This is a genomic window from Stenotrophomonas sp. 1278, assembly GCF_029892765.1.
Classification (GTDB): Bacteria; Pseudomonadota; Gammaproteobacteria; order Xanthomonadales; family Xanthomonadaceae; genus Stenotrophomonas; species Stenotrophomonas indicatrix.
In genome coordinates this window covers 1-57,399 of record NZ_JARXWD010000022.1, presented here as the reverse complement: position 1 = coordinate 57,399, position 57,399 = coordinate 1, and the positions used below count along the sequence as shown (strand labels likewise).

The 57,399-nt window shown below is 66.5% G+C and carries 49 protein-coding genes and 1 tRNA gene (1 of these 50 only partly in view); 19 read left to right on the top strand and 31 right to left on the bottom strand.

Annotated elements, in window-relative coordinates:
* Both sucD and sucC read right to left on the bottom strand, forming a co-directional pair.
* On the bottom strand, window positions 1–215 hold the beginning of the coding sequence (sucD, locus tag M2299_RS16535) for a succinate--CoA ligase subunit alpha (RefSeq protein WP_017356169.1). The gene continues 661 nt to the left of window position 1, outside the view; only the first 215 of its 876 coding nucleotides appear in the window; it begins with the start codon at window positions 213–215; the stop codon falls past the left edge of the window.
* 21 nt (window positions 216–236) lie between these two features.
* Window positions 237–1,406 carry an ADP-forming succinate--CoA ligase subunit beta gene (gene sucC / locus M2299_RS16530; protein WP_025874298.1) on the bottom strand — a complete coding sequence of 390 codons (1,170 nt, stop codon included), beginning with the start codon at window positions 1,404–1,406 and terminating at the stop codon, window positions 237–239.
* Window positions 1,407–1,782: 376 nt separating this feature from the next.
* Between sucC and M2299_RS16525 the strand changes: the two genes are divergently transcribed.
* Both M2299_RS16525 and M2299_RS16520 read left to right on the top strand, forming a co-directional pair.
* Window positions 1,783–3,396, top strand: a complete 1,614-nt coding sequence (locus tag M2299_RS16525) for an ATP-binding protein (protein WP_280884702.1) — start codon at window positions 1,783–1,785, stop codon at window positions 3,394–3,396.
* A gap of 54 nt (window positions 3,397–3,450) precedes the next feature.
* On the top strand, window positions 3,451–4,824 hold the full coding sequence (locus M2299_RS16520) for a sigma-54 dependent transcriptional regulator (protein ID WP_025874296.1): 1,374 nt from the start codon (window positions 3,451–3,453) through the stop codon (window positions 4,822–4,824).
* A gap of 82 nt (window positions 4,825–4,906) precedes the next feature.
* Here M2299_RS16520 and pilB read toward each other — a convergent pair whose 3' ends face one another.
* On the bottom strand, window positions 4,907–6,637 hold the full coding sequence (pilB, locus tag M2299_RS16515) for a type IV-A pilus assembly ATPase PilB (protein ID WP_105164558.1): 1,731 nt from the start codon (window positions 6,635–6,637) through the stop codon (window positions 4,907–4,909).
* Between the two features lie 129 nt (window positions 6,638–6,766).
* A complete protein-coding gene (locus tag M2299_RS16510; RefSeq protein ID WP_105164559.1) occupies window positions 6,767–7,147 on the bottom strand; it encodes a prepilin-type N-terminal cleavage/methylation domain-containing protein in 381 nt (126 codons plus the stop codon).
* A gap of 347 nt (window positions 7,148–7,494) precedes the next feature.
* Here M2299_RS16510 and M2299_RS16505 point away from each other — a divergent pair, with 347 nt between their 5' ends.
* Genes M2299_RS16505 through coaE form a run of 3 tightly spaced genes read left to right on the top strand, consistent with a single transcriptional unit; the run spans window position 7,495 to window position 10,248 of the window.
* The gene (locus M2299_RS16505; protein ID WP_105164560.1) at window positions 7,495–8,754 is read left to right on the top strand and encodes a type II secretion system F family protein; all 1,260 of its coding nucleotides are present in this window, start codon (window positions 7,495–7,497) and stop codon (window positions 8,752–8,754) included.
* A 7-nt stretch (window positions 8,755–8,761) separates the two neighbouring features.
* A complete protein-coding gene (locus M2299_RS16500; protein ID WP_025874291.1) occupies window positions 8,762–9,625 on the top strand; it encodes an A24 family peptidase in 864 nt (287 codons plus the stop codon).
* An 11-nt stretch (window positions 9,626–9,636) separates the two neighbouring features.
* On the top strand, window positions 9,637–10,248 hold the full coding sequence (gene coaE / locus M2299_RS16495) for a dephospho-CoA kinase (protein ID WP_080150569.1): 612 nt from the start codon (window positions 9,637–9,639) through the stop codon (window positions 10,246–10,248).
* A gap of 52 nt (window positions 10,249–10,300) precedes the next feature.
* Here coaE and M2299_RS16490 read toward each other — a convergent pair whose 3' ends face one another.
* The 8 genes from M2299_RS16490 to M2299_RS16455 all read right to left on the bottom strand — a co-directional run bounded on the left by M2299_RS16490 (window position 10,301) and on the right by M2299_RS16455 (window position 16,846).
* Window positions 10,301–10,687, bottom strand: a complete 387-nt coding sequence (locus M2299_RS16490; protein ID WP_025874288.1) for a hypothetical protein — start codon at window positions 10,685–10,687, stop codon at window positions 10,301–10,303.
* 511 nt (window positions 10,688–11,198) lie between these two features.
* Entirely contained in the window at window positions 11,199–12,569 is a 1,371-nt protein-coding gene (locus M2299_RS16485; protein WP_080150572.1) for a HAMP domain-containing sensor histidine kinase, read from the bottom strand.
* A complete protein-coding gene (locus M2299_RS16480; protein ID WP_025874286.1) occupies window positions 12,532–13,209 on the bottom strand; it encodes a response regulator transcription factor in 678 nt (225 codons plus the stop codon). Before M2299_RS16480 ends, M2299_RS16485 begins: the two co-directional genes overlap by 38 nt.
* A gap of 8 nt (window positions 13,210–13,217) precedes the next feature.
* The gene (locus M2299_RS16475) at window positions 13,218–13,691 is read right to left on the bottom strand and encodes a hypothetical protein (protein ID WP_025874285.1); all 474 of its coding nucleotides are present in this window, start codon (window positions 13,689–13,691) and stop codon (window positions 13,218–13,220) included.
* A gap of 89 nt (window positions 13,692–13,780) precedes the next feature.
* On the bottom strand, window positions 13,781–14,257 hold the full coding sequence (locus tag M2299_RS16470) for a hypothetical protein (RefSeq protein WP_099843460.1): 477 nt from the start codon (window positions 14,255–14,257) through the stop codon (window positions 13,781–13,783).
* Between the two features lie 255 nt (window positions 14,258–14,512).
* Window positions 14,513–15,391, bottom strand: coding sequence for a 30S ribosomal protein S6--L-glutamate ligase (rimK, locus tag M2299_RS16465; protein WP_100436835.1), 879 nt, complete (start codon window positions 15,389–15,391; stop codon window positions 14,513–14,515).
* A 93-nt stretch (window positions 15,392–15,484) separates the two neighbouring features.
* Window positions 15,485–15,733 carry a hypothetical protein gene (locus M2299_RS16460; protein ID WP_223486525.1) on the bottom strand — a complete coding sequence of 83 codons (249 nt, stop codon included), beginning with the start codon at window positions 15,731–15,733 and terminating at the stop codon, window positions 15,485–15,487.
* A gap of 87 nt (window positions 15,734–15,820) precedes the next feature.
* Window positions 15,821–16,846 carry a helix-turn-helix domain-containing protein gene (locus M2299_RS16455; protein WP_280884701.1) on the bottom strand — a complete coding sequence of 342 codons (1,026 nt, stop codon included), beginning with the start codon at window positions 16,844–16,846 and terminating at the stop codon, window positions 15,821–15,823.
* A gap of 90 nt (window positions 16,847–16,936) precedes the next feature.
* On the opposite strand from M2299_RS16455, the gene M2299_RS16450 reads away from it, so the two are divergent.
* The 3 genes from M2299_RS16450 to M2299_RS16440 are packed head-to-tail and all read left to right on the top strand — an operon-like array spanning window position 16,937 to window position 20,073.
* On the top strand, window positions 16,937–18,148 hold the full coding sequence (locus tag M2299_RS16450) for a YbfB/YjiJ family MFS transporter (RefSeq protein ID WP_280884700.1): 1,212 nt from the start codon (window positions 16,937–16,939) through the stop codon (window positions 18,146–18,148).
* Window positions 18,149–18,181: 33 nt separating this feature from the next.
* Window positions 18,182–18,607, top strand: coding sequence for an acyl-CoA thioesterase (locus M2299_RS16445; RefSeq protein ID WP_099843467.1), 426 nt, complete (start codon window positions 18,182–18,184; stop codon window positions 18,605–18,607).
* Window positions 18,601–20,073, top strand: coding sequence for an acyl-CoA dehydrogenase family protein (locus tag M2299_RS16440; RefSeq protein WP_280884699.1), 1,473 nt, complete (start codon window positions 18,601–18,603; stop codon window positions 20,071–20,073). Before M2299_RS16445 ends, M2299_RS16440 begins: the two co-directional genes overlap by 7 nt.
* A gap of 57 nt (window positions 20,074–20,130) precedes the next feature.
* Here M2299_RS16440 and M2299_RS16435 read toward each other — a convergent pair.
* Window positions 20,131–20,204, bottom strand: a tRNA-Gly gene (locus M2299_RS16435).
* 106 nt (window positions 20,205–20,310) lie between these two features.
* Window positions 20,311–22,143, bottom strand: coding sequence for an autotransporter domain-containing protein (locus M2299_RS16430; protein WP_280884698.1), 1,833 nt, complete (start codon window positions 22,141–22,143; stop codon window positions 20,311–20,313).
* Between the two features lie 207 nt (window positions 22,144–22,350).
* Here M2299_RS16430 and thiS point away from each other — a divergent pair, with 207 nt between their 5' ends.
* From thiS to M2299_RS16410, 4 genes are all read left to right on the top strand, one after another.
* Complete coding sequence (gene thiS, locus M2299_RS16425; protein ID WP_280884697.1) at window positions 22,351–22,551, top strand: sulfur carrier protein ThiS; 201 nt, start codon at window positions 22,351–22,353, stop codon at window positions 22,549–22,551.
* 132 nt (window positions 22,552–22,683) lie between these two features.
* Window positions 22,684–23,478 (top strand): thiazole synthase, encoded by a 795-nt coding sequence (locus M2299_RS16420; protein WP_032975186.1) that lies wholly within the window; start codon window positions 22,684–22,686, stop codon window positions 23,476–23,478.
* Window positions 23,478–24,212 (top strand): tRNA (guanosine(46)-N7)-methyltransferase TrmB, encoded by a 735-nt coding sequence (gene trmB, locus M2299_RS16415; RefSeq protein ID WP_025874277.1) that lies wholly within the window; start codon window positions 23,478–23,480, stop codon window positions 24,210–24,212. Before M2299_RS16420 ends, trmB begins: the two co-directional genes overlap by 1 nt.
* 27 nt (window positions 24,213–24,239) lie before the next feature.
* Complete coding sequence (locus tag M2299_RS16410; protein ID WP_025874276.1) at window positions 24,240–26,087, top strand: SLC13 family permease; 1,848 nt, start codon at window positions 24,240–24,242, stop codon at window positions 26,085–26,087.
* Between the two features lie 454 nt (window positions 26,088–26,541).
* Here the strand turns inward: M2299_RS16410 and M2299_RS16405 are convergent, their stop codons facing one another.
* Window positions 26,542–26,877 (bottom strand): Rieske (2Fe-2S) protein, encoded by a 336-nt coding sequence (locus M2299_RS16405; RefSeq protein WP_032975229.1) that lies wholly within the window; start codon window positions 26,875–26,877, stop codon window positions 26,542–26,544.
* 178 nt (window positions 26,878–27,055) lie between these two features.
* On the opposite strand from M2299_RS16405, the gene M2299_RS16400 reads away from it, so the two are divergent.
* The 4 genes from M2299_RS16400 to M2299_RS16385 all read left to right on the top strand — a co-directional run bounded on the left by M2299_RS16400 (window position 27,056) and on the right by M2299_RS16385 (window position 30,231).
* Window positions 27,056–27,337: a hypothetical protein gene (locus M2299_RS16400; RefSeq protein ID WP_025874274.1), complete on the top strand. Its 282-nt coding sequence runs from the start codon at window positions 27,056–27,058 to the stop codon at window positions 27,335–27,337.
* A gap of 70 nt (window positions 27,338–27,407) precedes the next feature.
* Window positions 27,408–28,124, top strand: a complete 717-nt coding sequence (locus M2299_RS16395) for a fumarylacetoacetate hydrolase family protein (protein ID WP_099785214.1) — start codon at window positions 27,408–27,410, stop codon at window positions 28,122–28,124.
* 56 nt (window positions 28,125–28,180) lie between these two features.
* Window positions 28,181–28,585: a large-conductance mechanosensitive channel protein MscL gene (gene mscL, locus M2299_RS16390; protein WP_280884696.1), complete on the top strand. Its 405-nt coding sequence runs from the start codon at window positions 28,181–28,183 to the stop codon at window positions 28,583–28,585.
* Between the two features lie 224 nt (window positions 28,586–28,809).
* Window positions 28,810–30,231 (top strand): M28 family peptidase, encoded by a 1,422-nt coding sequence (locus tag M2299_RS16385; RefSeq protein ID WP_099843475.1) that lies wholly within the window; start codon window positions 28,810–28,812, stop codon window positions 30,229–30,231.
* 140 nt (window positions 30,232–30,371) lie between these two features.
* Here M2299_RS16385 and M2299_RS16380 read toward each other — a convergent pair whose 3' ends face one another.
* From M2299_RS16380 to M2299_RS16345, 8 genes are all read right to left on the bottom strand, one after another.
* A complete protein-coding gene (locus tag M2299_RS16380; RefSeq protein WP_099785218.1) occupies window positions 30,372–31,205 on the bottom strand; it encodes a TrmH family RNA methyltransferase in 834 nt (277 codons plus the stop codon).
* Window positions 31,198–32,715: an alanine/glycine:cation symporter family protein gene (locus M2299_RS16375; protein ID WP_025874267.1), complete on the bottom strand. Its 1,518-nt coding sequence runs from the start codon at window positions 32,713–32,715 to the stop codon at window positions 31,198–31,200. The genes M2299_RS16380 and M2299_RS16375 overlap by 8 nt, the downstream gene beginning before the upstream one ends.
* Window positions 32,716–32,950: 235 nt before the next feature.
* Entirely contained in the window at window positions 32,951–33,490 is a 540-nt protein-coding gene (locus M2299_RS16370; RefSeq protein ID WP_025874266.1) for a GNAT family protein, read from the bottom strand.
* The gene (locus tag M2299_RS16365; protein WP_100436839.1) at window positions 33,483–36,608 is read right to left on the bottom strand and encodes an efflux RND transporter permease subunit; all 3,126 of its coding nucleotides are present in this window, start codon (window positions 36,606–36,608) and stop codon (window positions 33,483–33,485) included. Before M2299_RS16365 ends, M2299_RS16370 begins: the two co-directional genes overlap by 8 nt.
* On the bottom strand, window positions 36,605–37,711 hold the full coding sequence (locus M2299_RS16360) for an efflux RND transporter periplasmic adaptor subunit (RefSeq protein ID WP_025874264.1): 1,107 nt from the start codon (window positions 37,709–37,711) through the stop codon (window positions 36,605–36,607). The genes M2299_RS16365 and M2299_RS16360 overlap by 4 nt, the downstream gene beginning before the upstream one ends.
* A gap of 317 nt (window positions 37,712–38,028) precedes the next feature.
* The gene (locus tag M2299_RS16355) at window positions 38,029–40,092 is read right to left on the bottom strand and encodes a TonB-dependent copper receptor (protein WP_280884695.1); all 2,064 of its coding nucleotides are present in this window, start codon (window positions 40,090–40,092) and stop codon (window positions 38,029–38,031) included.
* A gap of 72 nt (window positions 40,093–40,164) precedes the next feature.
* Window positions 40,165–40,590, bottom strand: a complete 426-nt coding sequence (locus M2299_RS16350) for a DUF2946 family protein (protein ID WP_265350036.1) — start codon at window positions 40,588–40,590, stop codon at window positions 40,165–40,167.
* Between the two features lie 600 nt (window positions 40,591–41,190).
* Window positions 41,191–42,174 carry a LysR family transcriptional regulator gene (locus tag M2299_RS16345; RefSeq protein WP_025874261.1) on the bottom strand — a complete coding sequence of 328 codons (984 nt, stop codon included), beginning with the start codon at window positions 42,172–42,174 and terminating at the stop codon, window positions 41,191–41,193.
* Between the two features lie 208 nt (window positions 42,175–42,382).
* On the opposite strand from M2299_RS16345, the gene cysK reads away from it, so the two are divergent.
* Together cysK and M2299_RS16335 are read left to right on the top strand one after the other, a co-directional pair.
* Window positions 42,383–43,342 carry a cysteine synthase A gene (gene cysK, locus M2299_RS16340; protein WP_032975199.1) on the top strand — a complete coding sequence of 320 codons (960 nt, stop codon included), beginning with the start codon at window positions 42,383–42,385 and terminating at the stop codon, window positions 43,340–43,342.
* 322 nt (window positions 43,343–43,664) lie between these two features.
* Window positions 43,665–44,261 (top strand): O-acetyl-ADP-ribose deacetylase, encoded by a 597-nt coding sequence (locus M2299_RS16335; RefSeq protein ID WP_099843479.1) that lies wholly within the window; start codon window positions 43,665–43,667, stop codon window positions 44,259–44,261.
* A gap of 71 nt (window positions 44,262–44,332) precedes the next feature.
* On the opposite strand, the gene M2299_RS16330 is transcribed toward M2299_RS16335, so the two are convergent.
* The 8 genes from M2299_RS16330 to gap form a co-directional block, all read right to left on the bottom strand.
* Window positions 44,333–45,445, bottom strand: coding sequence for an ABC transporter substrate-binding protein (locus M2299_RS16330; RefSeq protein ID WP_140227840.1), 1,113 nt, complete (start codon window positions 45,443–45,445; stop codon window positions 44,333–44,335).
* 135 nt (window positions 45,446–45,580) lie between these two features.
* Complete coding sequence (locus M2299_RS16325; protein ID WP_099785228.1) at window positions 45,581–46,585, bottom strand: class I fructose-bisphosphate aldolase; 1,005 nt, start codon at window positions 46,583–46,585, stop codon at window positions 45,581–45,583.
* A gap of 198 nt (window positions 46,586–46,783) precedes the next feature.
* On the bottom strand, window positions 46,784–48,250 hold the full coding sequence (gene pyk, locus M2299_RS16320) for a pyruvate kinase (protein WP_032975201.1): 1,467 nt from the start codon (window positions 48,248–48,250) through the stop codon (window positions 46,784–46,786).
* Window positions 48,251–48,431: 181 nt separating this feature from the next.
* Window positions 48,432–49,100: an HAD hydrolase-like protein gene (locus M2299_RS16315; protein WP_280884694.1), complete on the bottom strand. Its 669-nt coding sequence runs from the start codon at window positions 49,098–49,100 to the stop codon at window positions 48,432–48,434.
* The gene (locus M2299_RS16310; RefSeq protein ID WP_099843483.1) at window positions 49,097–50,272 is read right to left on the bottom strand and encodes a phosphoglycerate kinase; all 1,176 of its coding nucleotides are present in this window, start codon (window positions 50,270–50,272) and stop codon (window positions 49,097–49,099) included. The genes M2299_RS16315 and M2299_RS16310 overlap by 4 nt, the downstream gene beginning before the upstream one ends.
* Window positions 50,273–50,905: 633 nt before the next feature.
* Window positions 50,906–52,282 carry a DUF3999 domain-containing protein gene (locus M2299_RS16305; RefSeq protein WP_280884693.1) on the bottom strand — a complete coding sequence of 459 codons (1,377 nt, stop codon included), beginning with the start codon at window positions 52,280–52,282 and terminating at the stop codon, window positions 50,906–50,908.
* On the bottom strand, window positions 52,279–54,963 hold the full coding sequence (locus M2299_RS16300) for a DUF2339 domain-containing protein (RefSeq protein ID WP_223486540.1): 2,685 nt from the start codon (window positions 54,961–54,963) through the stop codon (window positions 52,279–52,281). Before M2299_RS16300 ends, M2299_RS16305 begins: the two co-directional genes overlap by 4 nt.
* A gap of 127 nt (window positions 54,964–55,090) precedes the next feature.
* Window positions 55,091–56,095, bottom strand: a complete 1,005-nt coding sequence (gap, locus tag M2299_RS16295) for a type I glyceraldehyde-3-phosphate dehydrogenase (protein ID WP_025874252.1) — start codon at window positions 56,093–56,095, stop codon at window positions 55,091–55,093.
* A gap of 193 nt (window positions 56,096–56,288) precedes the next feature.
* Here gap and M2299_RS16290 point away from each other — a divergent pair, with 193 nt between their 5' ends.
* A complete protein-coding gene (locus M2299_RS16290) occupies window positions 56,289–56,918 on the top strand; it encodes an OmpW family outer membrane protein (protein ID WP_025874251.1) in 630 nt (209 codons plus the stop codon).
* The last annotated feature ends 481 nt before the right edge of the window (window positions 56,919–57,399 follow it).

Below are 57,399 nucleotides of genomic sequence, written 5' to 3'. Positions count from 1 at the left end.
TAGATGACCGAAGCGTTGGCGCCGGTGCTCTGCACGGCGTCGGCAACGGTGTTGAAGACCGGCAGGTCGATATGGGTGGTACCACCCTTGCCCGGGGTCACGCCGCCAACAACCTGGGTGCCGTACTCGATCATCTGAGTGGCGTGGAAGGTGCCCTGCTGGCCGGTGAAGCCCTGCACGATCACCTTGGTGTTCTTATTGATCAAAACTGACATTGGATTTCCTTCGGTGTCGGATCAGGCGGCGTTCTTGACAGCTTCGACGACCTTCTTGGCACCGTCGTTGATGTTGTCGGCCGGGATGATGGCCATGCCGCTGTCACGCAGCAGCTGCTTGCCTTCTTCCACGTTGGTGCCTTCCAGACGCACCACGACCGGAACCTTGACGCCCACTTCCTTCACGGCGGCAATGATGCCTTCGGCAATCATGTCGCAGCGGACGATGCCGCCGAAGATGTTGACGAAGATGCCTTCGACCTTGTCCGAGGACAGGATCAGCTTGAACGCTTCGATGACGCGCTGCTTGTTGGCGCCGCCGCCCACGTCCAGGAAGTTCGCCGGCTCGCCGCCGTTGAGCTTGATGACGTCCATGGTGGCCATGGCCAGGCCTGCGCCGTTGACCATGCAGCCGATGTTGCCGTCCATGGTGACGTAGTTGATGTCCAGCTCCGAAGCGATCACTTCGGTCGGATCTTCCTGGGTCTTGTCGCGCATGGCGACCAGGGCCTTCTGGCGGAACGCGGCGTTGTCGTCGCTGTCGAACTTGCCGTCCAGCGCGTACAGGTTGCCGTCGTCCAGGATGGCCAGCGGGTTGATTTCAACCAGCGCCAGGTCCTTTTCGTTGAACAGGCGGTACAGGTTCACCATGATGTTGGCGAACTGGCCGGCCTGCTTGGCGGTCAGGCCCAGCTTGAAGCCGAAATCACGACCGTGGTAACCCTGCACGCCTTCGACGAAGTCGACGTTCAGCGAGTGGATCAGCTCCGGGGTTTCAGCGGCGACCTGCTCGATCTCCACGCCGCCTTCCGAAGAAGCGATGTAGGTGATGGTCTTGGTGCCACGGTCAACCAGCACCGACAGGTACAGTTCCTTGACGATCTCGCCAGCGGTGGTCACCAGCACCAGGTTGACCGGCAGTTCAACGCCAGCGGTCTGGTAGGTGGCCATCTTGGTGCCGAGCATCTTGGCCGCAGCGGCCTTCACGTCGTCGGTGGTCTTGCAGAACTTGACGCCGCCAGCCTTGCCGCGGCCGCCAGCGTGGATCTGCGCCTTGACCATCCAGGGGCCCTGGCCCAGGGAGTTGGCAGCGGCAACAGCTTCGTCCGGGGTCGCAGCGACCTTGCCGGCCGGGACCGGGATGCCGTACTCGGCAAGCAGTTGTTTTGACTGGTATTCGTGGAAATTCATGCGTCACCGTGGGAATAGGAACGACCGCACGCAATTCCTCAGGGCCCCGGCGGGGCGCCGGCATGGACCGCGGCGGGCCCACTATTGTGGCCGAGCCGGCGCCGGGGCGCAAAGAAGTATGGACAAAAGGCCGGAACCGGCCAGATTTCCATGGTCATTCAGGCAGTTGCGGCACGGGCTGGATCACGCCGCAAACGCCCGCCCCGGCCGACTGCGCAGCCCAGCCCGGTACAGGCGCCCTATACTGGCCCCGTAAATTCGACCCACGGTGCCGGCAACCGGGCAGCGAGCAGATCCGACGATCGGGGGACGTCGGGCAGGTTCGGCCCACCGCCGTCATGACCCAGTTCCAGGCAGCCAGAAGGGGAGTTCCGGCGTGTCACCCAGTGCTTCATTGATCGACCGCATCGAATCGATACCGCGGCGCGAGCTGTATTTCTTCGCCCTGTACCGGGTGCTGATCGCCTCGGTCATCGCCGCCCTGCTGTACAGCCCACTGTCGGCAATCGGTGGCGAAGCGCATCACCCGCGCCTGGCCTATTCGGTCGGCGCCGCCTATCTGCTGCTGTCCCTGCTGTGGCTGGTGATCGGTCGCAACGAACGCTGGCTGCGGCAGATCGTGGTCGGCGGCGTGCTGCTGGACATCGTCGCCGCCAGCCTGCTGGCGCATGCCCTGCCCGGTGCCAGCGCCGGCATCTCGATGTCGCTGCTGTTCAACATCGCCGCCGCCGCCACCCTGCTGCCGCTCAGCTGGGGCCTGGTGCTGGCGCTGGCCGCCAGCGTCGCCACCGCCGCCGAATACCTGTGGAAAGTGTTGGAAGGCGGCGATCCCACCCGCACCCTGGCCGAACTGGCGATGTTCGCCACCAGCTACCTGGCCCTGGCCTTCATCAGCTACCAGGTCGGCAACCGTGCACGCCGCAACCAGCAGCTGGCCAACCAGCGTGGCGACGAAGTGGCCAACCTGTTCCAGATCAACGAACTGATCATCCGCCGCATGCGCACCGGCGTGGTGGTGGTGGACGCCGACAACCGCATCACCCTGGCCAACGAAGCCGCCTCGATCCTGTTGGGCGACGCCGATGGCAACAGTGATTCCGGCCGCCTCGACCTGGCCAGTGTCGCCCCCGAACTTGCCCGTCGCCTGCAACGCTGGCGCAACGGCTGGGCACAGGATGAAATGCCGCTGCAGCTCAACCCCGACCAGCCGGAAGTGCAGCCACGCTTCGCCCGCCTGCTGGCCGGCAGCGACCTGGTGCTGGTGTTCCTGGACGACTCCAGCGTGGTCTCGCGCCGCGCCGAATCGCTCACCCTGTCGGCGATGGGGCGCTTCTCGGCCAGCCTCGCGCACGAGATCCGCAACCCGCTGGCGGCCATCAACTACGCCGTGCAGCTGCTGGAGGAAGGCACCGGCTTCAACGAAAGCGACCGTCGCCTGCTGCAGATCATCCACCAGCAGTGCCAGCGCACCAACGGCATCGTTGAAAGTGTGCTGGGCTTGGCCCGGCGCGAACGCGCCAACCCGGAAAACGTCGACCTGGCCGCCTTCGTGCGCCGCTTCGTGCTGGAGTACAAGCAGGGCCAGACGCTGGAAACCGACAGCATCGAGCCGATCATCAACGACACCTCGGTGCCGGCCCAGGTCGACCCGCGCCACCTGTACCAGGTGCTGACCGTGCTGGTGCACAACGCCCTCAAGTACGGCCGCATCGGCGAGCAGCCCGCGCGCGTGCGGCTGCGCGTGGCGCAGCACGAGCGAAGTGCGGTGATCGACGTGATGGACCGTGGCCCCGGCATCCCCGAGACCGTCGCCGCGCAGCTGTTCCGCCCCTTCTTCACCACCTCCGAGCACGGCACCGGCCTGGGCCTGTACATCGCCCGCGAGCTGTGCAGGGCCAACCAGGCGCGGCTGGATTACATCCCCGTCCCCGCCGGCGGCTCCTGCTTCCGCCTGGTACTGCCCGGCCCGCACACCCTGCTTCCGCACTGATTCCGTGCGTCAAACATTTGTCGCCTTCCACACCCTCGGCTATCTTTCCCACCCATGAACGAAACCCGCAGCGCCCTCGTCGTCGACGATGAACGCGATATCCGCGAACTGCTGGTGTTGACCCTCGGCCGCATGGGCCTGCGCATCAGCACCGCCGCCAACCTCGCCGAAGCCCGCGAACTGCTGGCCAGCAATCCCTATGACCTGTGCATCACCGACATGCGCCTGCCCGATGGCAATGGCATCGAACTGGTCAGCGAGATCGCCCAGCACTACCCGCGCACGCCGGTGGCGATGATCACCGCCTTCGGCAGCATGGACCTGGCCGTGGAAGCGCTGAAAGCCGGTGCCTTCGATTTCGTCAGCAAGCCGGTGGACATCACCGTGCTGCGCGGCCTGGTCAAGCATGCGCTGGAACTCAACAACAGCGAACGCCCCGTTGCCGGCCCCGCCGCCGAACAGGCCGCACGCCTGCTCGGCGAATCGCCGGCGATGGACGTGCTGCGCGCCACCATCGGCAAGGTTGCGCGCAGCCAGGCGCCGGTCTACATCCTGGGCGAATCCGGGGTGGGCAAGGAACTGGTTGCACGCACCATCCACGCACAGGGTGCACGCGCCGCTGGGCCGTTCGTGCCGGTCAACTGTGGCGCCATCCCCACCGAGCTGATGGAGAGCGAGTTCTTCGGCCACCGCAAGGGCAGCTTCACCGGCGCCCATGCCGACAAGCCGGGACTGTTCCAGGCCGCACACGGCGGCACCCTGTTCCTGGATGAAGTGGCCGAGCTGCCGCTGCAGATGCAGGTGAAGCTGCTGCGTGCGATCCAGGAAAAATCGGTGCGCGCGGTGGGCGCCCCCAGCGAAGAGCCGGTGGACGTGCGCATCCTCTCGGCCACCCACAAGGATCTGGCCGAGCTGGTCGAAGACGGGCGCTTCCGCCACGACCTCTACTACCGCATCAACGTCATCGAACTGCGCGTGCCGCCGCTGCGCGAGCGTCGCCAGGACCTGCCCGCGCTGGCCGCGTCGATCCTGGCGCGGCTGGCCCGCAGCCACGGCCGCGCCACCCCGCTGCTGGCGCCGTCGGCGCTGGACGCGTTGGCCCAGTACGGCTTCCCCGGCAACGTACGCGAGCTGGAGAACATCCTGGAACGCGCGCTGGCACTGGCCGAGGAAGACCGTATCGGTGCCGACGACCTGCGCCTGCCGCAGCATGCGCCGCGCTCACCGGGCAGCGCTGCGCACGCCGAAGCCGTGGTGGATCTGCATCCAGGCAGTGCCGCCCTGCCCTCGTATATCGAGCAGCTCGAGCGCAGTGCGATCCAGCGCGCGCTGGAAGAAAACCGCTGGAACAAGACCCGCACCGCCGCGCAGCTGGGCATCACCTTCCGCGCGCTGCGCTACAAGCTGAAGAAGCTGGGGATGGAATAAGGCGGGGCACCCCGTGGTGGTGCCGGCCGCTGGCCGGCAACCCCGTGCACCCCCCATCCACGCATGGCGTGGATCTACGGCATCAATCCTTGGTGACGCGATTGATCTCGGCCAGGCTGGTCACACCCGCGGCCGCCTTCTTCAACGCCGACTGCCGCAGGTCATTCACACCGATCGCCTGCGCGGCCTCGGCAATCTGCAGCGCATTGCCGCCCGCCAGCACGATGGTCGCGATCTCGTCGGTCATCGGCATCACCTGGTAGAGGCCGGTACGGCCCTTGTAGCCCTCGGTGCATTCGTCGCAGCCTACCGCCTCATACAGCTCGATGCCTGCATCCAGCTGCGCCTGGGTGAAGCCCTCGGCCAGAAGGGCGTGTGCAGGCAGGTCGGCCGGCCGCTTGCAGTTCGAACACAGGCGGCGCGCCAGGCGCTGGGCGATCACCAGCGTCACCGAGCTGGTGATGTTGTACGGCGCGATGCCCATGTTCATCAGGCGCGCGATGGTCTGCGGCGCATCGTTGGTATGCAGCGTGGACAGCACCATGTGACCGGTCTGCGCAGCCTTGATCGCAATTTCCGCCGTCTCCAGGTCGCGGATTTCGCCGACCATGATGATGTCCGGATCCTGTCGCAGGAACGAGCGCAGCGCTGCGGCAAAGGTCATGCCGCGCTTGTTGTTCTGCTGCACCTGGTTGACGCCGGGTAGGCGGATTTCCACCGGATCCTCGGCGGTGGAGATGTTGCGGGTCTCGTCGTTGAGGATGCCCAGTGCGGTATACAGGGACACCGTCTTGCCTGAACCGGTCGGGCCGGTCACCAGTACCATGCCGTAAGGCTTGTGGATCGCCTCCAGGAACAGCTTCTGCTGGTCCGGCTCGTAACCCAGCTTGTCGATGCCCAGCTTGGCCGCGCTGCCATCGAGGATACGCAGCACCACCTTCTCGCCGAACAGCGTCGGCAGGGTGCTGACACGGAAGTCGATCTGCTTGGTCTTGGAAAGATTGAGCTTGATGCGGCCATCCTGCGGCACGCGCTTTTCAGCGATATCCAGCTGCGCCATCACCTTCAGGCGCGCGGCAATGCGCTGGTTGAGCTTGTTCGGCGCACGCGCGACCATTTTCAACAGGCCATCGATGCGCAGGCGCACGCGGTAATCGTCTTCGTAGGGCTCGAAGTGGATGTCCGAGGCACCCTTTCGGATCGCATCGATCAACACCTTGTTGATGAACTTCACCACCGGAGTATCGTCGCCCTTGGCGTCGATGCCCGAATCGGTGCCGCCGGCCATGTCATCGTCGCCACCGGAGATATCAAGGTTGGCGAGACCATCGTCATCTCCGCCCAGCGAATCGCCCAGCGTGTCATGGCTGGAGTGCCACTGCTCCAGAGTGCGGCGGATCTGGTCCTCGTCAACCAGGATCGGCTCCACCACCAGATTGGTGTGGAACTTGATTTCGTCCAGTGAATGAGTCGGGTTGCTGGTGCCGACGAACAGCTTGCCGCCACGCTTGAACAGCGGCAGCACGTTGTGCTTGCGCAGCAGCTCCTCGCTGACCAGGCTCATCGCGTTCTGGCTGGCATCGAATACCGACACGTCGAACAGCGGCATGCCGAACTCGACCGCATTGGCAGCGGCCAGCTGCGGCGGCGAGACCACCTTGTTCTGCGCGAACCAGGTGGGCAGCGGCTGGCGGGCTGCGGTGGCCTTGGCCATGGCATCGCGGGCACCGGCTTCATCCAGTGCGCCGTCCTGGACCAGACGACGGGCCAGACCGGTGATGCCGACGAGATTGGCGGAGGTGACTGCGTTCATGGCGGCTGACTTTGAAAAAGGTACAAGGCTTTATAGTCGCGCCAAGCGCGTTACACAAATGAAGATGCCCGCGATTTCTCGCGGGCATCCCGGGTCACACCAGCGCAGTGTGCTGAGCGCTGGCCCCAGTTACGGGGTCAGGGTCTCGCACGGGTCATCCTTATAGTTTGCGACGCTCGACTTGGTAACGACGCAAGCCCAAGTGATCGGCGCAACGCCATCAGTCGGGAAGGTGGGGGTCAGCGTGACAGTTGCAGTCGTGTCCTTCGAGGTGCCGGTCAGCACGCCGTTGCCAGTGCAGTTGGCGGCACCCTGGCACAGATTGGCCACTTCCGACGAGTGGTTCTCGCCAACCTTGATCTTTTCGCCGGCAACGCTGCCAATCGCCTGGGTGATCTTGGCGCGAGCGGTGTAGTTCTTGTACTGCGGCAGCGCGATGGCGGCCAGGATCGCGATGATCGCAACGACGATCATCAGTTCGATCAGGGTGAAGCCCTTCTGGTTCTTCATGATTACATCCCCAAGATTAGTGGTGGTTGAGTCAGCGCGCAGGAGCGGTCCGGCCAACGGCCGGTTGAGCGGGTCCTGCACCCTGCGGGTGGATCTACGCAGGTTGCGTGCCAACCCCGGCACGCCTCCCCCTGGATTTCCCCGCGCCCATGATGGCAGCAATTTCTGCGATGTGAACCCCCCAGTCATCATTCTGCGATGGACCCGGCAATGTGACGCAGTGCGTCACCTTTGGCCGGCCGCCGGCACGATTTCGCATTTCCGCCCCTCCCGGATCTGCCAAGACGACGATGAACCCGCTACCATCGGCAGATGCCCGTCTGGGGATGGCGGGCCGGGGAGCCAACATGTCTGTCAGTCGCAGTGCGATCAAGAAGGAACCGGTGGCCCGCGCCACCATGGAGTTGCAGCCGTTTGTCTGGCAGGGGACCGACAAACGCGGCGTGAGGATGAAGGGCGAGCAGCTGGCAAAGAACGCCAACCTGCTGCGCGCCGAGCTGCGCCGGCAGGGGATCAACCCCGACCAGGTCAAGGCCAAGCCCAAACCACTGTTCGGTGCCGCCGGCAAGGCAATCGGCACCAAGGACATCGCCTTCTTCAGCCGGCAGATGGCCACGATGATGAAGTCCGGCGTGCCGATCGTGTCGGCACTGGAGATCATCGGCAGCGGGCACAAGAACCCGCGCATGAAGAAGATGGTCGACGGCGTCCGCACCGACATCGAGGGCGGCTCGTCACTGTACGAATCGGTCAGCAAGTACCCGGTGCAGTTCGACGAGCTGTACCGCAACCTGGTACGCGCCGGCGAAGGCGCCGGCGTGCTGGAAACGGTGCTGGACACCGTGGCCACCTACAAAGAAAACATCGAAGGCCTGAAAGGCAAGATCAAGAAGGCACTGTTCTACCCGGCAATGGTCATCGCGGTAGCGCTGCTGGTCAGCGCCATCCTGCTGATCTTCGTGGTGCCGCAGTTCGAGGATGTGTTCAAGAGCTTCGGCGCCGACCTGCCGGCCTTCACCCAGATCATCGTCAACGCTTCGCGCTTCATGGTGTCCTGGTGGTGGCTGATCGCCATCGTCGTGATCGGCAGCATCGTCGGCCTGGTCATGGCCTACAAGCGCTCACCCGCCATGCAGCACGCGATGGACCGCTACATCCTGAAGGTGCCGGTGATCGGCCAGATCATGCACAACAGTGCCATCGCCCGTTTCGCCCGCACCACGGCGGTGACTTTCAAGGCCGGCGTGCCGCTGGTGGAGGCGCTGGGCATCGTCGCCGGCGCCACCGGCAACAAGGTCTATGAGGAGGCCGTGCTGCGCATGCGCGATGACGTGTCGGTCGGCTATCCGGTCAACATGGCGATGAAGCAGACCAACCTGTTCCCGCACATGGTCATCCAGATGACCGGCATCGGCGAAGAGGCCGGCGCGCTGGATACCATGCTGTTCAAGGTGGCCGAGTATTATGAGCAGGAGGTCAACAATGCCGTTGACGCCTTGAGCAGCCTGCTCGAACCGATGATCATGGTGTTCATCGGTGTGGTCGTGGGCGGCATGGTCGTCGGCATGTACCTGCCGATCTTCAAGCTCGCCTCCGTCGTCGGATAACACATACATGGCTTTTCTTGACCAGCATCCCGGCCTCGGCTATCCCGCCGCGGCCGGCCTGGGACTGCTTCTGGGCAGCTTCCTGAACGTCGTCATCCTGCGCCTGCCCAAGCGGCTGGAATGGCAGTGGAAGCGCGATGCGCGCGAGGTTCTGGAGGAGCCGGACTTCTACGAGCCGCCCCCGCCGGGCATCGTGGTGGAGCCTTCGCACTGCCCCCACTGCAAGCACAAGCTGGCCTGGTACGAGAACATCCCGCTGTTCAGCTGGATGATCCAGGGCGGCAAGTGCCGCCACTGCAAGGCGCCCATCTCCATCCAGTACCCGCTGGTGGAGGCCCTGACCGCGGTGATGGTGCTGGCCTGTGTGTGGCAGTTCGGCTTCGGCTGGCAGGGCTTCGGTGCGATCGTGCTGACCTGCTTCCTGATCGCCCTGTCCGGCATCGACCTGCGCACCCAACTGCTCCCGGACCAATTGACCCTGCCGCTGATGTGGCTGGGGTTGATCGGCAGCATCGACAACCTGTACATGCCCGCCAAACCGGCCCTGCTCGGCGCCCTGCTGGGCTACCTGTCGCTGTGGTCGGTGTGGTGGCTGTTCAAGCAGCTGACCGGCAAGGAAGGCATGGGCCACGGCGACTTCAAGCTGCTGGCCGCGCTGGGCGCCTGGTGCGGGATGAAGGGCATCCTGCCGATCATCCTGATGTCGTCGGTGCTGGGCGCCCTCATCGGCTCGATCTGGCTGTACAGCCGTGGCCGTGACCGGGCGACACCGATTCCGTTCGGCCCCTACCTGGCACTGGCCGGCTGGCTGTTCTTCATGTGGGGCGAGCCCCTGCTGAACCAGTATCTGGTGATGAGCGGGCTGCGCTGAGGGGAGTCCCCATGAGCCAGTATGTGGTGGGTCTGACCGGCGGCATTGCCTCGGGCAAGAGTGAGGTAACCCGGCGCTTCGAGGCGCTGGGTATTGTCGTGGCCGACGCCGACCTGGCCGCGCGCGCGGTGGTGGCGGTGGGCAGCCCTGCCCTCGCCCTGATTGCCGAGCGCTTCGGTGCAGACATGCTGCTCACCGACGGCGCCCTGGACCGGGCGCGCCTGCGTGCCCACATCTTTGCCGACCCGGCCGAGCGGACGGCGCTGGAAGCAATCACCCACCCGGCCATCCGCCGGCTGATGCAGCAGCAGTGCGAGCAGGCCGCCAGCCCCTATGCGCTGGCGGCGATCCCGCTGCTGACCGAAGTGGGCGGTCGCCAGGCCTATCCGTGGCTGGACCGGGTGCTGCTGGTGGATGCCCCGGAAGCCGTGCAGCACGCCCGGCTGATGCAGCGCGACGGCATCGACGCCGCGCTGGCCGACCAGATGATCGCCGCCCAGGCCACCCGCGCGCAGCGCCTGGCGCTGGCTGATGATGTGGTCGTCAATGATGGCCATCCGGATGACCTGCAGGCGCAGGTCGAGCGGTTGCATGCGCGGTACCTGGTGTTGGCGGCAGGGTAATCCTGCAGGTCCATCGGCACCGCGCGAACGCGCATCCACGCATGGCGTGGATCTACTCCAGCTGCTGGCGGGCGTAGCGGGCCAGTTCGCGGGCGGCCAGCAACAGACCTTCCACTACATCCGGCGGCAGTTGCTGGCCCGCGCTGCCCTGCACGCGTGCCGCTTCGGCGGCGTGCAGCATCTGGATCAGCGCATTGAGACCGGCCAGGGTACGGCTGAGGCTGGCCAGGGTTACGGCCTGCGACGGACTGAGACCGGTGCCCTTCCGCGTCTGGCCATCGGCGTTGTCGCGGCCATCCATGCGTGCCATCAGCGCGGGCAGCAGGTCGCTGGGTTCGGCCAGCACGTCTTCGATGCGTTCGGCGATGTCGGCCGGCAACTGATCGGCGGATTCGCCGACCAGGCGGCGCAGGTTCGGATAGGTGGTGCGTGCAGACATGGCAATGCTCCTCGCAGACGGCAAGGCCACCCGCGGATGCGGGGTGGCGGACGGTGCGGGTTGGCGTACCGGAGACCCAACAACTCGAAAGCAAGGAAAAAGACTCCAGCGGACTCTTGCGAGTCCCCACGCACCGCCCGCCGAAGCAGAAGGCATGCGATGCATTTTCCACGATGGCCAAAGCGCATCTGGAGCTTTCAAGTTGTCGGGTTTATTCAGGACGCCAATCCCGGCCGGGGCGATGACCCCGACCGTGCCATCTCGCCAGCTGCATGCATTGCGGTCATGAGGCGAAAACGCCATGCGGCCAACCGTCTGCGGAACCGTGCGGTGTGACACGCGCAGGGCGCGGAATGCATCACGCAGGTGTCGTGCTGGACCAGAAACGCCGCGCCTTCGCGGAAGCTGCATTGGCGTTGCATGCGACATTTCGCGCCGAGCGGGAGATTTTGGCGACGGAGGATTCGTGCCGACCAAGGTCGGCACCCACCAAAGCGGCAGCCAGAAGGCGTTACAACGGCTTCGGCGAGAACGTCAGTGTGGCGATCACGCCGCGGGCGCCGCCCGGGCGCACGCTCACCTGCCAGCCGTACAGATCGCACAGGCGGCTGACGATCGACAGGCCAATGCCACCGCCCTGCGAGTGACCGGCATGGGTACCGCGGTAGCCGCGCTGGAACAGCTTGGCGGCATCTTCCTCGCTCAGGCCTGGCCCGCTGTCGGTCACCGACACGGCGTTGGTGCCCACATGTACGCGCACCTCGCCATCCTGCGAGTACTTCACCGCATTGCCAATCAAGTTGCCCAGCGCCACCGACAACGCCGCTTCGGGGGCATCGATGACCAGATCGCGTTCGCCATCCAGGTGCAGCTCCAGCGGCTTGCCACCCAACTGGGCGCGGTGCGCGTCCAGCAGCTGTTCGGCCACCCGGGCCACATTGCTGCTGCCCTGCCCGCGTTCGTTGCGCGACAGCAGCAGCAGCGCGCCGATCAGATCGCTGCACTGCTGCTCAGCACGCTGGATGCGCTGCAGGCGCTGCAGCACCTTTTCGTCCAGGCCGGGGCGGGTCAGCAGAAGCTCGGTGGCGCCACGGATCACCGCCAACGGCGTGCGCAGCTCGTGGCTAACATCGGCATTGAACTCACGGTCGCGCTGCACCACTTCGGTCAGCCGCGAGGAATAGTCATCCAACGCCTGTGCCAACTGGCCCACTTCGTCATCCGGGAAGCGCGGCGCCAACGGCTCGGGCTCACTGGTACCGCCACGGTACGCACGCAGGCGCGCGGCCAGATCCGAGACCGGCTTCATCACCTTGGAGGCCGACCACCAGCCCAGCACCAGCGACAGCAGGCTGAATACCAGCACCGACAGGAACAGCGCGCGGTTGAGCTGCTGCCCACCGCGGACGCTGTCGGTCATGTCGTAGGCCAGGAACGCCCAGGCATCGGGAGTCTTGCGCACGGCCAGCTTGTAGGAATAGCGCTCGCCGCGCTCGTCCACACCGCCCATGTTGTACAGGCCGTCCTTGAACTCGTACCAGTCCGGCTCCTCCTCGCGCAGGGCTTCGAACTTGTCCGGCTTGATCAGGCGCGCGCGCATCTGCTGCACCGGCAGGTCGGGGTTGCGGTCCGGGCTTTCGTAATAACGCCGCACGTACTCGCTGATGTTGCGGTTCATCACGTCTTCCACCAGCTGGTTTTCCACCCGCATGCGGGCCCAGTTGGTGGCGAACGCGAACAGTGTCGTCAGGCAGAAGCCCAACAACACGAACGAGACGATGATGCGGCTGCGCAGGCGCCGCCGATAAGGCGTGCGCCGGCGCTCCCCCTTGCTTGCCACAGAATCAGGCTTCCGGCGTAGCGATGCGGTATCCGATGCCATGGCGGGTCTGGATCATCGGCACTTCAAAGGGCTTGTCCACCACGGCGCGCAGGCCGTGGATGTGCACGCGCAGCGAATCGGAGTCCGGCAGCTCTTCGCCCCAGACACGGGTTTCCAGTTCCTGCCGGGTGACCACGGCCGGGGCCGCTTCCATCAACGCCTGCAGGATCTTCAGTGCGGTCGGGTTGAGCTGCAGCAGCTTGCCCTGGCGGCGCACTTCCAGCGTGTCGAGGTTGTATTCCAGATCACCGGTTTCCAGCACACGGGTCTGCACGCCCTTGCCGCGACGCGACAGGGCGTTCAGACGCACTTCCACTTCCTGCAGCGCGAACGGCTTGATCAGGTAGTCGTCAGCACCGGAATCGAAGCCGGCCAGCTTGTTGTCCAGCGAATCGCGCGCGGTCAGCATCAGCACCGGGGTCTGCTTGCGCGCTTCATTGCGAAGCTTGCGGCAGACTTCGATGCCGTCCATGCCGGGCAGGTTGAGGTCCAGGACAATCGCGTCGAACTCGTGCACGACAGCCAGATGCAACCCGGTCACTCCGTCGGCAGCGAAGTCCACGGTGTGGCCCCGGTCCTCCAGGTAGTCGCCCAGATTGGCCGCAATGTCGCTGTTGTCTTCGATTACCAGGATTCTCACTGTCACCTCTAATTGACGAATTTACCGACGCGCTGGGCCTGGCCCATGTCGCGCTGTGCCTTGTCCTTCTGCCGAGCACGCTCGGCGACGGTCATGCATTGCGTGGACGACATGTTGGAACCAATGGTCTTCTCACGTCGGCATATTAGACGACTATCTTCACGCGCCTGTGTCAAAACGGTGTTCACGACCTGCTGATCGTTGAAGACCTCAGTTCGTACCGATTCAGGCATCGCGTCCTTGGTCGGGTACTGCTCGGCGGCGGCACGGATGCGAACCAGGGTCTCGCGGACCTTGCCGCGCTCTTCCTGACGCAGCTCGGAATAGGTTTCGCCATCGTTGAGCTCGATCTCGATGCGCTCTACCTGCTGCAGCAGCGGCTTGCCCGGCAGGAATACCTCTTCGGCACTCTTGGCCCCTGCCGAAGCAGCGACCAGGGCCAACGCCGAAACCAGAACCGCTGATATCACTGGATGCTTCATGACAAACGAATCCCTGTCTGAGGTGAACGCCGACTGTATGCGGATGCCCGCTCTGCCAGCAAGTGCTGGCCGGCAGGGTGCAGGCGGCCTTAAAGCTTGGAGTCCGGGTTCAAGTTGCTGTAGGTGCGCTGGTCGTTGAGCAGGGCCTTGCCCTTCTCTTCGATGCGGCGCCGTTCGGCCACGGTCATGCAACGGCTCTTGGGCATGTTGCTGCCCGTGGTGCGCTGGTACGAGCAGATCTGGCGGCTGTCGTCGTGGGCGCGCGTCAGGATGCTGTTGACCCGCTCCTGATCGTTGAAGACGTCGTTCTGCACCTGCGGCGGCAGCTCCTGGACGGTCTGCCGGTCGCCCATCCGCTGGGTGATCCGCGCCAATGCCTGCTGGACCTGACTGCGGTCCTCGGCGGAGATTTCGTTGTAGTCGCCCTGCCGCAGGGCTTTTTCGACCTGGCGGACCTGCTCGGCCACCGGGGTCTGGCGGTCCATCTGCACAGCCGCCTTTTCCGGCTTGGCCAGTGCAACGCCAGGCAGGCACAGCAACAGCACGATCATCGTGGTGCGGTACATCGCCAACCTCCCGATCCTTCGGAACGAAGGCCCAACTCTACGAGTGTCCCCACGTGCCCACAAGGGCCCCTTGGCAGGGGGACACAGGGCATAAAAAAGACCCAGGCGGTGCACCCGCCTGGGCCTGAAGTTGTATCCCGATACCGATCCTGCTGAGAGGCAGAGCTGCGGTTCGTTGAAGGCTACGCCCGGGGCGATTAAAGCAGCGTTAAACCCGCCAACCCCGCCTGAACTTAATTTCAAATCGCTGAAATATCAGGGTTTTTTGATCTTCTCAACGTGTTCGATGATGCGTGCGGCCACATCCACCCCGCAGGCGGCCTCGATCCCTTCCAGGCCCGGGGTGGAGTTCACCTCCAGCACCAGCGGGCCGCGCTCGGAGCGGATCAGGTCCACCCCGCAGACGCCCAGTCCCAGCGCCTTGGCCGAACGCACCGCCACCTGCTGTTCGGCCCGGCTGGCCTTGGACGCCACCGCCGTGCCGCCGGCATGCAGGTTCGAGCGGAAATCCCCCTCCGGCGCCTGGCGCTGCATCGACGCCACCACCTGGTCGCCGACCACGAAGCAACGCAGGTCGGCGCCCTTGGCCTCGCCGATGAACTCCTGCATCAGGAAGTTGGCATACAGGCCACGCAGGGCTTCGACGATGCCGCGCGAGGCGCTGGCCTTCTCGGTGAGGATCACGCCACGGCCCTGGGTGCCTTCATTGAGCTTCACCACATGCGGCGGTGGGCCGAGCATGGACAACAGGTCGACAGTGTCATCCGGGTTGTCACCGAAGACGGTAACCGGCATGTCGATGCCCTTGGCCGCCAGCAGCTGGTGCGCCCGCAGCTTGTCGCGCGAGCGCAGGATCGCGTCGGACGGATTGGGCGTGCGTGCGCCCATCAGTTCGAACTGGCGCAGCACGGCGGTGCCATAGCGGGTGACCGAAGCACCGATGCGCGGGATGACCGCATCCACGCCGGTCATCGGCCGCCCCTTGTAGTGCATGGAAAAGCCGTCCGCGGCGATGCGCATGTAGCAGCGCAGCGGATCCAGGATGCGCACGGTATGGCCGCGCGCGCGCGCGGCCTCGACCAGCCGACGGGTGGAGTACAGCCGGGTGTTGCGGGACAGGATGGCGAGCTTCATCGCAGTGGGATCGGTCGGCAGGCGCGCAGCATAGCGTTTCAGCGTTGCGTCTGGATGATGCTGCCCGGCCCGCGCGCAACCGCGCTGCCCAGCTCACTCCATGCCTGGCAACACCGGCGGACAGGTGCGTGCCGCTTCACCCAACGCGGCGATGCAGGCCATCTGGATGACCGACCCACTGAAGGCGTCCTGATAGATCTGCCCGATCAACCGCGCCGCCTCCGGGCCACCGGCACGCCCGAGTGCTCGAACCGCTTCGACCTGTTTGGCCGAGCCGATGCCGGCCGAAAGAAAGATCCTGTGCAGCCGTGTGACAACGTCATCCCTGCTTTCCACGCGCATGTTTCCACTTGAAAGGAGTCTGGACGCTAAACGGGCTGCCATCGGTGTGCCATGGGGATTGTTGAAAGCCGGTGCTTGTCAGCGACGTCACAGTTGCCTGCGCAGCAATGCCGGCGTCAGCCGGGTCATCTTCAGCGTCAGTTTGCGCAACGATGTCGCATTGGCATAACCGACCCGTTCTGCAACGTCATCGATGGACAGATCGGTCATCTCCAGCAGGCGCTGCGCCATGCGCATGCGCACCGCCTGCACCAACACGCGCGGCGAACTGCCGGTGACCCGGTGTACCCGTCGCGCCAGCGTGCGGGTGGTCAGATGCAGGCGTTGCGCGGCCTCTTCCATGCCCAGCGGATGCGGCAGGCTGGTTTCGATCAACGATTCAAAACGGCGCACGGTGTCATCGTCATGGTCGGCGCCCTGCCACGCCATGTAGCGCGCCTGCGTGCTACGGCTGTCGACCAGCAGGAAACGCATGACCGCTTCGGCCACCTCGCGGCCCGCGTACTGCCGTACCAGATGCAGCATCAGGTCCATCTGCGCCATCGCCGCGCCGGCGGTAGTGAGGCGGCCGTCTTCGACCACCATACAGGCCGGATCCAGCCGCGCGCGCGGGAAGCGACGACGCAGCAGGCTCGACAATGCCCAGTGGCTGGTGATGCGACGCCCATCCAGCAGCCCGGCCTCGCCCAGCACCAGCACGCCCGAGCAGCTGGCACAAGTACGCCCACCTCGGTCGTGGAACTGCCGGGCCAGCTGTGCCAACTGCTGCGCATCAACCATCGCCAGGCGGCGCAGGGCGATGCCATCGGTGTAGCGCGCATCCAATCCGCAGGGCTCGTGTCCGTTGACGTCGAGCATGCCGTCCAGGCCGAGGCTGGGAATCACCAGTATGCCAGGGTCACCGTCGCCGATGCTCGACAGCGGATCCGCGCGCAGGGTCATGCCGTTGCTCAGGCGCAGCTGGCGGCGGCTGCCGACCACCCGCCATCGGAACGCCGGTCGGCCCAGCCGCTCGGCGGAGCGGTTGGCGAAGTCCAGTACGTCCAAGGTCGCTCCGACGCTGGCTGCAAGGGTGCCGTCGAGGACGGCGATCACGAACTCTGGCGTGTCCATTGCGGATTCTTTTTTGTCAATCAGGACACCTCGCAGTCTAGATCAGGACCGTTCTAATGGGGGACGGGCTGATCAAGGAGACGCCAGCAAATGCATTCCGGGCCACATGCCACCGCCTTGGCGTCAGCGCGCAGTGCGCTGCCCTCGCTGTGGCCCGCCTTCGCGCTGTGCCTGTCGATGGCGGTGGCCAACGGCCTCGGCCGCTTCGCCTACGCGCTGCTGCTGCCGGCCATGCGCGAAGACCTCCTCTGGAACTACGCGCAGGCCGGCTGGCTCAACACCGCCAATGCGCTGGGCTACGTGTTGGGGGCCGCATCGGCGTATGCCCTGCTGCACCGGGTCAGCGCACGTCGCCTGTTCCAGGTGGGGCTGGGTCTGTGCCTGTTCACTCTGGCCGCCACCGGCGCCAGTGGAGCGCTGCCATGGCTGAGCAGCCAGCGCGCGCTGAACGGCATCGGCGCGGCGTGGGTGTCGGCGTGCGGCAGCACCCTGGTGCTGCTGCATTACCGCCACGCACCGGCGCGACGCGGCGCGGCCACCGGGCTGTTCTTTGGTGGTGCAGGCATCGGCATCGTCGCGGCCGGGCTGGCGGTGGCACCACTGCTGGCACTGCGCGGCCCTTCGGCATGGCCGCAGGCGTGGATGGCGCTGGGCGCGGTGGGCCTGCTCGCCTCACTGTGGCCATTGCGCCTGGCCGGCCAGGTGCAGGAAGCGGCAGCCACGGCCGAGGCGGATCGCAGCGGGCCACTCCCGCTGCGCCACCTCGGCGCCTGCCTGGCCGCGTATTTCTGCTGGGCCGGCGGCTACATCATCTACCTCACCTTCATCTTCGCCTGGTTGCGCGAACACGGCCTGTCCTGGCAATCAGGTGTGGCGGTGTGGAGCGTGCTCGGCATCGCCATCCTCGGCTCGGGCCTGCTGTGGCGCCGCGCGCTCGCGCACTGGCCCGGTGCTTACACGCTGTCGGTGTGCTGCGCCATTTCGCTGCTGGGTACGCTGGCGCCACTTCTGGGCAGCACCTCCAGCCTTTTCATTTCAGCGGCCGTGTTCGGATCCAGCGTGTTCATCGCTGCGGCCGCGATCGCGGTGCTGGTCCGGCAGAACCTGCCGGCAGCACGCATCGGTCGCGCGATGGCGCTGTTCAACCTGGCCTTCGCAGCAGGCCAGGCGATCGGTCCGGTCGCCGCCGGCGCGATAGCCGATCGCATCGGTCTTGATGGCGCGCTCTGGCTCAGCGCCGCGCTGCATCTGGCCGCCGTCCTGCTGCCGTGGACGGCACGCGCTCCACGACACGCCGCCTAGCGCCTGCATCCCACACCCGTCCGAGGCCCTGCCATGCGCATCTCCATCTCGCCCCGCTTTTCCGAAGTCGACGTACTCGGCCATGTAACCAACACCGCGCTGCCGGTGTGGTTCGAACACGGGCGGCTGCCGATCTTCCTGCAGTTCAGCCAGAGCGAAAACATGCGCGACCTGAGCCTGATCCTGCGCCGCTACGAGATCGACTTTCTCAAGCAGATACGGGCCAGCCACGACGTCGAGATCGAGACACGCATCGATGCGATCGGCCGATCGTCGCTGTCGATCGTGCAGAGCGCGCTGCAGTACGGGCAGCTGGTCGCCAGCGGCCGCTGCGTGATGGTGCATTTCGATTACGCCGCCAACACCACACGGGAGATCGACAGCGCACGCCGCCACGCGCTGTCGATCTTCTTCACCGAAGCGTACGCACAGTCATTGGCAATGAGGGAACCATGCTGACCAGGACACACCGCGATACCGAGACCTTCCTACGGCAGATCCAGGCTGCGCTGCCGGCGTTCGACAGCCGCGTGCTGCCGCAACAGCCACTGCCGAAGGAGCGCTGGACCGAACTGATGGACCAGGGCATCTGCCTGCCGGCGATTCCGGCTACACACGAGGGCCGGCACAGCCACCGCGAGATGTGCGAGGTGATCGAGATCGTGTCCGAGTACAACCTGCCCTTGGGCATGTACACGATGATCGTTACCGTGCTGTTCCTGCGCAACGTGGCACTGTCCGGATCACCGGCACTGCAGGAAGAAGTCTTCGACGACTTCCAGGAGAACCCGGTGATCGGCGGGATCGCCTTCACCGAGCCGGAATTCGGCTCGAGTCTGGCGCGGATGAAGACTACCTACGAGGAAACCGATGCGGGTTACCACGTCCGTGGCAGCAAGCACTGGCAGGCGTTCAGCGCGCAGGCCGACTGGTGGATCGTGTGCGCAAGGCAGTACGCCGGCAAGGAATTCGGCTACTTCGTCCATCGGCGTTCGGAGGGCGGCTTCGTCACCACCGAGGTATACGACAGCCTGGGCCTGAAGAACCTGGGCTATGGCCTCAACGACATCGATATCCTGGTGCCGGCGCAGAGGCGGCTGGACAAGCGCCGCAGTGGCCTGGGCGATACCGCCGAGATTCTGTGTGCCTCCCGCTTCAGCAAGGCGGCGATGTCCAGTGGCTTCCTGCGCAGGCTGTACCGCGAGGCGCTGGCGCAGACCAAGGGGCGAAAGATCGGCAAGGGTTGCCTGTACGACATCGACTACGTGCGCTACAAGGTGTCGCGCATCCGCAACCACTACGTGATCTGCAACGCGCTCTACCATCACCTGCTGCTGGAAGAGGACTACCGCCACGACATTGCTGGCAGCATGTTCGCCTCGCTGGCGACCAAGGTGCTCTCATCGGAACTGATGCTGGAATCGGCCATCGACTACCAGCAGCTGTGCGGCGGCGAGGGCTATCGCACCGGCGCGGACAACATCGCAGCGACCGCCCTGCTGGATGCGCGGGTCTATACCCTGTTCGACGGCACCAACGACCTGCTCTGCCAGCACCTGGCCGACATCGCGTTGCGCGAGATGCACATCGGTGGCCTGTCGGGCTTGGGCGAAGTGCTGCGCGAGAACCGCCATACCCGCCACGCGGCAGCGCAGGTGTGGCAGCTCGATGGCATCGACACCGACAACCTGAGCCAGGCCGGACGGGTGATCCTCGGGCGTATGCTGTCACGTGCGTTCGGGCTGGATTGCCTGGTCCGCCGCGCGCAGCGCCTGCACCTGATGCCGGGCGCCGGCCTGGTTGCGCGCGACGACGAATCGCAGGCGCGCTATGACCGTCGCGACATCCGCTTGGCGTCGAAGCTGCTGATGCTCAACCTCAATGCGTTGCGGGAAGAGCTGGAATACGTGCAGAACGAGGACTGACCACGAAAAAGGCCGCCCACGGGCGGCCTCGGCATCATTCCATCCCAGTTGCCAGGATGGAGCGGGCGAAGGGAATCGAACCCTCGTCAGTAGCTTGGGAAGCTACAGCTCTACCATTGAGCTACGCCCGCGTTGCCCGACAAGTCTATGCGGGGCACGTGTTCAAACGCAACGGGCAGGCCCTTGCAGCCTGCCCGTGACGGTGACGGCAGGCCCGCAGGCCTGCCGTCGTGTGCATCAGAAGCTGCCGCTGAAGCTGGCAAACAGCGTCGCGTCCTGCGCACGCTTCTGCAGGGTGGTGGCGCTCAGGCCGATGTTGCTCTGCAGGCCGAACAGCTCCATGCGCGCGCCCAGGATGGCGGTTGCATAGTTCTTGTCGAAGTCCATGCCCGGCACGCGGTACATGCCGACGTCCGGCAGGCTCTGCACCCAGGCGCTGGCCTGCTTGGTGTCTTCGAACTCGTGGTCGTAGGTCACCTGTACGTACGGCTTGACGGTGCCGCCGTCGAAGCGGGCCTGCCAACCGATACGGCCGACGGTGGAATCGACATCCTGCTTGCCGTAACCCAGCGCGGTGGCCAGGGTGCCGGCATCGGCGCTTTCGGTGTAGCCGTCGATCTTGACCTGCTGCCAGATCACCGAGGCGATCGGGCCGTGGCGGAAGCCACCTTCGGTGCCGAACTCGTAACCGGCGTTCAGGGCAGCGGTCAGGTTGCTGCCGTCTGGCGAGCCACCGTGTTCGCGGGTGGCCGGGCCGAGCTGGACCTTGCGGTTCACGTCATAGGACAGCCAGGTGTAGCTGACCTGGCCATTGACCCAGATGCGGTCGCCGTACCAGCCGGCGAACAGACCGGCCGTGGTGTCCTTCTGGGTGAAATCGCCACGGCTGTTGCCGAAGTCGGCATTCAGGCGGCCAAAGCCGGCGAAGCCGCCGAAGACCATGCCGTCACGTGCCCAGTCGACACCGAACAGGCCGGCCGGGGCCAGGCCGTCGTACAGATCGGCGTGGTCGTAGCGCTGCATGTCACCGCGCACGCCGCCCCACCAGGACATCCCGTCGGCCGGGCGGCCGGCCTGGTGCAGGCTGACCTGGTCGGCGCGCGAACGGCCGATGGTCTGTGCCGAGTGGCTCAGCACCTGCTGCAGGCGCGGGCCTTCCAGGATCGAGATGGCGTACTGGCCCAGCATCTGGTGCGCGGCCGTGGTCGGGTGCACGTCATCGGCGAACAGGTAGCTACTTGCCGCATCCGGACGCACATAGGCCAAGGGGCTGCAGGTCAGCGACGACGGCACGTTGCAGGCCCGGCCGGTGACGTTGCTGAAGCCGTACATGCCCGGGCTGGCGATGATTTCGCGCAGCAGCGTGTAGGTGTCCAGCGGAATGAAATCGATGCCGGCCTGCTTGAGACCGCCATAAAGCGCGCTGTTGTAGGCGTTGGACAGCGCCGTCCCCTGCACGCGCGCGGCAGCGCCGCGATCGATGAAGCCCGGAGTGGAGCCGATATCGGGCAGGTTCGGAACCAGCACGTACTCGGCACCGGCCTGCTTCAGGCTGGCCACGATACCGATCTGGTCAGTGACCGCCGAGCCGATGACTGCCGGCGCCTGGGCCGGGTTGGTGATCTGGAACAGGTCGTTTGCGCCACCCCAGACGGTGTACAGCGCGCGCGGATCCGCCTTGCCACCGTTGGCGGCCAGGTAGTTGGCGGTCTGCGTCTTCAACGACGGCACCAGCACGTTGCCCAGCTGCGGGTTGCGGAAGTCGGTGCCGACCCGGGCGCCGCCGACAGCGTAGTTGTCGCCGGTCTGGCCGTTGCCGTTCGGGCTGGCGTTGGTGCCGTAGTAATCGGCCACCCACTGTGCCCACTCCCAACCGGGGTTGGTGGTGGACTGGCCGGTGACCGGACGCACGTCGGCCGGCAGCAGCGGACGGAAGTAGCCGCTGTCGGTCAGGCTGTCACCGATGAACACGGTGCGGGTGAACGGGGATTCGCCTGCCATGGCCGGCAGCGCGGCCAGCGCGATCGCGGCCGCCATGAGGGAGCGGATCGGGCGTTTGCTGAGCAGCATGTAAAAACTCCTGTGGGGATATCGTTTGAGGATCCGACGCACGTACGCCGGCGCACGGTGAATGGTTTCACTGCGCCGCCAATTGCTCACGCTGCGCCGCCGCATGGATTGTCGCTCGAGCCAGGCCCGGCGGGCTTTGCCGGTGCGGGCGTAGCGCACAACTTGCAACGGTTCCGATGCGAACCGGCAATCAGCGACAATGGCCCCATGAACATCCAGCTCAATGGCGAACCCCGCACCCTGCCCGCTTCGGCGACCCTCCTGGACCTGCTTGCGGTCGAGCAGTTGCTGCAACGCCGGGTGGCGGTGGAGGTGAACGGCGAGATCGTCAGCCGCAGCCGTCATGCCGAGCATGTGCTGGACGAGGACGATGTGGTGGAGATCGTGCATGCCCTCGGCGGCGGCTGAGGCATCCCGCGCTCCGCGCTCGCCGGGCATGGCCCGGCGCTACCCTGCGCATCCGTTCCGGTAGCGCCGGGCCATGCCCGGCGGCGTCGAAGTGACGACCCCATCTTCAGGCGGATAAGCGATAATCGCGTCATGAACGCTCATGTCTCCCCCGATTCGCTGGTGATCGCCGGCAAGACCTACAGCTCGCGGCTGCTTACCGGCACCGGCAAGTTCAAGGATCTGGAAGAAACCCGCCTGGCCACCGAGGCCGCCGGCGCCCGGATCGTCACCGTGGCCATCCGCCGTACCAACATCGGCCAGAACCCGGGCGAACCGAACCTGCTCGACGTGCTGCCGCCGGACCGTTACACCATCCTGCCCAACACCGCCGGCTGCTACACCGCCGAGGATGCCGTGCGCACCTGCCGCCTGGCCCGCGAACTGCTGGACGGCCACAACCTGACCAAGCTGGAAGTACTGGGCGACCAGAAGTCGCTGTACCCGGACGTGGTGCAGACCCTCAAGGCCGCCGAGCAGCTGGTCAAGGACGGTTTCGAGGTGATGGTCTATACCTCCGACGACCCGATCCTGGCCAAGCGCCTGGAAGAGATCGGCTGCGCTGCGGTGATGCCGCTGGCCGCGCCGATCGGGTCGGGCCTGGGCATCCAGAACAAGTACAACCTGCTGCAGATCATCGAAGACGCCAAGGTGCCGATCATCGTCGACGCCGGCGTGGGCACCGCGTCGGATGCGGCGATCGCGATGGAGCTGGGCTGCGACGGCGTGCTGATGAACACCGCCATCGCCGGTGCGCGCAACCCGGTGCTGATGGCCAGCGCCATGCGCAAGGCCGTGGAAGCCGGCCGCGAGGCGTTCCTGGCTGGCCGCATTCCGCGCAAGCGCTATGCCAGTGCGTCCTCCCCGATCGATGGGTTGATCGGCTGATGACCAATCCATTCGACAGCGCCGGTTCGAAGGCGCCGCCCAAGCCGTTCACGGTCAACGAAGGCCGCCGTGAAGTGCGCAGCTTCGTGCTGCGCCAGGGCCGTTTCACCCCGGCCCAGCAGCGCGCGTTCGACGAGCGCTGGCCGCGTTTCGGCCTGGATTTCAGCGGTGAACCGCGTGATCTGGATGCCACCTTCGGCCGCGATGCGCACAAGGTGCTGGAAATCGGCTTCGGCAACGGCGCCGCGCTGCGCTTCGCCGCCCAGCAGGACCCCAGCCGCGACTACATCGGCCTGGAAGTGCACGCACCTGGTGTAGGCCGCCTGCTGAACGCGCTGGCCGACGACAATGCCGACCACGTGCGCCTGTACCACCACGACGCGGTGGAAGTGCTGGAAAAGGAAATCGCCGATGGCGCGCTGGACGAAGTGCGCATCTACTTCCCCGACCCGTGGCACAAGAAGCGCCACAACAAGCGTCGCCTGATCCAGCCGGGTTTTGCCGAGCTGCTGGTGCGCAAGCTGCGCCCCGGTGGCCGCCTGCACTGTGCCACCGACTGGGAGGATTACGCCGAGCAGATGTGGGACGTGCTCGATGCCACCCCCGGCCTGGTCAACCGTGCCGGTCCGCGTGGCAGCGTGCCGCGCCCGGACTGGCGCCCGCAGACCCACTTCGAGACCCGCGGCCAGAAGCTCGGCCATGGTGTCTGGGACCTGTTGTACGACCGCACCTGATGAACGCCTGAGGACGCCGCGCCCGACATGGATACCGCGCTGACGCTGACCACTGACATGAAGCTCGTGCTCGGGCTGGTCGGCTTCACAATGGCGATGTTCCTGTTCGAGCGCATCCGCGCCGACGTGGTCGCGCTGGTGGTGCTGGTGGTGCTGGGCGTGACCGGCCTGATCGCGCCGGAGGAGATCTTCGGCGGCTTCTCCGGCAACGCGGTGATGAGCATCATCGCCACCACCATCCTGGGCGCAGGCCTGGACCGCACCGGTGCGTTGAACCGGCTCGCGGCCTGGCTGCTGCGGCGCGGCCATGGCGTGGAGCAGCGGCTGCTGATGATGACAACGGCCATCGCCGGCCTGAACTCGTCCTTCATGCAGAACCCGTCGGTGATGGCGCTGTACCTGCCGGTTGCCTCGCGTCTGGCCGCGCGCACCGGGCTGACCATGCAACGCCTGCTGCTGCCGATCTCGGCGGCGATCGTGATGGGTGGCGCGCTGACCATGGTCGGCAACTCGCCGCTGATCCTGCTGAACGATCTGCTGGCCTCGGCCAACAACAACCTGCCCTCCGGCCTGGCCACCATCGAGCCGCTGCGCATGTTCGCGCCGCTGCCGATCGGCATCGCCCTGCTGATCGCCTCGCTGCTGTATTTCCGCTACTACGGCGACCGCAAGCTGGTGGAAGAGGAAAGCCTGGTCAACGACGGCACCACGCCGGCCCGCACCGAGAGCTACTTCGCCAAGACCTACGGCATCGAAGGCGACGTGTTCGAGCTGGTGGTCACCGCCGAGAGCCCGCTGGTCGGCATGACCCTGGGCGAGGCCGAGAACCTGCATGACGCGCCGCTGCTGCTGGCACTGAAGACCGGCAATGACACCCGCCTGGCACCGCCGGCGGAAATGCGCATCTGGGTGGGCAGCGTGCTCGGCGCGATGGGACCGCGCCAGCAGATCCACGATTTCGCGCAGAACCAGTTCCTGCGCATGTCCTCGCGCCTGAAGCACCTTGGCGATCTGTTCAATCCCAGCCGCGCTGGCATTTCCGAGGCGGTGGTGCCGCCGACCTCCGGCGTCATCGGCAAGACTGCAGGCGAGCTGCGCCTGCGCAAGGAACGCGGCATCAGCCTGCTGGCGATCAACCGCGACAAGCAGGTGATCCGCGAGGATGTGCGCGATGTGCAGCTGCGCGCCGGCGACATGCTGGTCTTCCACAGCATCTGGACCGACCTCGCGCAAGCGGCCAAGAGCCGTGACTTCGTGGTGGTCACCGATTACCCCACTGGCGAGCAGCGCCCGCACAAGTTCAAGATCGCCATGGCGATCTTCGCGCTGACCATCCTGATCGCGCTGACCAGCAAACTGCCGGTGGCGCTGACCCTGATGACCGGCGTGGCCGGGATGCTGTTGACCGGCGTGCTGCGCATGGACGAGGCCTATGCCTCGATCAACTGGAAGACGGTGTTCATGATGGCCGGGCTGATTCCGCTCGGCTGGGCGATGGATTCCAGCGGCGCAGCGGCATGGGTGGCCGGCCATACCATCGACAAGCTGCCCACCGGCATTCCGATCTGGGTGCTGGAACTGGCGCTGGCGCTGCTGACCACGGTGTTCTCGCTGGTGATCAGCCATGTGGGCGCGACCATCGTGATGGTGCCGATCGCGGTGAACCTGGCGCTGGCGGCCGGCGGCAATCCCACGGCGTTCGCGCTGATCGTGGCGCTGTCGGCGTCCAACAACCTGATGACGGCGTCGAACCCGGTGATTTCGATGATCACCGGCCCGGCCAACTACACCCCGCGCGAGATGTGGCGGGTCGGCGGCCCGCTGTCACTGATCTACACCTGCGTGGTGGTGGTGATGATCAACCTGATGTTCTGAAGGTTGGGTTTGTTGGCAGGGCTGCGCCCTGCACCCGCAGAGGCAACGACAACGGCCACGGCAACGGCCTGCATTCCTTGGGATGGCGGGGTGGGTCCGGTTGCGGGGGACGCCGTGAACCCCGCTCCGCGGTCCGGCCCAGCCGCTGGCGGCTGTGCGTTCGGGCGCTTGCGAAGCAGTGCTTCGCGAGCAAAGCGCCCTCACCCCTGGGGGCTTGGCCGCGGCATCCATGCCGCGGACACCCCCGCAACCGGACCCACCCCGCCTTCGACAGATTTCCGCGCGCTGTCGGAACGGCATTCTGTGCTGCTGTGGGTGGGTGTCGACCTTGGTCGACACGGTAGATCCACACCATGCGTGGATGGATTCCTGGATGTTTCGCTGATGTGGTGGGTCTGAACTCGGTGGGTTCTGAACTCGGTGGGTGCGGACCGTTGGTCCGCACACCGATGCCTCAGGCCAGGTAGACCTGTCCATCCCGCACATCCACCGGCACTGCGCGCAGGCGGTCGCCCTTGCAGGGGCCGGCAATGCAGTCGCCACTGTCCAGCGCGAACGAGGCGCCATGGGCGGCGCAGACCAGATGGCCTTCGCGGCTCTTCAGGAACTGGCCGGGCGCCCAATCCAGGCGGCGGCCCGCGTGCGGGCATATGTTCAGGAACGCGCGCACCTGTTCACCGTCGCGGTACAGCAGCAGCGACTCGGCATCGCCATCGATCACCGCTTCAACCTCGGCAAACGCACCATCGGCAATGGCATCCAGGGTGATCAGGGCAACAGCGGCAGTCATGGCGAAGGCTCGGACGGAATCGCGCATTGTCGCACGCCTGGTCATGTGACTAGCTGCGACATGAACACAAGTCATTGATCCGTAATAAGCCAAGGCTATATTTAACGAGTTTTTCACTCAATGACAGTGGCAGCTGCCGATACTCATGGCTCGCTGATTTCCAGCCTATCGAGCCACCATGTTCAATCGCGATTTCGCCTTCAACCAGTTCCGCACCCTGTTTGCCCCGCGCAAGCCGCGCCATCCGCTGGTGCGCGTTGCCGTGGGCCTGCTCGGCCTGGCGATCCTGGCCGCGATGGTGTTCATCGGCGTATTCGTCGGTGCAGCCATGATCCTGGTGGGCCTGGCGTGGAAGCTGCTGGCTTCGCGCAAGCCCGGCCCGAGCCGCCCGGTCGACCCGAACGTGGTCGAGGGCGAGTACCACGTGGTGCGCAAGTCGGCGCTGCCGTCGTCGCGCTGATCGACGCTGCCCGCTGACGGCGGGCCTTGCTGCGTTCTAGACTGCGGGCACTCCCTTCCTGGATGCCCGCATGTCCGATGTCTCCGATGTGATCCCTGCTGCAGCCACGCCGCGTGTACCGGTGGTGGGTGGCGGCAGCTTTCCCGTGCACCGCATCTACTGCGTCGGCCGCAACTTCGCCGACCACGCGCGTGAGATGGGTGCTGCCGTGCCCGCAGCAGATGATCGCGGCCGCCCGATGTTCTTCACCAAGCCGGCCGACGCCATCGTGGTCGGCCACGACGATGTGATCCCCTACCCGCCTGCCACCAGCAACCTGCATCACGAGGTGGAACTGGTGGTGGCGATCGGCCGTGACGCGCCCACCGGCGTGCTGGCCTTGGCCGACGCCGAGGCCCTGGTCTATGGCTATGCCGTAGGCCTGGACCTGACTCGCCGCGACCTGCAGGCGGCCGCCAAGGAGAAGGGCCACCCGTGGGATTCGGCCAAGGGTTTCGATGCCTCTGCACCGATCAGCGAGATCGTGCACGCCGGTGAAGTCGGCGATCTGGCCGCGCTCAATCTGTCGCTGGAGATCAATGGCGAAGTCCGCCAGCAGTCCCTGCTCGACCAGATGATCTGGAACGTGCCGGAGATCCTGCACGAGCTGTCCAAGCTGTGGCAGCTGCGCGCCGGCGATCTGGTGTTCATGGGCACGCCGTCCGGCGTGGCCGCGCTGAAGCCCGGCGACCGTTTCAGTGCACGCCTTGAGAACGTGGCCGAACGCCACGGCGTGATCGCCGGCTGACATCACCTGCGCTACCCTTCGCGCTGTCCCCCCTCGCCCTCAGGAGAAAAACAACAATGGGAATGCTCACCGAGTTCAAGGAATTCGCGATGCGCGGCAACGTCATCGACCTCGCCGTCGGCGTGGTGATTGGCGCTGCCTTCGGCAAGATCGTCACCGCGCTGGTGGAGAAGATCATCATGCCGCCGCTGGGCTACCTGATTGGCCGGGTGGATTTCTCGCACCTGGCGTGGACGCTGTCGCCGGCCAGCATCGGGCCTGATGGCAGGGAAATCCCGGCCGTGGTGATCGGCTACGGTGATTTCATCAACACGCTGATCCAGTTCGTGATCGTGGCCTTCGCCATCTTCCTGGTGATCAAGGTGATCAACCGCCTGTCGCGCAAGAAGGAAGCGGCACCGGCAGCGCCGGCCGAGGAAGTGGTGCTGCTGCGCGAGATCCGCGACAGCCTGAAGAAATAAGGTTGGTGGCGCCGGGCCATGCCCGGCGGAACGCCATCTTGCCGCTGCGCTCGCCGGGCATGCCCGGCGCTACCGCAGAGGCATGCGAAAGCCCCGCTCCGGCGGGGCTTTCGCTTTGCTGCATCTGGCGGAAAACAGCATCCGCGCCGGCCATGACCTCCCGCCCATGCGCGGCGCTGAACGACTGTTAAGCTCCAAGGCTTACACCCTTCCCGGAGCTGTCCATGCGTCGCCGCGTCCTTGCCATCGCATCCTCCCTCGCCCTGCTGGCCGCGCCGGCCTTCGCGGCGCCGCATGCCACCACCCTGCCGCCGGCTTCGCTGGCCACTGCGGCGCAACTGCGCGACCAGGCGCTGGCCGATGACACCGGCTGGAAGGTAGTCGAATCGTTGACAACCGAGATCGGCCCTCGCATCGCCGGCAGCGAGGCCGACGCCCGTGCCGTGGCCTGGGCCGAAGCCAAGTTCAAGGCACTGGGTTTTGACAAGGTGTGGAAGGAACCGGTGACCTTCCCGAAATGGGAGCGCCGCAGTGAACACGCCGCCGTGACCGGCAGGAACCCGCAACCGCTGCAGATCACTGCGCTGGGCGGCAGCCCGGGCGGTACGGTCGAAGCCGAGGTAGTGCGGTTTGCCGATCTGGCCGCGCTGCAGGCCGCACCGGCGGGTTCGCTGAAGGGCAAGATCGCCTTCGTCGATTACCAGATGCTGCCGTTCCGCGATGGCCGCGACTATGGCCGTGGCGGCGCGATCCGCAGCAAGGGCCCGTCCGAGGCCATCCGCAAGGGCGCGATCGGTTTCCTGATGCGCTCGGCCGGTACCGATTCGCACCGCGTGCCGCACACCGGCATCACCCGCTTCGATGACGGCCTGACCCCGGTGCCGTCGGCGGCGCTGTCGGTGCCCGACGCCGACCAGCTGGCGCGTCTGCTTGCCCGTGGCGCAACCACGGTGAAGGTCGCACTGGACTGCGGTTGGGATGGCACGGCGACCTCGTACAACGTGATCGGTGAGATCACCGGCCGCACGCTGCCGAAGGAAGTGGTGGTGATCGGTGGACACCTGGACTCGTGGGACCTGGGCACCGGCGCGGTCGATGACGGCGCAGGCGTGGGCATCACCATGGCCGCCGGTCATCTGATCGGCCAGCTGAAGCAGGCGCCGAAGCGCACCATCCGCGTGGTCGCCTTCGCCAACGAAGAACAGGGCCTGTATGGCGGCAAGGCCTACGCCGAGGCGCATGCCAAGGACGTAGCCCTGCACCAGCTGGCCGCCGAGAGCGATTTCGGTGCTGGCCGCATCTACGCCTTCAACACAGGTTCGCCGAACCCGGAGGGCTCGCGCGAGGCAACCAGGCAGATTGCCGAGGTGATGAAGCCGCTGGGCATCGAGTACGCCGCCGACAAGGGTGGCCCGGGGCCGGATGTCGGTCCGCTGGCCGCCAAGGGTGGCGCGTGGGCGTGGCTGGCGCAGGATGGCTCGGATTACTTCCACCTGCACCACACCGCCGACGACACCCTCGACAAGATCGACCCGAAGGCGCTGGCGCAGAACGTGGCGGCCTACACCGTGTTTGCGTATCTGGCCGCCGAAGCCGATGGCAGTTTCGGCAGTGAAGCCAAGGCAACCACGCCGCCGAACGAGTGACGCAGTAACGGCGCGGCAGGAGCGGTGCGGCCCCAGGTCCACATCCACCAAGGTAGATCCCGCATTGGTAGCGCCGGGCCATGCCCGGCGAGCGCAGCGGCAAGCCGGGTGCGAACCAAGGTTCGCACCCCCTGCACGGCTCAGCCGCGCTGGCTGACCCACTGCGCCAGCAACACGGCCGTGGCGGAAGCGACATTCAGGCTTTCAACTGCGCCACTGCCGGGAATCGACAGCTGCTGGTCACACTGGCTGGCCAGGCCGCGATCCATGCCTTCGCTTTCCGCGCCCATCACGTAGACCAGGCGGGCCGGCAACGACGCGCGGAACACGTCATCGCCACCCTCGACCAGGGTCGCGGCGAGGCCGAAACCGGCCGCGCGCAGCTGCGCCATCGCTTCTGCATCCTCAGGCAACTGCACCAGCGGCACCGACTCTGCGCCGCCCTCGGCCACGCGTGCGGCCGCGCCGGACAGCGCCAGCGTACTGCTGGCCGGCAGCAGCAGCGCCTTGGCGCCGAAATGCGCGGCAGAGCGCAGGATCGCACCGAAGTTGTGCGGATTACCGACGCCATCCAGCCATAGTGCCAGCGCCGGGCCTTCGTCCAGGTCGGCCAGCCACTGCGCCAGCGGCAACACCGGCGCGCGCAGCACGTCGGCCACCAGGCCTTCATGGTGGGTGGTGGCAGCCAGCTTGTTGAGGTCGCCCTCCTCCACCACGCGATAGCCCACGCGGTTGGCCACGCACCACTTCAGCACCGGCTGCATGCGCGGAATCAGCGACTCCACCAGGTACAGCTTGCGCAGCGCCTGCGGACGCTTGGCGAACAGCGCCTGCACCGCGTTCCAGCCATACAGGCGCAGTTCGTCGTTGCCCCGCCCCGGCGGTGGCGGGGTGCCGCCCTCACGCGGTGGCAGCGGGGTGGCCCGCGGCGGTCGCGACGACGGGCGGCGGGCATTCTTCCAGGGATCATTCACTACGGGACAACTCCAGCTTGCGTTGACGCCAGAAATCGGCGTTCTTGATGCCCAGGGCATCGGGGTCGAAGATCGGGTCGAGACCGAGCTTCTTCTGTCGTTCGTAATCGCGCAGGGCCAGCATGGCCGGCTTCTGCACGATGAGGATGGCGATGATGTTCAGCCAGGCCATCAGGCCCACGCCGATATCACCCAGCGCCCAGGCCAGGGTGGCGTTGTGGAAGGCACCGAACACCACCATGCCGATGATGCCCAAACGCAGCAGCAGCACGGTGAGCGGCCGGCGCTTGTTGTGGTTGACGTAGGTCAGGTTGGTTTCGGCCATGTAGTAATAGGCCATGATCGTGGTGAAGGCGAAGAAGAAGATCGCCACCGACACGAAGGCCGAGCCCCAGCCCGGCAGCACCGCTTCCACACCCGCCTGCGCGTAGCCCGCACCTTCGGGAATGCCGGCCAGGCCCTGGAAGATCGGCGCGGCGCCGGCGACCGGTGAATACACGTTGTAGGTGCCGCTGGCCAGGATCAGGAAAGCGGTGGCGGTGCACACCATCATGGTGTCGAAGTAGATGGCGAACGCCTGCACGTAGCCCTGCTTGGCCGGGTGCGAGACCTCCGAGGCCGCCGCAGCGTGCGGACCCGAGCCCTGGCCCGCCTCGTTGGCGTAGATGCCGCGCTTGATGCCCCACTCCACCGCCAGGCCCATCATCGCGCCGAACGCGGCATGGGTGCCGAAAGCGCTCTTGAAGATGATGCCGAACATCTCCGGCACGCGATCGTAGTTGATGATCATGATGACGATGGCCATCAGGATGAAGCCGGCGGCCATGAACGGCACCACCACTTCGGCGAAGTTGGCGATGCGCTTGACGCCACCGAAGATCACCACGCCCAGCAGCAGGGCGACGACGATGCCGATGCCCAGCTTCAGCGCCTGCGCCGATTCCATGCCGAAGGCCTGGCCATCGAGCGGACCGCACAGCGCGGTACCGCGGCAGGCGTTGATGACGCTGTCGGCGATCGCGTTGGCCTGCACGCCGGGCATCAGGAAACCGGCGGCGATGATCGTGGCGATGGCGAAAGCCATGGCATACCACTTCAGGCCCATCGCTTTTTCGATGTAATAGGCCGGGCCACCGCGGTAGCGGCCTTCGGCATCCTTGGTCTTGTAGATCTGCGCCAGGGTGCATTCCACATACGAGGTGGAGGCGCCGAGGAAGCCCATCACCCACATCCAGAAGATCGCGCCGGGGCCGCCGAAGGCGATGGCGGTGGCCACGCCGGCGATGTTGCCGATGCCCATGCGGCCGGCCATCGACATGGCCAGGGCCTGGAACGAGGACACGCCGGCGTCGGACTTCTCACCGGACACGGTGAGGCGGCACATCTCGACGAAACCACGGATCTGCATGAAGCGGGTGCGCAGGCTGAAGAACAGGCCGGCGGCCAGGCACATGAAGATCAGCGCCTTGCTCCAGATGATGCTGTTGATGAAATGTACGGTAGCTTCCACGCGCGCTCTCTCCAGTCGGCGGGTTGTGAGGACGTCCCGTCGGCTGGAAGGGACCGGTCGATTCTCCCTGATCGAAGGTCGCTGCGATAGCGCCGGATGTGGGGGCGTGTTCTCCGCCGGGCATGGCCCGGCGCTACCGGGTATGCCGGCCGCACCACGGGTAGCGCCGGGCCATGCCCGGCGACCGGCAATGACCGTGCCCCCACGGTAGCGCCGGGCCATGCCCGGCGGCCTGTTACGGAAGCTGCCTGCGTACCCGGGCGAAGCGGCGCAGGTCATGCAGGACGCCGCGCTTGTAGACGGCGCAGCGCTCCACGCCCTCCTCCTGGAAACCGTTCTTTTCCAGTACCCGGGCCGAGCCCAGGTTGAAGTCGACCACCGTGGCCTGCAGCCTGAACAGGCCAAGCTCATCCATCACCCAGGGCGCGAACAGGCCGACCACAGCGGTCATCAGGCCCTGCCCCCAGTGGGCCTGGCCGAGCCAGTAGCCCAGTTCCGCGGTATGCCCGCGCTCGGCCACGCCCTGCTGGGCGCCAACGCTGCCACAGGCCTGGCCCTCTATCTCGATGGCCAGGTTCAGCGTGCCTGGGGCCAGTACGCGCCCGCCCAGGAAGGCTTCGCCATCCTCGCGGGTGTAGGGATACGGGAAGCGGTCACGCAGCCCACGCGAGACGTCCGCGTCGTTGGCGTGATGCAGCAGCGACTGCAGGTCATCACTGCGCCAGGGGCGCAGCAGGAAGCCTGCGCCGTGCAGGATCCGCGCCGGCTCAGGCATGACCACCCACCGACGGCGAGTCGGCCTCCTGCTTCTCCAGCTCGCGTTTCACCGCCTCCGGCGAGCGGGTGTACGGGGCCAGCCGCGCGTAGAACGCCGGCACCACGAACAGCGACAGGAAGGTGGACAGGGTGACGCCGAAGATGATCACGATGCCGATGGTGCCACGGCTGGCCGAGCCCGGGCCACCGGCCACCACCAGCGGGATGGCGCCGACCACGGTGGCGATCGAAGTCATCAGGATCGGACGCAGGCGCACCATCGCCGATTCGATGATCGCTTCGCGCACGCTGCGGCCATCGTCGCGCAGCTGGTTGGCGAATTCGACGATCAGGATGCCGTTCTTGGCCGCCAGGCCGACCAGCATGACGATGCCGATCTGGCTGAACAGGTTCACCGTGCCGCCACTCAGCCACAGGCCAACCAGCGCGCCGAGCACGCCCAGCGGCACGGTCAGCATGATCGTCAGCGGGTGGATGAAGCTCTCGAACTGCGCGGCCAGCACCAGGTACACCACCAGCAGGGCCATGGCGAAGGTCAGCAGCACCGCGCCGCCCGCACTCTGGTACTCGCGCGATTCACCCTTCCAGTTCACCTGCGCGTACTGCGGCAGCTCTTCGCTGGTCACCTGCTGGGCCCAGGCGATGGCCTCGCCCAGCGGATAACCCGGTGCCAGGCCGGCACTGATGGTGATCGAGCGCAGGCGGTTGAAGCGGTTCAGGGTACCGGCCTCGGCCACTTCGCTCAGCGTGACCAGGTTGGACAACGGCACCAGCTCGCCAGAGGTCGCACGCACGCGGATAGCGGCCAGATCGGCGGGGCTGGCGCGGCCATCACGGCCGGCCTGCACCAGCACGTCGTACTCCTCGCCGTTGTCGACGAAGGTGGTGACGCGGCGCGAGCCCATCATCGTTTCCAGCGCCGAACCAATCGCGGTGACCGGCACGCCGAGGTCGGCCGCACGCTGGCGGTCGATGTTCACCCGCATCTGCGGACGGGTTTCCTTGTAGTCCGAGTCCGGGCCGACCAGGCCGGGGTTGTCGGCCATGCGCAGCAGGATGCGGTCGCGCCACTGCGCGATCTCGGCGTACTCCGGGCCGCCCAGCACGATCTGGAACGGCTGCCCGCCACTGCGCACCAGGCCACCACCGACCTGGGTACGTACGCGCACGCCACGGATGGTGTCCAGTTCCTTCTGCAGTTCGTTGGCGACTTCCGGCGTGCCTTCGCTGCGCTGACGCCACGGCTGCAGGAACACGCTGACGCGGCCAGTGTGCATTTCCTCGCTGGCGCCGAAGCCGCCGGGCACGCGCGGGTTGGCGCGCACGATCGGCTTGTCCGCGCCCACGTGCGGTGCCAGCAGCGCTTCGACCTGCTGCACCTGCTGCACGGTGTAGTCGTAGCCGGCGCCTTCCGGGCCGTCGATCATGATCTGGAACGAACCACGGTCTTCGGCCGGGGCCAGTTCCGAAGGCAGCACTCTGATCAGCAGCCAGCTGGCCGCCAACGCAGCGGCCATCACCAGCAGGTAGATCCACGTGCGATCGACATGATGGTCGAGCACGCGGCCGTAGGCGCCGGCCAGGCGTTCCAGATTGCGGTTGATGAAGCCGTGCAGCCCGCGCGGTGCCTGCCCGGTATGCGGCTTGAGCAGCTTGGAGGCCATCATCGGCGTCAGCGTCAGTGCGACGAACGCCGACAGCGCGACAGCGGCGGCCAGGGCTACCGCCAGTTCACGGAACAGGCGCCCGGTATTGCCTTCCAGGAAGCCGACCGGCAGGAATACCGCCACCAGCACGGCGGTGGTGGCGATCACCGCGAACGCCACCTGCGCGGTACCCCGCTTGGACGCCACCAGCGGCGGTTCGCCCAGGTCGATGCGGCGCTGCACGTTTTCCACCACCACGATCGCGTCATCCACCACCAGGCCGATGCACAGCACCAGCGCGAGCAGGGTCAGCAGGTTGATCGAGAAATCGAACGCGTACAGCGCGATGAATGCCGCCACCAGGCATACCGGCACGGTGACCGCAGGAATCAACGCCGCGCGGAAGCTGCCGAGGAACAGCCAGATCACCGCCAGCACCAGGATCATCGCCTCCACCAGGGTGGCGTACACGCGGTCGACGGCAGCCTCGATGAAGGTGGTGTTGTCGAAGGCAACGAAGATCTGCGTGCCCTTGGGCAGGGTCAGCGCGACACGTTCGGCCTCGGCGCGCGCGGTGCGCGCCACATCCAGCGAGTTGGCAGTGGAGGTCTTGACGATGCCCAGGCCGATGCCGGGCTCGCCGTTGCTGCGGTAGTAGGCGCGACGCTCGGCCGAGGCCAGCTCGATCTTCGCCACATCGCCCATGCGCACCACATAGCCATCGCTGCCCTTGCCCAGCGGGATGGTCGCGAAGTCTTCCGGCTTGATGTAGTTGCGCTCCACGCGCAGGGTGAAATCGCGGTCGGTGGATTCGATGCGGCCGGCCGGCAGTTCCACGTTCTCGTTGCGCAGCGCGGTTTCCACATCGCCGGTGGTCAGCCCACGTGCGGCCAGCTGGTCGCGGTCCAGCCAGATGCGCATGGCATAGCGCTGGCGGCCACCGATGCGGACCTGGGCCACGCCATCGAGGCTGGAGAAGCGGTCGACCACGTAGCGGTCGGCGTAGTCGCTCAGTTCCAGCGTATCCATGGTCGAGGAGACCATGTTGAACCAGATGATCGGGTCGGCATCGCTCTCGACCTTGGCGATCTCCGGTGGCCGTGCCTCCTCGGGCATGCGGTCGGCCACGCGGCTGACCGCGTCGCGCACGTCGTTGGCCGCCGCTTCGATGTCACGGTTGGAGGTGAACTCGATGCTGACCTGCGAGCGGCCGTTGGTGCTGCGCGCGTTGATCGTATCGATGCCTTCGATGCCGGCCAGCGCGTCTTCCAGCACCTGGGTGATGCGGCTCTCGATGACCGCTGCCGAGGCGCCGGTGTAATCCACCGAGACCGAAACGATCGGCGGATCGATGGCCGGCAGTTCGCGCAGCGTCAACCGGGTGAAGGACATCACGCCCAGCACCAGCAGCAACAGGCTCATCACCACGGCAAACACCGGCCGCTGGATGGAGATGTCGGACAGCTTCATCCGCCGTGACCCTCGGCGGCTGCAGGTGCTTCAACCGTCGCCGGCTGCGCGCCGCTGGCGGGCGCAGCGTCGGAGGCTGCCACCTTCAGTCCCGCCCGCAGCTTGCCGGTGCCGTCCACCACGATGCGCTGGCCTGCCTGCAGGCCCTGCTTGATCTCGACCACGCCGGCGCGGCGTGCACCGGTGACCACGTCCACGCGCTCGACGGTGTCATCGGCCTTGATGCGGTACATGAAGCTGTCGCGACCGACCTGGACCACCGCGATTTCCGGCACCACCAGGGCCGGTCGATCAGGATGGAACAGGCGCACGTCGAGCAGCATGCCCGGCCGCAGCGCATGGTCGCCATTGGCGAAGTCGGCACGCACGGTCACCGCACGAGTGGCCGGGTCGATGCGTGCATCGATGGTGCTGACCTCGCCCTCGAAGGTGCGGCCCGGCCAGGCCACGCTGGTGGCCTGCACCTTGTCGCCGGTGGTCAGCGACGCCAGTTCCACTTCCGGCACCTGGAAATCGACGTGCATGCGCTCGACGTCGTCGAGGGTGGCGATCACCGTGGTCGGCGTCAGCAGCGTGCCCGGGCTGATCTGGCGGATGCCAAGTACGCCGGCGAACGGCGCGCGCACGCGACGGTCGCCGATGTCCGACTGCATCTGTGCCACCCGCGCTTCGGCGGCGTCGCGGATCGACTTCTGCGTGTCCAGGGTGGCACTGGATACCAACCGCTGCGCCGCCAGTTCGCGCTGGCGCTTGTACAGCTGGTCGGCTTCGCGGAAGGTTGCCTGCGCCTGCACCAATGCGGCCTCCTGGGCCTGCCCGCGCAGTGTCACGAGGGGCGCACCGGCGGCGACCTGCTGGCCACTTTCAAAGTGCACGCGCTCGACGATCTCGCTCACCTTGGCGGTCACGCTGATCGACTCGCGCGCCTTGGCCGTACCCAGCGCCTGCAGCGTGTCGTTCCACTGCACCGCCTGCACGACCTGCGCGGTGACCGGCACGGCTTCGCCCTGCCGACGCGCGGCGGCCTCCTGTTTGCCTGCGCACCCGGCCAGCACGGCCAGGCTGAGGCCAAGGGCCAGGGTCGAAGCGATACGAGCCAACATGAAGCGTCCTGAGTGGTACACGGCCGCCGAGTGTAGGCAAGGCCCCGCAAAAGCGGTATGTGCCAAGCGTTTACCGGCGTGGAACCGGGGCTGCGATAGCGCCGTGTGCCCATTCCATGCAGGGGGCACCGACGCAGTGTCGGCGTATGTCGGGATGTATCAGGCCATCCCGCCAGGGGCGATGCCGTCGTACAGTCGAGGGGCCTGGCCGAGGGCGCCGGGCGGGGTCGGAACCTGGCGGGGATCCGACCCCGTTTTCTTTGGACGCAGGCCTTCTGTGCGCGGCGCACCGGTAGCGCCGGGTCATGCCCGGCGGATCAATACCGGTAGTTCACCTTCATCCACAGGCTGCGGCCGGGCTCGTTGATGCGCACCGGGTCAGCGGCGAAGCCGAAGTCGGCGTTGCCGGCCAGGTTCAGATGCTCGCTGTAGGCACGGTCGAACAGGTTGTCGACACCGGCGCTGAGCTGCAGCTGCGAACTGAAACGATAGGCCGCGTTGAGCGCCAGCGTGGCAAAGCCGCTGCTCGGCCCGAGGTCCTGCGCGACCACGTTGCCCTGCCCGTCCGCGATCCGATGCTGATGGGTGACCGCGCGCACCAGCGCACCGGCACTCCAGCGCTGGCCTTCCCAGTCAGCGCTCAAGCGTGCTTCCAGCGGCGGCATCTGCGGCAACGGGCGATGCTGATCGCGGTTTTCGCCCCAGGCATAGGCCAGGGTGCCCCCCAGCTTCCATTGCTCGTCCAGCCGCAGCTGCAGGCCGGCCTCGGCACCGGCGATGCGCGCCTGCACATTGTCAGCCTGGCTCATGCCCATCATGCCGCTGCCGCGATAGGTGAACAGGATGTAGTCCTGGATCTGACCCGCATAGGCCGAGACCCAGGCCTGCACGCGCGGGCCCTTGTATTGCAGGCCGACGTCGAGCTGGGTGGTGCGCTCGGGCTGGATGCCAGCGAACGCGTTCACCGCACCTGCCGGCCCCTGATCGGGCGAGAACAGTTCCCAGTAGTCGGGCATGCGCTGGCTGTGGCCCAGCCCGGCATACCAGGTCAGGCCGTCGGCAAGGTCCTGTTCGTAGCGCAGGAAACCACTGCCCAGCCATTCCCTGCGGCGCTGGCCGGCGGTGGGATTGGGCATGGCCATCATCATGCCGCCGATATCGGCACGCGCATCGCGCACGCTGGCACGATCGATGCGCAGCCCGCCGATCCAACGCTGCCCGGTGTCCACGCCAAGGGTCAGTTCGGTGAATGCACCGTAGCGGCGGAAATCGGCGTCGGTGTTCCAGTCCGCCTGCTTGTAGGTATCGCGCCCCATGCCCATGCGGCCGCGATGCCGGCTGTCTTCGCCGTCGACGCCGGCCACCAGCTGCACGTCCTGCCAGCGCCATTCGGCGCTGATGCGCCCGCCCTGCGTGCGGCGATCCACGTTCGACGCCATCGGCATCGGCATCATGCTGTGTGGGTTCGGCGTACGCAGCGTGTAGTTGTCCATCACGTGGTCGGCTTCGTTGTAGTACACGTTCGCCTGCAGCGTGTCCCACGCCCCGGGCAGATTGCGCTTCTCGAAGCGTGCGGCGTAACTGGTGCGTTCGAACGCGGCACCATCCATGCCGCGCCCCGCGTAACGTGCGATCGCATCGCCGGCACCGGCGGAGACCTCCAAGAGGGTATCGGCGTCAGGCGTCCAACCCACCGCTACGTCGCCATTCCACTTGCGCCATTTCGACGGAACCACATCGCCGTTGCCGTCCTTGTAGTCATCGGCTTCGGAGCGATTGCCGCTGGCACGCACGTAGCCCGTTGGATTGCCCAGGGTCAGGTCCAGCACCTGGTCGTTGCGGTTGCGTGAGCCGACCAGCGCACTGGCATCGGCACGCAGCCCGGGCGCATCGAAACGCGGGGTATCACGCTCGAAACGCACGGTGCCCGCAGAGGCACCCGCGCCCCAGCGCACGCTCTGCGGGCCCTTGATGATGGTCAGCCGGTCAAAGCTCTCCGGCGATATGTAGGACAGCGGGTTGTCCATGCGCGAGGGACACGCGCCAATCAGATTGCCATCGTTGCTGAGGATGTTCAGGCGCGAACCGAACATGCCGCGCAGCACCGGGTCGCCGTTGGTGCCGCCGTTGCGGATGGCGGAAAAGCCGGGAACGGTCTTCAGGTAATCGGCGCCATCGCTGGCTGGCACAGGCTGCCGCGGCAGGCGCGGATCGGTCACCCAATGCAGCGGCGAGGACGGCGCGGCGGCGGTGACCACCAGCGTATCCAGCGTCCGCGCTTCTTCAGCGGGCGTGGCATGGGCGAAGGGGGCAGCCAGGGCAGCGCCAAGCGCAAACGGCAGGCGCGCACGGGCGCCCGCAGCGGGGAAAGTCATTTTCATGGAAACAGCTCCAAGGTACGCACGCGCGCACGACGCCCTTGCAGGCCTCGTGCGGCGGATTCGATAGGGAAATCAGCGGACGGTGGAGATCAGCGGCGGGCCACGCGCGGCATGTGCCGGCCAATGCAGCAGCGGCAGTCGCGGCTGCGACCATGGGAACATCGGCTTCGGCCGCCACAGCAAGGGCAGCAGCAGCACCAGCACGGCCAGCCACGGCAGCAGGCGCATGGCCAGCACGCAGTACTCGCAGGCCTCCCCGTGCATGGCGTGCGGATCGGCCGGCCGGCTGGGTGCGGCCGGCACGGCACCGCGCTGATCGTGCCCGGCCATGGCCATCTCGTGCATGTCATGGCCCATGGCCGCGTGGTCCATGCCCACCATCGCCGCATGGTCCATCGGCTGCTGCAGCGCACGGCTGACCAGCGGCGCAAGCACCATCAACAGCGTCGCGATGAAGGCGAGCTGGAGCAGGGTTCGACGCAGGCAGCCGGTACGGATCACCGCGCTAGTGTAGAGGTGCCTCCAGAAGGCACCGTGCGACGAACCGTCGCAGGAGGGGGTTTATCGGCAGGGCTGCGCCCTGCACCCGCTACTAGCTGGAGCAACAGCAACAGCAACAGCAACAGCAGAAGCGGGCTTTCTGGAGGATGACGGGGTAAGTCCGGTTGCGGGGGACGCCGTGAATCCGTCCATGGAGGCTTGGCCGCGGCATCCATGCCGCGGACACCCCCGCAACCGGACCCACCCCGCCTTCGACAGATTTCCGCGATCTGTTGGAATGGCTCTTGGGCTCAGATTGATTTCGATATCTGAAAGAGATTCATCCACGCATGGCGTGGATCTACCGTGTCGACCAAGGTCGACACCTACCAACAGCCGCCGGAATCTGTCAGAGGCGGGGCGGTGTGGGTAGGCAGGACCGTTGGCGCCATGGATGGCGCCATCGAGCCCCCATGGATGGGTTTACGGCGTGTCCTGCCTACCCACACCGCCCCGCCATCCCACGGAATGCCCACTGTTGCCGTTGCTGTTGCTGTTGCCGTTGTTGTTGCTTGAATGTCGTAGCAGGTGCAGGGCGCAGCCCTGCTCGACCACCCCTCAGACCGTGATCGTCTGGGTCAGCGACTCCCAGGTCGGCGGCACCGGCCAGGACGCGGCCTGGTTGCCATCCAGCACCCGCCGCAGGTCGCGCGGATCGATCTGCGGGGCCAGCACGTGCACCAGTTCCAGCGCGTAATCGCGCAGCACCCGGTCGCGCGGCAGCACCGCCCAGGCGACGCACTCGGTGATCGGCGCCGGCGCTGGCCATACCCGCAGATCCTCGTCGTTGGCGCTGATCGCCATCTCGGCCAGCAGACCTACCCCCAGACCCGTACGCACATAAGTCTTGATCAGGTCCGCATCCAGCGCCGTCAGCGCCAGATCGGGTACCAGGCTCTGCGCGGCAAAGGCGCGCTGCAACGAGGAGTTGGGCCGGGTCGAGGATTCGTAGCTGATCAACGGCTGGCGTGACAATGCCGCCAGGTCCGGTGCGCGCCCGGCGCGGTCCAGCGGATGGCCCTTGGGCACCACCACCAGCCGCCGCCAGCGGAACAGCGGCACGGCGATGCCATCGCTGGGTTCACTGCCGGCGGTACTGATGATCGCGATATCGGCATCGCCCTGGTTCAGCCGGTCCAGCGCATCGGCCTCACCGGCCTGCTGCAGGTGCACGCTGACCTGGGGATAGGCCTGCTTGATGCGCGCCACCGCCGGCGGCAGCACGAAACGCGCCTGGGTGTGGGTGGTGGTCAGGATCAGCTGGCCCTGGCTCTCGCGACGCTGGTTGGCCGCGTAGGTGCGGATGTTGTTGGCCTCGGACAGCACCGCGCGGGCGCGGCTGATCACTTCGGTGCCAGCCGGGGTGACCGACTCCAGGCTGCGCCCCTTGCGTACGAACAGCAGGAAGCCCAGTTCGTCCTCCAGCTGCTTGAGCTGCTTGGACAGCCCAGGCTGGGTGGCATGCACGCGCGAGGCGGCGAGCGTGATGTTCAGCTCGGCGTCGGCGATGGCAACCAGGTAGCGCAGCTGGGTCAGCGTCATGGCAGGCGGGCGATGTGGGGGCGGAGGTCCACTCTAGGGTCAATTGCCGTCACCAGCTTATAACCAAAGGTTGTTTAAGAAAGGTATCTGGTCATTTCCGGGCGTCATATGCCGGCGCTACGGTCAGCCGGCAGCAGCTGGCCTGAACAGCCAGCCCACTTCCTTTCCGCCCGCCGAGCCCGGCGCGGCCTGTTCCTGGAGCGCTCCCATGGCCCTGTACGACTCCATCCTCGACACCATCGGCAACACCCCCATCGTCAAGCTGCAACGACTGGCGCCGCAGGGCGTGACCCTGTACGCCAAGGTCGAGTCCTTCAATCCGGGCGGCTCGGTGAAGGATCGCCTGGCGCTGGCGATCATCCTCGATGCCGAACAGCGTGGCCTGCTCAAGCCGGGCGACACCATCGTCGAAGCCACCTCGGGCAACACCGGCGTCGCCCTGGCGATGGTGGCGGCCGCACGCGGCTACAAGTTCGTGGCGACCATGGTCGAGACCTTCTCGGTGGAACGCCGCAAGCTGATGCGGGCCTACGGCGCGAAGGTCATCCTGACCCCGGCCGCCGAGCGCGGCAGCGGCATGGTGCGCAGGGCGCGCGAGCTGGCCGAGGAACACGGTTGGTTCCTGGCCAGCCAGTTCGCCAACCCGGCCAACCCGGCCTACCACCGCAACACCACCGCCGCGGAGATCCTGCGTGATTTCGCCGGCAAGCGGCTGGACTACTTCGTGAGTGGCTGGGGAACCGGCGGCACCTTGACCGGCGTCGGCGAAGTACTGAAGGTCGCCCGCCCGGACACCCGCATCATCGCCACCGAGCCGGCCGGCGCCGCCTTGTTGAAGGGCGATGACTGGAAGCCGCACAAGATCCAGGGCTGGACCCCGGACTTCGTGCCCGATGTACTCAACCGCAATGTGGTGGACGAGCTGGTGACGGTGGAAGATGACCGCGCGATCGCCACCGCCCGCCGGCTGGCGGCGGAGGAAGGCATCTTCGTCGGCATCTCCGCCGGTGCCACGGTTGCCAGCGCACTGGACGTGGCAGATCGCGCCGAACCGGGCGCGGTGATCCTGGCGATGTTGCCGGACACCGGTGAACGCTATTTCTCCACGCCGCTGTTCGCCGACGTCAATGAAGGTTCGGACGACGACTGGTTGGCCGGTCTGCCCTGATCGCTGCGTTGTCGATGACAGCAGGATGACGCCCACCCTCGCGGTGGGCGTTTGCTATTTGGGTGATCCTGTCTGGGTATTGCCGACGGAAGCGGACAGCTTTCCCCAGAAATCATAAGAGATTCACCCCGAAAACTTTCGTTTCGCCCGCGTGCGGCGCTCGCTTCAGCCTGCGTGAAGGCGATGCCGGCCATCGTGCATGAACCGGGCGGATCGCAGTGCGTGAGACGGTCATGACGCAGCATCGATGCCCTGTCCCGCAAGATGCGGGTACAGCCAGCATGGGCACGGCGCGCAACAACTACAGGCAGGAGACGGACGCATGAAGATCGAAGTGTGGCAGGGCGACATCACGGCCCTGGCGGTGGATGCGATCGTCAACGCGGCCAATGAATCACTGCTCGGTGGCGGCGGTGTCGACGGCGCCATCCATCGTGCGGCCGGCCCTGGCCTGTTGGCCGAGTGCGAGCGTCTGCCGGAGCTGCGCCCCGGTGTGCGCTGCCCGACCGGTGAGGTGCGCGCAACCGATGCCTATGCGCTTCCGGCACGGCACATACTGCATACGGTCGGCCCGGTCTGGCACGACGGCCAGCGCGACGAACCGGCATTGCTGGCGAACTGCTACTGGAAGTCGCTGCAGCTGGCCGAATCACTGAACCTGCAGTCGATCGCGTTCCCGGCCATCAGCTGCGGTGTGTATGGCTATCCGCTGTATCAGGCCGCACAGATCGCGGTCACCGAAACACTCGCCTGGCAGCGCAGCCACGCCCAGCCGATGCGGATCGTGCTGGTGGCGTTCAACACGGCGACCGCCAAGGCCTACCAGCAGGCACTGTCGGCCGCAGGCCAGGTCGCCGACAGCGGGCGCGGTTCGCTGCTGTCGCCCTTGGGCGATACCGGCTTCGTGCCGGCGCATTGAAACAACGACGGACGTGGGAAAAAAAAGGCCGGGCATTGCCCGGCCTTTTCGTTTGCGTCCTCGTGGCGGCGTCAGTCCGTCGCTTCAGCGGCAGCGTCGGCGGCCGCCGTAGCAGCAGCTGATGCAGCGGCCGAAGCGGCGCCGTCGATCTGCACGCGTACTTCCACCATGCCCGCTTCATCGCTGAGGCTGGACACGTCCACCGTGTAGTGGCCGGCCGGCAGCGATTCTTCCACGCGTGCGTTGGTGCCGTTGCCACCATCGTCATTGACCAGCTCCACGTCGCCGCCGACCACGCGCAGTACCGTATCCACCTGGCTGGAAATGGCGTCCAGGCGCACATCGGCCGCACGCGGCAGGCTCAGCAGGAAGCGGCGGCGGCCTTCGCCATCGAGCATGGCGAAGACACTGCCGTTGTTCGGCAGGGAGGTGCCATCACGCATGACCATGTTGGCCGGCAGCTCGGTGCGCTTGGCCGTCAGTTTGAAAGCGCCGGTACTGTCTTCATCCAGGCTGCGCACGCGCAGGGTGTACTTGCCCGGTTCCAGCGGCATGCCGATGCGCGAATTGGTGTCATCACCGCCATCGTCGTTCTCCGACTGGACGCCGTTGCCATCCAGCTTCAGCACGGTATCGAACGCCTTCGATTCCAGGCGGATTTCGTACATGCCCGCCTTGTCCACCTGCAGGGTGTAATCCTGCGACTTGGAGACCAGCAGGTCGGCGATCTCACCTTCGGCCACCATCGGCTTGCCGTCATACGGCACCAGTTTCTCGGCGCGCAGGCGGTACGGACCGAAGGCGGAGGGGCCGTCGGCATTGATGGCCACCTGGTAGCTGCCAGTGCCGTTGGCGCGGAACGCCAGCGAGACGTCGTTGCCGCGCTCGTAGCCCGAGTTGCTGCTGGCCACCAGCACGCCATTGTTGAACACGGCGATCGAGCCGCGCAGCGCACCGGTCAACGTGATGCCGGCCAGTTGCTTGTCTTCCAGCTTCAGCTGGTACAGCTGATGGTGGCTGCCATCGTTGAAATTGACGCCGCTGCGCGAGGTGATTTCGCCGGAGACCGGCTTGTCGAACTCCAGCGAGGGGGCCTTGCCCACGTCCGTGCTGCCGCCCATCCGGTTGCAGCCGCCGACAGCCAGCACCGTGGCAACGGCCAGCGTGATTGCGGTGATACGCATGTTTTTTCTCCTTGGCCTTCCATGTATGCCCCACGCACTGGCCTGGCGTGCGGGAGGCGGCAACGATACCGGCAAAAGCAAACGCCGGCGTGATGCCGGCGCTGCCTTGTTCAGTTCATGCTGCGCAACGGCGGATCAGCCGTTCCACTTGCCCAGCGCGGCCTGGCCGTTTTCCTTGGCGCGCTCGTAGACGGTCTTCTGTGCTGCGGCGTAGTTGCCCTTCATGTCCTTGCCCCACAGCTTCAGCGCCGCCTGCTGCATGGCACGGCCATAAGAGAAGCTCAGCGGCCACGGCAGGTTGCCCATCTGGTTCATGGCGTTGAGGTGGGCGGTGGACTGCTCATCGCTCTGGCCACCGGACAGGAACACCACGCCCGGCAGGATCGCCGGCACGGTGCTCTTCAGGCACATCACGGTCGACTCGGCCACTTCCTCGACATCGGCCTGCTCGTCGCAGCCCTTGCCGGAGATGACCATCGAAGCCTTCAGGATGGTGCCTTCCAGCAGCACGTTCTGCTGGTACAGCGCGTCGAACAGCGAACGCAGGGTGGCTTCGGTGACTTCGTAGCAGGTCTCGATGTCGTGCTCGCCGTCCATGATCACTTCCGGCTCGACCATCGGCACCAGGCCGCATTCCTGGCACAGCGCGGCGTAGCGGGCCAGCGCATGCGCGTTGGACTCGATGCAGGTGCCCGACGGAATGCTCTCGCCGATGTTGATGACCGCACGCCACTTGGCGAAGCGCGCGCCCAGCTTGTAGTACTCCTGCAGGCGCTCACGCAGGCCGTCCAGGCCCTCGGTGACCAGCTCGCCCGGGCAGCCGGCCAGCGGGTGCGCACCCTTGTCCACCTTGATGCCCGGGATCATGCCGTGGTCGGACATGTACTTGGCGAACGGCACGCCGTCCTTGGTCGACTGGCGGATGGTCTCGTCGTACAGGATGGCGCCGGAAATGTGCTCGTTGAGCTTCGGCGTGGTCAGCAGCAGTTCGCGGTAGGCGCGACGGTTCTCTTCGGTGTTCTCGATGCCGACGCTGGCAAAGCGCTTGGCGATGGTACCGGTGGATTCGTCGATCGCGATGATGCCCTTGCCCGGGGCAACCATGGCCTGGGCGGTTTCAGCCAGCTGTTCGATGCTCATGTACTTCCTGTGGCGGGTGCGGGAAAAACGTAAGTATAGCCCCGCTATCCGTTGCCCCGACGTGGAGGCTCGGATGGAACCGGTTCCACTGTCTGTACGGGACAGGAAATGTCCTGCCGGATCGGGTCAGAGCCCCTTTCGGGGATCTGACCCCGGGTCGGATCCGCGCCCGCGGCTCCGACCCGATGTGGCCACCTCTTACAGGTCGCCCAGGCCGCTGGCGCGGCCGTCTTCGCCCACTTCCAGCAGGCGCAGGGTATTGGTCGCGCCGTGGGTTTCCATGTGCTCACCGCTGGTGAACACCACGCGGTCGCCGGCCTGCAGCATGCCGCCCTCCACCAGCAGGCGGATGCTGCCGCGTGCGGCTTCGCGCGGGGTGAAGCCCCGGCTGTCGAAGTTGATCGGGAACACATCGCGCATCAGCGCCATCTGCCGGCGGGCGCCGTCGTGGCGGGTGACCGCGAACACCGGTGCCGAGGCACGGAATCGCGACAGGTAGCGCGCGGTGCCACCGGATTCGGTCATCGCCACGATCGCGCGCACGCCCACGTGCTGGGACAGGAACATGGTGGCCATGGCAATGGCCTGGTCGGCACGTTCCAGGTTGCGCGGCGAAGCGCCGAAGTCGGTCTCGGTCTGGAACTGGCGCTCGGCGCCCAGGCAGATGCGCGCCATCGCTTCGACCGCCTTGACCGGATACGCACCGGCGGCGGTTTCGGCCGACAGCATCACCGCATCGGTACCGTCGATGACCGAGTTGGCCACGTCCAGCACTTCGGCACGGGTCGGGATCGGGCTTTCGACCATCGACTGCAGCATCTGGGTAGCGGTGATCACCACCTTGTTCTGCGCCAGCGAGGCCTTGATGATCTTCTTCTGCAGGCCCGGCAGTTCGGCATCGCCGATTTCCACGCCCAGGTCGCCACGCGCCACCATCACCACGTCACTGGCGTCGACGATCTCTTCCAGGTTCTCGATGGCCTCGGTGCGCTCGATCTTGGACACCAGCGCGGCGTAGCAGCCGTGCGATTCGGCGATCTCGCGCGCATCGTTCATGTCCTGCGCATTGCGGCAGAACGATACGGCGATGAAATCCACGCCGATCTTGGCGACGATGCCGATCAGTTCCTTGTCGCGCTCGGTCAGCGCGCCCAGCGACAGGCCACCGCCCTGCTTGTTCAGGCCCTTGCGATCGGACAACGGACCGTCGTTGAGCACGGTGTTGATGATGCGCTCGCCCTGCACTTCCACCACCTGCAGCTGCATCAGGCCATCGTCGAGCAGCAGCACGTCACCGGCGGTCACGTCCTGCGGCAGGCCGAGGTAGCTCACGCCCACCTGGGTGGCATCGCCGGGGCCGGCATCGGTGCTGGCGATCAGGTCGAAGCGGTCACCGGCCTTGAGATGCACCTTGCCCTCGGCGAAGCGCTCGATGCGGATCTTCGGGCCCGGCAGGTCTGCCAGGATGCCCACTTCCACACCCACGCGCTGCGCGGCGGCGCGCACATCGGCGGCACGCTTGGCCTGGCCGGACGGGTCACCGTGGCTGAAGTTGAGGCGCACCACGTTGACGCCGGCGCGGAACAGATCCTCCAGCACGCCCGGCGGATCGGTAGCCGGACCGAGGGTGGCAAGGATCTTGGTGCGACGCTGACGCTCGAACATGATGGATGGGCCTCTCCCGTTAAAGGACGGAAATTAGCACATCCTTCACGTCCCATGTATACGGTTACAGCCTTGTGCTGCCTGACTCTGCGGGACATCGCATGGACATGTTCCGGACATACGCTGGTCGATGGCAGCCGAAACGCCGCCGGGCAAGGCCCGGCGCGCGGCATCGTCCAACTCAGGCGAGCAAGGCCAGCAGCTGCGCCGGATCACGGGCCAGCTGCCCGGCACCGGCCTCGGTCAGCTCCTGCTCGCCACCAAAGCCCCACAGCACGCCCACACTGCGCAGCCCGTGGTGACGGGCGCCCTCGATGTCCATGCGGCGGTCGCCGATCATCCAGCAGCGTTCCGGCGCCAGCTGCAGGCGATGCAGCGCCTCGCCCACCAGCTGCGGCTTGCTGCTGCGCGAGCCATCCGGGGTTGAACCGATCACGTCCTCGAACAGGCCACCGAACGGCAGATGCTCGACGATGCGGCGGGCATGCGGCTCGTTCTTGGCGGTGACCACCGCAAGACGATGGCCGCGTTCGTGCAGCGCGCGTACCACCGCTTCGATGTCCGGGTAGATCGTATGCTCGCGCCAGCCTTCCACGTCGAAACGCTCGCGATAGAAGGCCACGGCCTGCTCCACCCGCTCGGGCTCACCGAACAACGGCGCGAACGTGGTGCGCAGCGATGGGCCGATCCAGCCCAGCAGCGTTTCCTGCGGCGGCACCGGGTAATCCATCTTCTGCAGCGCATAGGCGATGCAGGTGGTGATGCCCACTTCCGAATCGATCAGCGTGCCGTCCATGTCGAAGAAGAGCGTTGCACGCTCTTCTCCGTCCACCCGCGGATCGACGCTCATGCGCCGCGCGCGGCCAGGGCAGCCACTGCCGGCAGCGTCTTGCCTTCCAGGAATTCCAGGAACGCGCCGCCACCGGTGGAGATGTAGCTGACCTGCTGGGCGATATCGAACTTGTCGACCGCGGCCAGGGTATCGCCACCACCGGCGATGGAGAACGCCGGCGAGCTGGCGATGGCGCGGGCCAGCGCTTCGGTGCCCTTGCTGAAGGCTTCGAACTCGAACACGCCGACCGGGCCGTTCCAGACCACGGTGCCGGCCTTGGCGATCAGCTGTGCGTACTGCGCGGCCGTCTGCGGGCCGATATCCAGGATCAGGTCATCTTCGGCCACCGCATCGACGGCCTTCACTTCGGCAGCCGCGTCGGGCAGGAACTGCTTGGCGGTGACCACGTCCATCGGCAGCGGGATGTCCGCACCCCGCGCCTTGGCGTCGGCCACGATCTTCCGGGCGGTATCCAGCAGGTCCGGCTCGTACAGCGACTTGCCGACCTTGTAGCCGGCCGCCGCGATGAAGGTGTTGGCGATGCCACCACCGACGATCAGCTGGTCGACCTTGCCGACCAGGTTGGCCAGCAGTTCCAGCTTGGTGCTGACCTTGCTGCCGGCGACGATGGCCAGCAGCGGCTTGGCCGGCGCATCCAGGGCCTTGGCCAGCGCATCCAGCTCGGCCATCAGCAGCGGGCCACCAGCAGCGACCGGGGCGAAACGGATCACGCCATGGGTGGACGCCTGCGCACGGTGCGCGGTACCGAACGCATCCATCACGAACACATCGCAGAGAGCGGCGTACTTCTTCGACAGGGCTTCATCGTCCTTGCCTTCGCCAACGTTCATGCGGCAGTTTTCCAGCAGCACCAGCTGGCCCGGCTGCACGTCGACGCCGTCGACCCAGTCACGCACCAGCGGTACTTCGCGGCCCAGCAGCACCGACAGGCGCTCGGCCACCGGCGCCAGCGAATCGGCTTCGCTCCACACGCCTTCCTTGGGGCGGCCCAGGTGCGAGGTGACCATCACCGCCGCGCCCTGCTCCAGCGCGCGCTTGAGCGTCGGCAGGGAAGCGGTGATGCGCTGTTCGGAGGTGATGCGGCCATTCTCGATCGGCACGTTCAGATCCTGGCGGATCAGCACGCGCTTGCCGGAGAGGTCGAGGTCGGTCATGCGGACGATGGACATGGGCAACTCTTTGGCTCTGGAGATGGGATGCCGGCGTGCGGCAGACGGTCATTGTATCGGGTGCGGCTGGCGGCCGCGCCGCTGCCTGCGGCAGGCTTCGAAGCAACGGCAACAGCAACGGCAACGGCCGAAGCACTGGCGCTTCGTTGTGCTGTGGGTGGGCCGGGGCGGTGTGGGCCCGCGGGGGACGCCGTGAATCCATCCCTGGAGGCTCGGGCGCGCCATCCATGGCGCTTACGCCCCCGCGACCCCACACCACCCCGGCCTCGACAGGTTCATGAGGCGGAGCGGACGGCAAAGGCAAAAGCAAAGGCGGTTTCTGGGGTCGGATGAAGAAAGAAGGGGTCGGAGCCGTTTTCCTGCGGAAAACGGCTCCGACCCCGATGGCCGTGGAGCGAAGCGACCCGCTTTGGCTCCTGCTCTTCTTTTTTCTCTTCCGTGGGTGGACGCACACGGAAATTGTCAGAGGCCGGGCGGGTGGGCTGGGCAGGGGTGTCAGCCGCATGGATGCGGCTGCCAAGCCTACAAGGACGTACTTGCGGCGTCCCCTGCACAGCCCACCCGCCCGGCCAAACCACGGCTTCTGCTCTCAACGACCGGCCACCCACGAGGGGCTGCGCCGTTCGCTGCAAACTACGCCGAAGGCGACGGCTTCTGCTTCAGCAGGCTCAACGCCAGTCCACCCACAACCAGCACGCCCAGCCCCAGCAACGCCCACAGCAACCACGCCTTCCAATCGTGCTGCGGCTTCAGCGCTGCGTCACCGGCGAGCGTCTCCGGACTGCCCTCCAAGCGTGCCAGCGTCGGCTGCCACGACGGATCATTGCGCTGCCGCAGTTCCTCGATCAGCACCGTGATCGGCGCCTCCGCGCGGCGCGCGGTCGTACTGCCCACGGCCAGCGCGTAGGGCGCTGCGCCCTGGCTGAGGAACACCATCACCTCCGGTTGATAGCCCAGGCGCAGGGTCGGGGCGCTGGTGGTCTCCACCGGGCTCGCGACCAGCTTCCAGTAACGGTCGCGGTACATGCCGCCCAACGGCTGGGCCGCCGATTGCTGGCGCTGGCCCGGTGCCCCCTGCTGCAGCTGATAGGCGATCCAGGGCGCGCTGCGGCGCTGCCATTCGGAGCTTTCGTCGTCGCGGCTGAACAGGGTCCACTGCACCAGGCTGTTGTCGGTGCTGGCCACGTCGGCGCGGGTCACCGGGAATCGACCATCCAGTTCAAAGGTGAATTCCCCCTTGCCCTGCGCGGTCGGTGTCAGCGACAGCCACTCCCAGGGCACCGTTGCCGGTGCCGGCGGCAGTTCGGCCAATACACTGCGCAGCTCCGGCAGGCGCGCCTCGCCCTGCGGCAGGATCCGCAGGTAGCGCACATTGCTGTCGACCTGCAGGCGTCGCTGCAGCAGGCGCTTGCCCGCACGCTGCAGGTCCACCAGGGGGACATCACGGGCGATCGACTGCCAGCGCTGCAGATCATCGCTGGCGTCAAGCTGTACCTGCGCCTGCAGCGGCTGGCCACTTTCGGCCCAGTCCAGCACCAGCGCTGCCAGCGGCTGCTGGCCAAGCACGCTGGCATCGATCAACCAGCCGCCCTGCCCGTTCGCCACCGCACCACCACCAAGCCTGGCCTCGACCCGGCGCACACGGCCGTCGGTATCGCGCTCGGTCAGCAGCTGCAGATCGTTGCGCTGGGCCTCGGCCAGTGGTGGCAGCGCGAACCACGGCAGTTCGCGCTGCACCGGCGGCTGCGCCAACGGCTGGTCCGGCGCCAGCAGCGCCGATGGCAATGCCTGGCCGGCAGCGTTGAACACCTGCAGATCGCCCAGATCAGCGGCGCCTGCGCGGCGGTAGATCGCCGGCTCCAGCACCACACGATAGGCACCGGACTGCGCGCTGGACAGGCTCAGCGGCCACTGTTCGGCGTACTGCGCGCGGTAGTCCGTGGCCTGCGCGGCAACCGCACCGGCCACGCCGAACAAGACCGGCAGCAACGCTCGGCTCCACTTCCTCATTGGTTTTCCTCCACGGTTGGCGGCGCGCTCGGCGGCGCGGGCGCCAGGTAGCCCACCACGGTGCACAGCAGGCCGTAGGCGATGAACGATGCGATTCCCAGCAGGTTGCCCAGATGCTGGCGGTCGATCAGCACCAGCTTGGCCAGCACCACGGCCATCAACACGGCACCAACCATCCACAGCACACGCTGGCCGCGACGCGAGCCCCACACCCAGGCGATCACGCCCAGTACGCTCCACAACACGGTCAGGCTGGTCTGGGCCAGGCTGAAGCGGGCCATCGTCGGATCCCAGACCACACCGCCCCAATGATGCACGCCGTGCAGCACGGTGCTGGTCAACGCGATGAAACCGGCCACGGCCAGCACCGGCACACGCAACCGCTGCAGCTGCGCCGGTCCCTGCGGGTCATACAGCCAGCGCGCGATCAGCAGCAGGCTGACCCACTGTGCAAGCTCGGCAGGATTGAGCAGCGGCAACCACGGCAACGGCGTGGCGTCGCCCGCCAGGGTCAGGCCGAACAACCAGGCCAGCGCCAGCAGCGCGAAAATCACACACTGCAGCGGCAGGCGCACCGGGTCAAACGCAGCACCCAGCGGCCAGCGCAGCACGTTCCAGCGCCACAGCGACAGCGCCGCCAGCAGCAGCCACGGCAACGTGACCAGCAATGCCGTCCAGCCCTGCGCCAGGCGCGCGTCGCCGCCGCCCCACAGGGCCAGCAGCGAAAGCAGCGACGGCCACAGCAGCCACCACAGGAACTGCGCGATACGGGCCACGCCGCCGCTGCCCTGGCGCAGGCACAGCAGGCTGCGCACGCCGAGCACGGCGAACACTGCCCATGCCAATGCGCCGTAGCCGGCAAACGGCTGCTGGTGGGCATCGCTCTGCAGCAGGGCCAGCGGGAAGCCGGCGGCCAGCATCGCCAACGCGGTCACGCCCAGCGCACGTGCCGGCATGCGGCGCTGCACCTCCGAGGTCAGCCAGGCGGTGACGGCGGCCAGCACCAACACCGCGTCGGCCTGCGCCGAATGCTGGAAGAAGCGGCCGATTTCATGCACCAGACCGCCCAACCACCACAGCAGGCCCCACAGGTAGTACGCCAGGGCGATGTCATGGCGCTGCCTGCGCTGATAGCTCCACGCCGCCGCGAAACCCGCCACGGCCAGCAGCAGTGCGCCGATCGCGGTCGGGTTGAGCAGGAAACGCTGGTCCTGGTGCCAATGGTCGGCGCCCACCACGAATGCGAATGCGGCGGCGAGCTGCAGCAGCGCACCGGTCACCTGCGGCAACCAGCGCTTCTGGCGCAACCCCAGCCACGCCAGGCCGGCACCTTCCAGCGCGAACACCGCACCGGTGGCCCGCGCCGACAATGCCAGCGGCACCGCCAGCGTCGCAAAGCCCACGGCCAGTACCGCATGCGACTGCGCCAGCACCGTGTACGACGCGCGTGCGATCAGGGCCCGTGCCAGCAGCGCATAGATCGCTGCCAGGCCCAGCGCGCACAGGGCCAGCTTCATCGGTTGTTCGTGCAGCATGCCGGCCTGCAACGAGAAGGCGATCAGCGGCGTGCCGAACACCAGGCTGCCGTCGACCAGATCGCGACGCCCGGCCGGCTGCCGGCGCGCATACAACAACGGAATCAGCAGATAGAAGACGAAGAACAGCAGCAGGAACGGTTCGGTACTGGCGAACTTGGCCGCGTCGTACTGCAGCACGCCCCAGAAGGTGCCGATGCCGAAGGTGAACGCGAAACCCAGCAGGTTCAGCACACGCCACGGGCGGTACCAGGCAATGGCGAAAATGCCCGCGTTGAGCACGGCGTAGTAGCTGAACAGCCCGACGTGGTTGCCACTGCCGGTGGACAGCCACAGCGGCGCCATGAAGCCGGCCAGGATGCCCAGCACTGCCAACGTCCTCGAGTTCTGCACGACCGCCAGCACGCACAGCCCCGCCACCAGCGCGATCGAGCTGGCAAAAGCGAAGCCGGGCGCGAGCAGATCGAAACGCTTGAAGGCAGCGAAGATGGTCAGCAGCAGTACGCCGATGGCGCCCCCCTGCAGGGCCAGCGCGAACATCCGCCGGCGCTCGCGCTGGTGCCAGCCGAAGGCCAGCAGGCCCAGCGCACCGACGGTGATGCCCGCCAGCCGCAGCTCGACCGGCACCACCAGCCAGCCCTGGTCGCTGACGTACTTGAGCAGCGCAGCAACGCCGGCCAACAGCACCAGCATGCCGATCTTCACCGGCACATTGCCCTGGGTGAACCAGTGTTTGACCGCACCGATCGCGCGCTCGACCAGGTTCGGCAGGGCCGGTTCCTCTGGCAAGGGCGGCAATGTGGGCTCAGGTGGCAACGGCGGTGGCGGCGACGGACGCGCGGGTTGGACCGGTGGCGGCAGGTCCTCGCGGGCGGCAACCGGCGGCGGGGCCGTGGCCGCCGTGGGCCGCAGGAACGAGGGCTCGCTGCCGGGTTCGCGCGATGCCGCAGGCGCGCGCGGCGGCTCGGCCACGGCCGAGGGCGCACGGTCTACGGTCCCTGCCGGGTTGGGCGCGACCTGCACGCTCTGTGCGGCCTCCAGCGCGGCAACCCGCCGGCGCAGGCCGGCAATCATCACCAGCGCCACCACCAGCAGCAGCGGTATCGCCAACAGGACCAGTACTGCCAGGACCAAGAGTGCTTCCATTCCTCGCCTTCCAATGCGATCCCGCGCCACGATGGCGGCGGTCGACGGGCCCATGCTACGTCAGGCCGGGCCCCTTAAACGACGAACCCCGGCCAGGCCGGGGTTCGCGCGACGATCTTCGCAGGCCTTACTTGGCTGCGACGACCTTGGCCATTTCCAGGCACTTGTTGGAATAGCCCCACTCGTTGTCGTACCACGACACGAGCTTGACGAAGGTGCCGTCCAGCGCGATGCCGGCGTCTGCGTCGAACACCGAGGTGTGGGTTTCACCGCGGAAATCAGTGGCCACCACCTTGTCTTCGGTGTAGCCCAGGATGCCCTTCAGCGCGCCTTCGCTCTGTGCCTTCACTTCGGCGCAGATCTCGGCGTAGGTGGCTTCCTTTTCCAGCTCGACGGTCAGGTCGACCACCGACACGTCCGAGGTCGGCACGCGGAAGCTCATGCCGGTCAGCTTCTTGTTCAGTTCCGGGATGACCACGCCGACGGCCTTGGCCGCACCGGTGGAGGACGGAATGATGTTCTCCAGGATGCCGCGGCCGCCGCGCCAGTCCTTGTTGGACGGGCCGTCGACGGTCTTCTGCGTGGCGGTGGCCGCATGCACGGTGGTCATCAGGCCGCGCTTGATGCCCCACTTGTCATTGATGACCTTGGCCAGCGGCGCCAGGCAGTTGGTGGTGCACGAGGCGTTGGAGATGATCGCCTGGCCAGCGTAGGTCTTGTCGTTCACGCCGAACACGAACATCGGCGTGTCGTCCTTCGACGGTGCCGACAGGATGACCTTCTTGGCGCCGGCATCGATGTGCTTCTGCGCACTGACCTTGTCCAGGAACAGGCCGGTGGCTTCGAGCACGACGTCAACGCCGACTTCGTCCCACTTCAGGTTGGACGGATCGCGTTCCTGGGTCAGGCGGATCTTCTTGCCGTTGACCAGCAGATCCTTGCCATCGACGGCTACGTCGGCCTTGAAACGGCCGTGCACGGAGTCGTACTTGAGCATGTAGGCCAGGTAATCCGGCTCCAGCAGATCGTTGATGGCCACGATTTCGATGTCGTCGCCGAAGTTCAGCACCGCCGAGCGCAGGACGTTACGCCCGATGCGACCGAAACCGTTGATACCAACCTTGATTGCCATGTTCTCAAGCTCCTGCAGCCGCGACAGGTGCGGCGGGGTGGATAGGGCCCACAAGTCTAGCAGGCCGGCCTTGACCACCGCCGGCCAAGCCCGCCGCCGGGACGGGGGCCGGACAGGATTTGATCCGGATCAAAGCGTTAGCGCGGCGTGAGGCCGAGACTGGCCACATCCACCCAGCAACGAGATCACCCCCATGCGCAAGACCTCCCCCCTGATCGTGGCCAGCCTGGCCGCCGCCCTGTCGTTGGCCGCTGCCCCGGCCATGGCCCAGTCCAAGGGCGACTGGACCCTTTCCGCTGGCGTGCACCAGGTCGCCCCGAAGTCGAACAACGGCTGGCTGGCCGGCGGCACCCTGAAGGTCGACGTCGACAACGACGTCAAGCCGACCATCACCGGTGAGTACTTCATCGCCGACAACCTGGGCATCGAAGTGCTGGCGGCGCTGCCGTTCAAGCACGACATCAACATCAACGGCCTGGGCCGCGTGGGCAGCACCAAGCAGCTGCCGCCGGTGGTCACCCTGCAGTACCACTTCAACAGCAAGGGCAAGGTGTCGCCGTTCGTGGGCGCCGGCCTGAACTACACGACCTTCTTCAGCGAAGACACCACCGGTGCGCTGGCGGGCAGCAAGCTGAAGCTGCAGGATTCGTGGGGCCTGGCCGCGCATGCAGGCATCGACTTTGCGATTGGCGAGAAGGGCGCCCTGCGCGTGGACATGCGCTGGATCGACATCGACAGCAAGGTGAAGCTGGACGGCGAGAAGATCGGCACGGTCAACATCGATCCGCTGGTCTACGGCGCGTCCTACGTCTTCAAGTTCTAAGGGGTTGATTGGCGGGGGCTGCGCCCCCGCTCCCCCGCTACAGGCAAAACCCTCGCAGCATGTTGCCCCGGTATGTGTGTGCCGGGGCTTTTTTGTTGGTGCAGAGCGCGGATCTGCGTTTGGGTGGGGCAAGTGAGTTGCTCAGGACACGCCGTAAATACGTCCATGTAGGCTCGATCGCCGCATCCATGCGGCGAACGGTCCTGAGCAACTCACTTGCCCCACCCCTTCCATTTTTCCGCGCGCGCAGGCGCAAGCAGCAGCCGGCACCCGCATGACCCAGTTGCCATCGGCCGGATGCGATCCTGCATTTGACTCTGATTCTGCTTCTGACGTTTGCATCCGCCACCGCGGCCATGTTGGAGGTGTGCGGTCGGGGGGGGGGGGGGGGGGGCGGGGGGGGGCCGGGGGGGGGCCCCCCCCCCCCCCCCCGGGGGGTTGGGCGGGGCCCCCCCCCCCCCCCCCCCCCCCCCCCCCCCCC

Excerpts from the sequence above, each read along its gene's own strand:
- M2299_RS16505 (WP_105164560.1), top strand. The coding sequence starts at position 7,495 with ATGTCTGTCAGTCGCAGTGCGATCAAGAAGGAACCGGTGGCCCGCGCC.
- M2299_RS16510 (WP_105164559.1), bottom strand. The coding sequence starts at position 7,147 with ATGAAGAACCAGAAGGGCTTCACCCTGATCGAACTGATGATCGTCGTT.
- M2299_RS16420 (WP_032975186.1), top strand. The coding sequence starts at position 22,684 with ATGAACGCTCATGTCTCCCCCGATTCGCTGGTGATCGCCGGCAAGACC.
- M2299_RS16450 (WP_280884700.1), top strand. The coding sequence starts at position 16,937 with ATGCATTCCGGGCCACATGCCACCGCCTTGGCGTCAGCGCGCAGTGCG.
- trmB (WP_025874277.1), top strand. The coding sequence starts at position 23,478 with ATGACCAATCCATTCGACAGCGCCGGTTCGAAGGCGCCGCCCAAGCCG.
- M2299_RS16290 (WP_025874251.1), top strand. The coding sequence starts at position 56,289 with ATGCGCAAGACCTCCCCCCTGATCGTGGCCAGCCTGGCCGCCGCCCTG.
- M2299_RS16325 (WP_099785228.1), bottom strand. The coding sequence starts at position 46,585 with ATGAGCATCGAACAGCTGGCTGAAACCGCCCAGGCCATGGTTGCCCCG.
- sucC (WP_025874298.1), bottom strand. The coding sequence starts at position 1,406 with ATGAATTTCCACGAATACCAGTCAAAACAACTGCTTGCCGAGTACGGC.
- M2299_RS16345 (WP_025874261.1), bottom strand. The coding sequence starts at position 42,174 with ATGACGCTGACCCAGCTGCGCTACCTGGTTGCCATCGCCGACGCCGAG.
- M2299_RS16405 (WP_032975229.1), bottom strand. The coding sequence starts at position 26,877 with ATGACTGCCGCTGTTGCCCTGATCACCCTGGATGCCATTGCCGATGGT.
- M2299_RS16440 (WP_280884699.1), top strand. The coding sequence starts at position 18,601 with ATGCTGACCAGGACACACCGCGATACCGAGACCTTCCTACGGCAGATC.
- pyk (WP_032975201.1), bottom strand. The coding sequence starts at position 48,250 with ATGTTCGAGCGTCAGCGTCGCACCAAGATCCTTGCCACCCTCGGTCCG.
- M2299_RS16330 (WP_140227840.1), bottom strand. The coding sequence starts at position 45,445 with ATGCGTATCACCGCAATCACGCTGGCCGTTGCCACGGTGCTGGCTGTC.
- M2299_RS16485 (WP_080150572.1), bottom strand. The coding sequence starts at position 12,569 with ATGGCATCGGATACCGCATCGCTACGCCGGAAGCCTGATTCTGTGGCA.
- M2299_RS16365 (WP_100436839.1), bottom strand. The coding sequence starts at position 36,608 with ATGAAGCTGTCCGACATCTCCATCCAGCGGCCGGTGTTTGCCGTGGTG.
- M2299_RS16400 (WP_025874274.1), top strand. The coding sequence starts at position 27,056 with ATGTTCAATCGCGATTTCGCCTTCAACCAGTTCCGCACCCTGTTTGCC.
- cysK (WP_032975199.1), top strand. The coding sequence starts at position 42,383 with ATGGCCCTGTACGACTCCATCCTCGACACCATCGGCAACACCCCCATC.
- M2299_RS16300 (WP_223486540.1), bottom strand. The coding sequence starts at position 54,963 with ATGGAAGCACTCTTGGTCCTGGCAGTACTGGTCCTGTTGGCGATACCG.
- M2299_RS16490 (WP_025874288.1), bottom strand. The coding sequence starts at position 10,687 with ATGTCTGCACGCACCACCTATCCGAACCTGCGCCGCCTGGTCGGCGAA.
- M2299_RS16470 (WP_099843460.1), bottom strand. The coding sequence starts at position 14,257 with ATGTACCGCACCACGATGATCGTGCTGTTGCTGTGCCTGCCTGGCGTT.
- M2299_RS16455 (WP_280884701.1), bottom strand. The coding sequence starts at position 16,846 with ATGGACACGCCAGAGTTCGTGATCGCCGTCCTCGACGGCACCCTTGCA.
- M2299_RS16355 (WP_280884695.1), bottom strand. The coding sequence starts at position 40,092 with ATGAAAATGACTTTCCCCGCTGCGGGCGCCCGTGCGCGCCTGCCGTTT.
- M2299_RS16520 (WP_025874296.1), top strand. The coding sequence starts at position 3,451 with ATGAACGAAACCCGCAGCGCCCTCGTCGTCGACGATGAACGCGATATC.
- M2299_RS16335 (WP_099843479.1), top strand. The coding sequence starts at position 43,665 with ATGAAGATCGAAGTGTGGCAGGGCGACATCACGGCCCTGGCGGTGGAT.
- M2299_RS16395 (WP_099785214.1), top strand. The coding sequence starts at position 27,408 with ATGTCCGATGTCTCCGATGTGATCCCTGCTGCAGCCACGCCGCGTGTA.
- pilB (WP_105164558.1), bottom strand. The coding sequence starts at position 6,637 with ATGAACGCAGTCACCTCCGCCAATCTCGTCGGCATCACCGGTCTGGCC.
- M2299_RS16310 (WP_099843483.1), bottom strand. The coding sequence starts at position 50,272 with ATGTCCATCGTCCGCATGACCGACCTCGACCTCTCCGGCAAGCGCGTG.
- coaE (WP_080150569.1), top strand. The coding sequence starts at position 9,637 with ATGAGCCAGTATGTGGTGGGTCTGACCGGCGGCATTGCCTCGGGCAAG.
- M2299_RS16305 (WP_280884693.1), bottom strand. The coding sequence starts at position 52,282 with ATGAGGAAGTGGAGCCGAGCGTTGCTGCCGGTCTTGTTCGGCGTGGCC.
- gap (WP_025874252.1), bottom strand. The coding sequence starts at position 56,095 with ATGGCAATCAAGGTTGGTATCAACGGTTTCGGTCGCATCGGGCGTAAC.
- mscL (WP_280884696.1), top strand. The coding sequence starts at position 28,181 with ATGGGAATGCTCACCGAGTTCAAGGAATTCGCGATGCGCGGCAACGTC.
- M2299_RS16360 (WP_025874264.1), bottom strand. The coding sequence starts at position 37,711 with ATGTTGGCTCGTATCGCTTCGACCCTGGCCCTTGGCCTCAGCCTGGCC.
- M2299_RS16410 (WP_025874276.1), top strand. The coding sequence starts at position 24,240 with ATGGATACCGCGCTGACGCTGACCACTGACATGAAGCTCGTGCTCGGG.
- M2299_RS16315 (WP_280884694.1), bottom strand. The coding sequence starts at position 49,100 with ATGAGCGTCGATCCGCGGGTGGACGGAGAAGAGCGTGCAACGCTCTTC.
- rimK (WP_100436835.1), bottom strand. The coding sequence starts at position 15,391 with ATGAAGCTCGCCATCCTGTCCCGCAACACCCGGCTGTACTCCACCCGT.
- thiS (WP_280884697.1), top strand. The coding sequence starts at position 22,351 with ATGAACATCCAGCTCAATGGCGAACCCCGCACCCTGCCCGCTTCGGCG.
- M2299_RS16445 (WP_099843467.1), top strand. The coding sequence starts at position 18,182 with ATGCGCATCTCCATCTCGCCCCGCTTTTCCGAAGTCGACGTACTCGGC.
- M2299_RS16385 (WP_099843475.1), top strand. The coding sequence starts at position 28,810 with ATGCGTCGCCGCGTCCTTGCCATCGCATCCTCCCTCGCCCTGCTGGCC.
- M2299_RS16475 (WP_025874285.1), bottom strand. The coding sequence starts at position 13,691 with ATGAAGCATCCAGTGATATCAGCGGTTCTGGTTTCGGCGTTGGCCCTG.
- M2299_RS16370 (WP_025874266.1), bottom strand. The coding sequence starts at position 33,490 with ATGCCTGAGCCGGCGCGGATCCTGCACGGCGCAGGCTTCCTGCTGCGC.
- M2299_RS16430 (WP_280884698.1), bottom strand. The coding sequence starts at position 22,143 with ATGCTGCTCAGCAAACGCCCGATCCGCTCCCTCATGGCGGCCGCGATC.
- M2299_RS16460 (WP_223486525.1), bottom strand. The coding sequence starts at position 15,733 with ATGCGCGTGGAAAGCAGGGATGACGTTGTCACACGGCTGCACAGGATC.
- M2299_RS16500 (WP_025874291.1), top strand. The coding sequence starts at position 8,762 with ATGGCTTTTCTTGACCAGCATCCCGGCCTCGGCTATCCCGCCGCGGCC.